Raw genomic sequence first — 52,375 nt, 5'->3', positions numbered from 1 at the left:
GGTTTGGGGTCACCTTGGAACAGATAGGCGTTGTCTTTGCGGATGGCAGTCAATTGATCGTCGAGACCGTCAAGTTTGCCGTCGTCGGTCAGCTTGATTTTGTCCATATCCAGCAGGCCTTGTAACGTACGCGGGTTACGCACCTTAGCCGCCGTCAGAGCGCTGTCCAAAGCAGCATGGAGCTTGGTATCGCTCAACTGCTGGGTCAGCTTCTCGGTGTCGGCCTTATACTTACCTTCCAGCTCCGAGTATTTCTTGGCCAGCTCCTCGTTGTCCCCTGCATTCTTCCGCAAATCCTTCAGGTCCTTGTCGCGTTCAGTGATTTGGGACTTCAAGGATTCGTTCTCGGTAGACAACTGCTCCAACTTTCCGGCCTGGTCCTTGTACTCACCAATAGCCTTGCCGTGAGCAGCCATGACCTTGTCGATGACGTCTTTTTCCAAGCCAAGTGATTCCAAATATTCTCTATTCATGTTTTCCAACCTCTTTCGTAGATTTGTAACGCGGGACGACCGCGCTCAAGGCATAGTAAATGAGCCTTTTAACGACTTGCTCAGGTCGAGTGATTATTTTTGGTTGCCTTTCATCATGGCCGCGAGCGTTTCACTGGCCGCGATGACCGCAGTCTCTTCTGACCGCCCTTGTTTCTTCGCTTCGTCATACATTGTGAGCCAGCTGTTAACCAATACTCGCATCGATTGGCTCATTTCATCGTTAAAGACCAAACCCTTCATGTCCATGAGGGTCATCTTTTTCAAATTGTCCTTATCCATTGATTTACCTCCGTTTTCAGGCATAAAAATAGCGCCCAACTTGTGGACGCTACTTAATTTGTACCGTTCAATGCTGCGTTCATCGCTTTAACAAACGCTTCTTGTTCTTTCTTCGTCATCTTCAGTGGCTTGATAACTTTCATACCATTTCCATCAACGACGAACTTGTCATCATGATTCTGCGTCGGATCCATTGGCAACTTCCCCCTTCAGGACAACTGTCATTCCGTTGTCACTTACCTCAATACCGGTTATCTTAATTTTAGCACGTTTATCAATCAGAATCTCTTTTTCGTGCTCAAAATTTGAAACACTTTCGATAGCGACTGCATTGATTTCCTTTGGCACGTTCAAATCCAGTCGAATATTTGTGGAGAAGCTCTGTGTCACCCTTTTATCATAAGTTGTGGACATGTACGCCGGTTCCATCACTTCGAACGACGGCAACATTGCCAAAGCAGCGTTGACTGCCGGAATATTGGATTTATCAATGCCAACGGCAGCAGTGTTTATGGTCTTCTGCAAACTAGCTCTGGCTGGCTGATCAAGGCTCTCCAGCCATTTGCTCGGCATATCATAAAGCCCACGATAAACGTGAGTGTCACTGCCCAACGGATGCTGCAACGCCTTATGGAGATTGCTTTCAATTTCGCTGATTGTCTCAGATCCGCCTACACCATACCGGAGAGAATTATTAATCCTTTTGGCATACGATCCGAGGGTGTATTTGTGTATTGCGTCTCGCTGATTCTCCGGGAGTTTTTGAATATAGCCGGTGTTTGCGTCCAACCCTGCCTGATCAAAGTCCCGATAATTGCGCTTTTCCGGTTTCGGTGCGTTTGCCTTATATCCGTTCTTCTTCCAGTCCTCAAATGATGTGTTATCAATCAGCTCTCGCTTGCCAGTATCCGGATCTTTGGCCCACCGCCGGCTTGGTAATGACTCCAGCGCTGGCTCATAAGGTACTGTCGTGCAGCGGCAATGTGCGTGCATTACTGGATAATTGACTCCCTCTTTGCGGTCAGCAGTATTGAAATGCTGTCCATCAAGCTTCCGGCATTGAGTGCAGGTATGTGCTTCCAGCGTTGCCAAGTACGTGTATTCCTGGACATCCATTTCCTTATACGACTGAGCCGTGGCCTCCTCCGAAATGTGAGCCATTTCGCTGATCACCAATCGATGGATGACATGCTGGCTGAAATCCTGAAGCTGGCCGCGCATCTCACGCTCGATCCGCTCATAGCTGTATCCCAGAGTAATGTTTTGGCTGAGATTTTTGACTAGCAAGGCCGGTAGATCATTGACAGTGTTCTTCCACAACCTCCGAGAGAAATTGCCACCCTTCCAGGGCTTACTGACTACCAATGCCAATTCCTTGGTATCGAACGTCTGAAAGTTTGCAGCAATCTGCTGACGAGCCATTTGGATGTTGTAATTTGTGCGCATATACGTGTCATCGTACTGGCCGGCCAATGTTGACTGAAACTTTGGTGACTCCGAATCGCTGTACTCCGCCATGTGTTGTGCAATTTGAAACTGTAGTGCCTGTAACCGACTGATGCGGCTCTTGATGTATTCCAGGTCAAGCTCTTGGTCATGACCGCCTTCGATGGCTTTGGCTCTGAACTCGTCCAGTGTCATCTGCCACGTCTTGGTGTTCATTCCTGACATCAACGCCTGGGCATCAGTGATATCCATCGTGCCATCCGTCTTGGCGTATCTTGCGTACCACTGCTGGAGATCATCCGCAGCACTCTTATATGCTGCATCCAAACGACTGACCATGCCGGCCTCGTATTTGGCCGAGTGCCGCTGCATGTTGACCTGTGTCTGCAAGAAACGGCGCTCCCAATAACTAAGCCTTTTCTTCGCCATCTTCGTCACCATCTTCGCCATCGTCCTTGCCTAACGGATCAGGACTGGCGAATGGGTCGGGTGTCTGGGCCCGCTCCTCCTTCTCACGCTTTCGGTCGCTCAGCTCATCCTGCCAATCAGAGACTAGCGGATTGTTCTTAGCGATGGCTTCATCAGATGTGACTTGCGACAGTTTGGAGATAATGTCGGCCTGTTCCACGTCGTTCTGAATACCGCTGCGGATCCAGGTCTGCTTGATGGAGAGATCGGACGGTTTATTCAGCTCATCCAGGATAAAGCGCACCAGCTTGTTGATTGACGGCCGGAACTCTGATTCCATCTGGCCAACTTTGAGCTCCAAAGGGCCATACAACATCTTCATGGCCACGCCAGTCATATTGGTGCCAGCCTTGAGGTCTTTAGGGTTAACTCCTTGACCTTGGATAAAGATATTGTCAAACGTCTCCTGCAGCAACTCTTTCCGGGCGTCCACCGGAATATCAATGGTCAGCTTGCTCAGGCCACTGTTGTCGCCGCCCTCTGACTCAAACTCAGCCATCTTGTATTGACGGAGGTTCTGGAGGAACTCGTCCTTGTCAGTCCCTGAATAGTTGGTCAGGATCAGGATGACCTGCTGCACGTCCTGGACATCATTAACGAAGCCGTTATACACCAAGTCGTAAGCGTCAATCAGTCCCTTCACCGCACGCAAATCACCGGATTTGTCTGATTTGTTGTTGAACGGAATGAACGGAATGCCGTTGAATCCATGGTTAATTGTGGCCGTATTGTCCATCGCCTCGGCATTGACCGAATCAGTCACGCCAATGCGTTGATCATAAATCATCGTTGAGTACGTCTGACCCTGCTCGCGCTTGAAGAATGTGGCCTGATCTTGTGTCCAATATTCATCGAAGATATACACCTTGCCGTCCGAGGGATCCAATTGCTCATAGGTGCGGCGCACTGCCTGCAGCTCATCATCCAGAGTGGACTTGTATATTGGCGTCACCTCATTGGGCGGCACGATTGCATACTTGAATTGGCCTTCTGGACCGTGCCAGCAGTGAATCCAGCCGACACCGGCAAGCGAAGCATCCACAGCTAGCCGAAACAGTGTCTTGTTCCAATCGTCGCCGAGCACTTCGAGTACCTGCTTGTTCAGTGAGTCGCTGCCAGTGTCAATCATTGGCGGGCGAGAAAACCCGAACGCTGCCTTTTGGTCAATCAGCAGCTGCAAGAAATTTGAGCTCACACGACTGTCGTGCATTCGCAACGGATTGTCCGGCTTGTCAGTCTGCTCATCGGCTTCGCTCTTCTGCTTCTTACTTTTCAGCACAATGTCATTGCGATTGTGGTAGTACCGTTTGGATTCCTTGTATCGGTGATCACGTTTCACCAGGTCGATATCGGACTGCTCAAACACCTTACGTGCTGTGTCCAAGTCCATTGGTTTTGCATTTGCCATTGGCTCACCTCCCATGCCAGAAATAACTTCGTTTGAAATATGGAACGATGACGGTCTCGACCATGTAGCGATCGGCGTCGCACGCATGGTCATGCTGCTTCACCGGCTTGTCTTCGCCACGATCAGCAGCCTTCTCATCCCAGATATACGAATTCATCTCGCGGAACGTATTGACGCACTTGCTTGACCATTTGATCTTGCCCTCGTCCATCAGTGACATCTCGCTGCGGATGCCATCGAGCACATTATTCTTTGCGTTCCTCACACGAAATCCCCTCTGCTTTAACGCCACTTTGAACGACTTAGCGGATGGATCAAGGATAACTGGCACTGCTGATTTTTCCAGTCCGTTCCGCTCATAGAATTTCTCCAGCTCGTCAGCGTACTGTTCATCAGATAGTTGCGTGTTGGTCTCACTGTCACGTCCCGAATAGTAATACTCATCAGTGGAATACCAGACGCCCCGATACAGGCTCCATCGCTTGAAGGCCGTGGCGTTCATTGTCCCATAGTCGATTGAGACAGCATCTTGCTCATAAACAGTCTCCGCCGGCAGGTCGACGACCATCGTCTCCTGATTGAAATTGGAGTAGATGATCCCTTCGGCCATGACCCATAAGCCTTGGATATATCGCTTGTAGAACACGCCAGAATACTGGCTCTCGTAACGCTGCCGCGTCTCCAAGTCCATTGAAGGATTGTCCGTCATCAGAAAGTGCAGCCGCAGCGCATTGCGTTGTTGAATGCGGTCAATCCACTGGACTTTGAACCAATGGAACGGACCGGCAGGGTTGCAGTTAAACCACAGCTTAGCGCCTGTTTCCGAGTTCCGGGCCGTGGCCTGATTGACGAACGATTCCGGCATTAGGGCAACTTCGTCAAAAAAAAATCCAGCCGTCGTCAACCCTTGTACCAGGTCTTGACTGGATTCGTCTTTGCCGCCGAACAGATAGTAATAGTTCTCTTTGCCGCCTCGACTGATAGTGATCATGTTTTCCGCACGATTGTCTCGCAGATGAAAACCACGACTGGCCAGCATCTGTTTCAGTGGCCCGACCACATTTCGGCGTAACGAGCCGATTGTCTTGCCCGCCATGCCGAACTGCTTACGGTCAAACGTGTGCATTGACCAGAGGACAAACGACATGGACATCACGACCGTCTTACCGGCACGAATTGAGCCATCGGCGATCACCATGTATTTATCCTTAGTCGCTGGATATCGCCACCAGGAGAGGACTTGCATTTGCCGACGAGAAAACGGCTGGAACTTAAACGTCACCGTTTGCTTCGGCCGACGATTGATCATCAGCTGCATCTTGCTTGTCCTCTCCTTCCCACACGTTGGCTAGATTGTGATCAATTGCGTCGATAAAGCCATCGTCGTCCTGATCACCGACTTCTTCCGGATGTAGAATCAGCTTAGCTTGACGTTCCAGCAGATCAGCTTCAATCTTGGCCTTTCGAACCTGTGCTTCGAACAACGGATCAGCTTCCGCCGTCGGATAACGTTTCAGGATTTCCTTTATCGCACCGATCCGCGTCCTGATATTGGCTTCCTTCTTCACGGTATCGAAGTAGTCTGGGCCGGACACCACAACGGTCTCCTTCTCCTCACCACGGGCAATTCGAGTGAGCAGCTTCATGGCTTCGTCGGCCTTCATGATCTTGTCGTCTTCAAGCTTTTTCATGAGCTCATCGACGGCCAGTTTTATCTGAGGTTTTCTGAGGTTCTCAGCACCGGACTGATATGCCGTTTTCTTGCTGTATCCAGCTTCCAGAGCGGCTTGCGTCGCATTGCCCAATTCAACGTATGCAGTAACGAACTTCTGCTGCTTTGCTGTCAGTTTCACTACATATCACCACACCTCCTGCAATTTGGGGCAAAATAAAAAGACGCCCAAAGACGTCTTACAAAATTTTCTCTTACAATTCCTGATGCAGTCTTTTTGCACCTTCAATAATCAGCCTGTCTGGGCTAATCTTACCAGATAATTGATTTGCCACAGCCTTTTGCCCATGTTCTTTCCATTCTTGAAATTGAGCTTTGTACTCTTGAGTTGCTTCCTCAAGAGTACGCGGCCGCAAAACGCCAACATAGTACAATGCCATTAGCCTAAAGGTCGTCTCAGGTTCCATACTTTGGAGAAAGTGTTCAATTATTTGCTCATGAAGTAATTCCTGAACCGTATCGGGATCTTCAGCAGCATATTTTTTCGCAAGCTCCCCTAATTCCACGACAGGCTCTTGCTCACTTTCGTCGGGTTGTGACCTAACCAAAAGGAAATACTCTTGTATCTCTGCTGCCTGACGAGTTTCTTTACTCACGATTATCACCTCCACACAATAGTACCCGATTTAGCAACCAGATACCATAGCGAGGTGACTCATTTTTCAGCCCACGACCGAGTTCAGGTGGTCTTCACATCCTTTCTGATGTGTGGGCTATGCAATCGGCAGGAATCGAACCCGCATGCTAAGACTCAACCAATTTGAGTTACGATTGCTCCCGACACGCTCGCCATGCAGCCCGCGCCAATGGCGTGTGGTAGTGGCTGCATGGGTCATGGCATGAGGGCCCCCGACCTAGTGAGTGCCAGGCTGGATGTTAGACAGCCTGATTCCATTTTTTATTTTAACCGCATCCATGATGTGGCTCTGAACGAGGGGCAATGATGGCATCAGGATTCGGACCCGATTCTAAACTGGTCGATTTCGACCAGTTTGGGCACCAGCCACCACCTCAGTAATTTGGCAAAAATGTATATGCGGGGTAAAGGGGAGGAATACCCTGTGCTTTCGCACAATACAAGAATAACAGTTAAACCCGAACCTTTACTGCCGTTATTCTGCCAAAAGTCTGCCATTCTCATATGCTTCGGCAAATTCTTGGATTGCTGCGTCTAAACCCCGATAATATGTCCGCTCAGGGATGTGAAGATCCATGTAAATCTGTTTGTCGTTTCGTTCGCGCCGGTCACAATACTTGGCCCACAGGATTTGCCGCTTGTATGCGTTCAGCTTATTCATCGCGGCTGCCACATGGGTCAAATATGTCACGGCATCCACGTGCCGTGTAACGTAGTTCTCAACCGGTTCCGGCCGTTTTCCCGTGAAACTCTTCATCTCGAAGGAATATGTGGCCGTAACATTCGGTATGAATCGCTCATCCGCCAGGCGGGCATTACGGCGGTACTCCTTCAGCTCTGCCTCGACATTTCTCTTGGTTTGCTCTTTATTGTACGGGATCAGTTCCATCATGCGGCCACTCTCCTATGCTATAATCAATTGTGACGTGATTCAGGAGAAGGCCGCCGTTTGCGGTCTTTTTTAGTTCTGCAAGACACGTTTGATGATTCCGACACACAAGCCAACGCTGACGCCCAGCCAGATCATCACGGCCGGGAAGCCGAACAGCATGACGGCCCATGCCGGACCGTTCCAAACCCATTCAATGATTTGTCTCATCAGGTGCCTCCACCTTCTCTAGTTCAAAGCCATGGGCCATAAATCCGTTGCCCCAAGCCGCTGCGTCTGGCTCGTCGCCCAGAATGGTCTTGCCAGGGAGTGTGAGATCAATCCACCCTTCTGCCGGCCAGTCAACGTCTTCGATCTGATAAACCTTGCCGCGATACTCCGGAAATACCTTCCCGACATATCGCACAAGATCACCCTTCTTCAATTTATCCATGATCATTCCTCCAACCTAAGGGTGTGTCCTCATACGCCTTGTGCTGCTGCCAGTCGTCCACCATCTGGGCCAGCAGTTCGGCCCCGGTGAGGCGCCACGTGCGGTTCCGCTCATTCCATTCTATGGTTGGCCTCCAGTAAATCCATATTCTCGTAAATATTTCCGATAACGACGGCTCCTCGTTGATCAATGAGCTTCCAGAGAACATATGACCCAGCAACAAACCCAGCATCCTCGTTGCTCCATTCAATAGCCACCCGACCCGTGCGTGGCACATTATCGAGATAAGAAATCATCCGAAACTCGATGACGTCACCCTCAAAGATTTTTGCCCCTTTGGAATCCTTCAATCCCGTGAACTGCCCAAGAGTGCTCGGGTCAATCTGGTGCCCGTTGATTTCAAAGCCGTGATCCCAGACAGCCCTCGGCAAGCCGTAAACCCAATCAGAGTCTTTGGCACTCGTACCTGTGTCCAAATCCTTCCCACGAAACTCAATCTTCCTCATTGCTCTCAACCTCCTATGCCGTTGCCTTGTTGGCAGCCACGGCTGCTTCCGCATCATTCGGGATCTCGAACAGCTGGGCGAAATCGGGATTGCAGACCATGATGCCGTAGCAATACCAGTGCGTTGAGGTGTGGAAGTATTTCCAAATCTCATCCCAAACCGTCCCCCAGTTATCGTCCGTGCGAATAATTGCCGACTTCATGACGCCGTTCTTGGTGATTTCTATCCGATATTTATGCATGCTCATTCCCCCTGATAATTGTTGCGGGCGTCCACTGTCCTGCCCGGCTCCCGTGTGACTGCACGATAGCCCAGAGCATCTCTGACGCTGTCCGGCGTCGGTGTGAATCTCGACCGTGCTGGCCGGACGGTGCGTCGACTTTGGCGTACAGCCGCTTCCAAGCCTTATCTGGACACAGGACGGCATCGACGTGCAGCGTCGTTAGATCGCCGGTTGCCCGCAACTGCTCCACCAGCTCAGGCAGACAAACTAGATAATTCTCATCCCCGTAAAACGTCAGGCCATTGCCGCTGCGGAAGTCTGCCAGGCTCGACTTGACCTCGTAACAGGCGAACGTCCCCAGCTCGACACTGGCCGGCTCAACCACATAATCAGGGGTGAATGGCTTGAATCCCACGAAGTCAATCCGTTTGTTGTGCTGCGTATTCTTATCAAAATTAACCTCGGCGCTCCAGTACATGTTATTGGCATTGAGCCGCTTGACGACCAGCTCGCTTAGCGCTTTGGTGATGTCAGGTCGCTCACTCACCATCGTGGCCACCGTCCTTCACGAAGATGAGCCAGTGCGTCTTGCCACGCTTCTCACCGAACAGTGGCTTGTAGTCAATGTACTTGAGGACCTGTCCGAGCTTGATCTGGTCATCAGACCACTTGAATACCAAGGTGCCCCATGGTTTCAACAACCTCATTGCCTCCTGGAAACCGATAGCGATGTCGGCCGGCCAGGTATCTTGCAGTACACCGTACTTAGCCCGCAGCCAGCTCTTCTCGCCCGCCCGGATCATGTGCGGCGGGTCGAACACGACCAGGTGGAATGATTCGTTCGGGAACGGCAGCCCCTTGGTCCAATCGCCCACGATGTCCGGCTTGATTTCAATCACCCGGTGTCCGCCTTTGCTGCTGGCGTCCGGCACCGTAATTGTCTCAGACCGGTTATCCACGAACGTAGCCCGTGGATCGGCCTTGTCCCACCAAAACATGCGGGATCCAGCGGTCATGTCAAGAATTGGCGTCGTCATCGGCAGCCTCCTGGCGTTCTCCGTAGATCAGCTCGACGGCAATTTGCATCTCCCGAATGGAGCGTAATGGGCCACCACGCCATTGTTCAAACTCTTCGCTGACAGGCAGCCATTCACCGCCGTACTCAAACTCTTTTTTGCGTACCGGTTCGTTGTACCCAAGTACGAACTGCAAGGCCCACGCGTAGCTCAGCCCTTCCTCCATGTATGGCACGACCCAATTGATTCGCTCATGAACGAAAGCGGGCAGTTGCTGATGGGGTGTTTTCCCGTCGGTCCACTGCCATAAGTCTTTCATCGCCTGATCAAATTCATTCATCGTCTTCATCCTCCTTGTTCAGCGACAGCAGCCGCGTCACGTCCTCTGGTTTGTGCCCGTCATAAGCTGGCGACTCCGGCAGCTCGCGCACCCCATCGAATAGATCCCATTGAGACAGCTGGTAGTGATAGGTGTACTGACCCTCTGGTGTCTGAATCCCACATAAGAAATATCCTGGGAAGCCATGCCCATCTGATTGAACCTTGGACCGCCAGCTCTTATCCGGGTATGCCTTGAGCAATGCAGCAAACAGTACTGCGCGATGGAAATACAGGTCGCCGAAGGTGTGACTGCCATCGCTGATGCGGTTTGTTTGGTCGCCGGTCAGTTCCTTATGGATCATCCAATTCAGGCTGCGGATCCGGCGGCTGGGGCTGTGATCAACCTTCTTCTTCGTTGTTTCTTTGTTCATCCCAATACCTCCCGCACGCGATGTGCTGCTTCCCATTTGTGCCGTTCGTTGATCTCTTTGAGACGCTTGTCCATGCCCAGATAGGGCATCCTGGGCCGTTCCGTGTCGATGACGGTCATCGGCTCGGACAGCAAGTTCTTAGCCTTCTTGGGCACCGCTCGGCCCGTTAGCGTGTCCGTGATATACCGATGGGCCTCAGGATAGCCGTCGAAGCGGCCAAAGACCTGCTCGTCCCAGCAGCCGATTACTTCATAGCTCATGACCAGAACTCCCTTCGATACATGTAACGAGCCTGGTTCAGCGCCTCGACTGTTGACTCTTTTGTTTTGATGGTCTCTCGGATTGTCTCACGCAACTCGTCGTCCATCCTCGTTTGCCGCATGTTGTCCCGAGTAGCGGACATGATCCGCAGCAAAACGTCGTCATTCATTCCCGCCAAAATGCACAGGATGAACGGATTGCCTTGGCTGAGCTCGTACAACTGTGCTCGTTCCAGCATTGACAAATCGTCGAGCTTGATTTCGTGGTTATTGCCCATAACGTATTCCCCTCCCGATCCCGTTACAGGATCTCTTCCAGCTGGTCCTTGACGGCGTCCCGCGCTTTGCCCATCTTGGCAGCACTGGCATTGCCCTCAGGGGCGGACCGGATGCTATCTTGGGCCTTGCTCAGCGTCCACAGGGCTTGCCAGGCGACCTCGCCCAGTAAGCGGATCTGTTCGGCCGCCTCGTTATCGGCGTTGGTTTCACCGTGCCAGGTTGGTTCACCGGTCAGCTGCAGCATCAGCCGGCAGATCTCATTGGCGTTCAATTTCTCGTTCATTTGGTTATTCCTCCTCAAATTCCTCTACTTCCAGCACCACGCGGGGCCGGTCGCTGTACTGCTTGACGATATGGGCCTCCACGATCTGATTGTCGTCGTGCCAAACGATCCCCGTGCAGGCATCCGTTACGGATTTGAATACGTTGTCCACGTCCGGCTTGACCGCCGGCCGGATAAAGCCGCTGGCCTTGAGATCCCGTCGGTGTTTGCTCTCGGACTGCTGAATTGGCCGATAGATCCACAGATGGCAGGCGACTGCTCGCTTAGTTGGCAGCCGTTGGCCCATGGCCTGCCTGGCGTATATCGCCACAGTTTGCTTGTAGGCACGTGATTTGGGCGGGTCGTATAATCTTACGTGACCCAAGGCAGCCGTCGCCCTAGGGCGTCCCTGAGCCACAGCCGGCCCTGGTACCTCGATACGGATCATGACTCAGCCTCCCGCCAGACACTTTTGCTGTCCTGGTACCAGCAGCCGTGCTCGATCGTCCAGGGGCCAACGAGGATCACCGAGTGTCCTGCTTTAAGCTCCGGCCGCACCCGCATAGCTGCATTGAGCATGTCGATACTGGTGTAGTACGTCACCTTGCCGGTGTCGACATTGGTCACCCGCCAGTACATCCGCTGATGAGCGTGCAGCCCCAGCAATGCCAGGTCATGCGATACCACCGAGCGGCTGATCCCGAGCTCCATCGCCATATCGACGTTGCGCAGGCCCCGGTCAATCATCTCGGGATAGAGCTGCTTGCGTCGTGCCATCTCCCGCTTCTTGGCGCTCAAATTGGCTGGGCGGCCGGGTGCGTTGTGATACTTGGTCGCGACAGGCCTCCGTTTAGGCTTCGGCTCTGCCTTGGGCTGCTCCTCGCCGATGCCCATCAAGATACGGGCTTGCGTCCACGCCGGATCGCTTTGCGGCACGTCGTTGTCCAAGAGATAATCAATGAGCTTCTGGCCCTGCCGCTTTTCGTTCTTGGTCGGCATGGTGATCACCGCCTTTCAATCGTCCTTCCCACTTGCGGACAGCCGCCCGCAACGGTCCCAGAACCGGTGTCATGGTCTGGTAATGACTCACTTGCTGCTGGAGTGCCCAATCTTCCATGGGTGTAGGTTCAATCTTCTTCATGAGGCTGCCTCCTCGTGTTGAACTGGCTGCTCACCAGCATTGCAGGTTGGGCATGGCTCAACTAACCAGCCGCCAAATGCCTTGGTCCATACAATGCGCCGGCCACCACAGGTCGGACAAGCCTTCTTTGTATCGTCCATTTCAGAACAGCTCCTTCCGCATGTCATCCGTTTCTGCAAACTTGATGATCGTATGGTGCTTGTTGACGCCAAGATACATCCGAGATAGCAGCTTAGGATTATAGATATCCGTCAGCTGTTCACTGGTTAGATTGGTCGTGATAATCGTGCGACCATGGCGTTTGTTCAAGATACCGAACAGCACTTGCTGCACCCAATCAGTGGCCTCATTGCTCTCGCGTCGAAATGACGCCTCAGATCCCAAATCGTCCAAGACCAGCAGATTGACCATACCCAGCAGATGGGTCATGCGGGCTTCGGTGTAAATAGATTGCCGGTTATTGAACGAATCTTTGATCCGTCGTATCAGCTCATTCACACTGACGAACAAGCAGGAAGCGTTCGGCTGAATGTGCTCATTGACGGCCGTCAGCATTGCCATTGCCAGATGGGTCTTCCCAGCTCCTGGGTTACCAGTCAGAATCGTGTTAGCCCGGAACGTCCGATCCAGATACTGCCCAGCAATATGCCGTGCCAGCTGTTTGTTTGCGTAGGCTTCAGTACCCTCGACCGCCTGATATGACTCAAAGGTGTTGTAACGGTTGTCTGGGTCATCAAAAATTGAATCTCGATTCAGCACATCGTGAAATCCGCGCCGGTATTCAACCCAGAAGCCTTGAACGGCCTGGCTGTTGTTCTTGCGCTGAATCCGTTCGGCTGCACACTCGCGGCAAAAGGGTTCTTTACCAGGCAAACGTACCAGATGCTCATCGGGGTGCAACGGACACGTTTCCGGCAGCACCGTGAGTAGACGCATCACGTCGAACGATTGACTAGAACTCAATTCCTGCATAGGATCCTCCCCCTTTGCTCTGCTTGCGTGGCCGACCTGTCTTGACCCGTTTATATTCCTCGTCGGATTGCTTGACCTTCGCTATCGTGTTCAGGTTGGCCTGGTCGCGCTTCTTCATGATGCCGATGAAGTATTTCCATGGGTCATGCATCTGGCTTGACCGCTCTAATGCATCAACGATCACATCCGGTTCAAAGTCCTCCAGATAGCTGTGCAGCAGCTCCTCCCGTTTGGGCGATGTTGATACACTAATGAATTGGGCGTATGCAGCGGCCACTTCCTGCCAACGTTTCAAGAGGGCTTCTTGATCAGCAGGCAATTTGGGTGCGTCATAATGTATGAATGTCTTTTCTTTACTTTCCTTTACTTTACTTTGTGGATTAATGTCGTCATTAACTCCCGTTGAGTGAGGGTTTATGTCTACATTTATCCAGTACAGCGTTGGTTTCTGCGTTTTTCGCCTTTTTACGGCATCGGAGTACGTCTCTTGGATCCGTTGAGAGGTGAGAACCTCAGCCGAGTTGAACAGCTCTTTGTTAAAGACGCCGTAAACAACCAAGCGGTCCACCACTCGCTGAACCAGTTCACCAGTCGCACCTTGGACACGGTTGGCAAGCTGATTCTTGGCGAGCTCATTCCATTCGAGGTAATATCCTTTTCGGTATATCGCCGCGAGCAGAAATACGAAGATCAACGTTCCTTTGGCTCCAAACTCCCCCATAATGGCTTCAGTTTTCTCATTGGTATCGAAATCAACGTCCAGTGGAAAGTAGTCCAGCCCTTTCTTCACAGGGCGTGCCATAGCGTCACCCCCCTACTCAATCAATTCATTCATGCTGATGATCTGTCCCAGATGTTTGGTCGCTCTACAGTAGTCGCACTGCTCACAACGATACGGGTTGGTCTCACCAGCAATGACCTGTTCAATCCGTGGTTGGGCGTCCAGCAGCTGCTGCATGGCCTCATCCAGATCATCTTGGGGTATTGCCACAAAGGCTTTGTCCGGCGGGTCTTGCTTCGTCACAGCGACCAGAATCGGTGCTGGGCGAGTGCCGTAGTTCTGCCGAATCAATTCTTGGTAGACGGCCATCTGCAGCGGGTAGCTATACGCCTCAACAAACGACCCCCAGTGACCACGATCGCCGGCCTGGATCCAGTGACGTTTGTGCAGATCTTCAGTTGTCTTGAGATCCAGAAAGAATGATTTGGTGGGGTCAAAACAGTCAACTTTTCCCATCCAAGGCATCCCACCAATTTCGCCAGTCAGGATTTCTTCCTTGTTCCCCTGATAAACCTTCCGAAATGTTTGGTCGTCATCCAATACCTTGATCATTTTGTCGGCCTTGGGATAGTCCGCATACATCTCGTTGGTGAGGACGATCTTCTTCTTGGTGTTGTCCTTGCCCTCTATTTCTCGGATTTCGACGCCATCTTTTTCATCCTTTTTGGTAGCCGCTCTGGGCTTGTAAATTGACCAGGCGTTAGCCTTGATAAACTCCTGATGGGCCTCGGGACTCTCAAAGTAACTATGGAGATAGTTCCCGACCAAGAGGGCCGTTGGACTACGTTCAAGCGTCCATACCCCTCTCAGTTCGGCCAACGCCTCGGCTTCGCACGCCAGAAACTGTTTGAACAGGGTCGCTGACATGTAATGCTGATTGGCTTCCCGGCTGTAATAATTGGCGTCAGAAAGCCGGAAGGTCTTCATCGTCGAGGCTGGTTTGCTCTGGCTGCGGGTCTGGGATTGGCTCATCGTTCTTCACATCCTTCCGTGACTTGGTTTCCTCTGCCTGGCCTGGGGCGTTCAGCAGGTCGTCGATGTTGGTGGGCGTGACGTCCTTCTTATCCGTGTTGTCGTACTCGTCCGCTGTGGTGTCGTTGATGGCCTGGATGAGCAGATCATTATCCGAAGAAGAGTTGATGAACCACTTAGCCGCCCGATTAAGCACCGTCCGCAAAGCCATCTGATCCGGGTATTCCTTCTGGACCTTGGTGGTCTTGGCGTGGCTCCAGCTGGTGTCGATCTGTTTCTTGGTCATGACCGTGTAATTCGTGACGCCGTTATTGTCCACGATGGCCGCGAAGGCGTAAGCGATGGGCTTGTCCAGGTTGTCCACCGATGGCTCGTAGGTCTTGACGACCATGCGGCCACGCTCCGACCCAATCTCAAACCGGTCGCCCTCGCGAACCACCTCCGCCCACACGTCCTTGACGTTGTCCAGCCGTTGGAGGATGGCCAGGCTACCGAAGTATGACCGCATGAGCGTCAGGTTCCGGCCGTAGGGAATGAAATACACCTGGTTCTTTGCCGGGCTCAATCCCTGCACGGCCATACTCAACAGTGCCTTGGCTTGGCTCTCTGGCGTCGTCTTGGCGACCAGAGACTGACCGTTACTCGTGTCAGTCAACTGTAGCCAAGCCATATTGAGCGCGTTGGCTGCGTTGTATCCGGCCGGAAGGGCCATCTTTTGTTCCTTCTTCATGGCGTCAATGCGGTTAATTACACCGGCGACGAGTTCGTTAGTTGCCATGTTTATACCTCCCCAACTTCGTAGTGATCAGCGTCGTAATACAATTCCATCGGCGCCTGGTCAGCGTCTTCCAATCGGTCCAGATAATTCTCCAAGGTGTCCTCGAAGTCGAACTGCAGCACCCGCTCGATATCGCCTGCCCCCATCGCCCGCTCGATCATGTTGCGGATGATGTCCGGATTGATGATCTGGCTGTCCTTGCCGAACTGCCGCAGCAAGAAGTCTGCTGGTTCCTCGTGCATGACGCGGCGCAGATATTGGACTGGACCAAGCCGCCGGATCTCACTCCGGAAAAACTGTTTGTCGCTCGCCGTGTCGTAGGACAGAATGGCAGCCTCTTGTTTACTGCTCCGGCCGTGATACAGGAAGGACCAGACCGGATCGCCTGGATAGACGTTGTTGCCAAGGATATCGACGATCACGTCGCTGTCGTCGTTCTGACGGTCGTAGGCAGCCCCCAGGGTGTAATTGCTTGCGTTAATTTGCATTGTTCAAACCTCCATTTATTTGATAAACTAGAGGAGAAATAACTATTGCAATGCTTATTTCTCCGGCCGTTGACGGTTGCCTCCGTCAGCGGTTTTTTTGTTGTCCTGAGGAAACATCAACTTGAATACTGCATGCTGAGCTTCCCTAAACGCGTCCATACGAGCAGTCCAAACGGTCTGTTCCTCGCTAGTCATGGGTCCGCCATCCAGCTTCTTGAGCTCAGCCAGATACAACTCAGTGATGGCGTCATATGCTTCAATCATGTTTCTCCTCCTCTGGGTTGTAGTCGTCGCCCAATCCGAACCATTCAGGCCGGATCAGCAGCGTCGTGATGACCGCTGTCGTGACGACCGTCAGGATTAACAGCAGTGCTAGGTTGCTTGATGTGATCATGGCGCTCCCTCCTACGCGTGCATCGTGTTGGCTTTAAGCCAATCGCGAACTTCGCTATACAGGTACGCCTCGGTTTTCTCGCCCTTCAGGTGATATGGAAATCCAGGCTGCATCCGCCACTGGTCAACCGTGCCGCCCCCGACGCCCAATGCTTTGGCGAGCTTGGCCCGCGTGAGCAGTTGCTCCGGCGTCTCCGGCGTCGGGATCCGGTTCGCCACCTGCTTAGCGATGGCGTCGATGAGCTTGCCCTGAAATTGCTCATCAGTGGGAAAACTGACATTCACATCCATTCAGATCACCACCCCTGATACGTGCTCTAACGCACTGTAAATTGTCGAACGATGTCGTAGCTCGGATCCCGTCTCTTCTGTCAGTTCCTTGTAATACCGCTGCATCTCGTTAACTTCTTCAGGCGTCCATAATTCTGGGGATTTGCGCATGACTCTTTTTGCGTCTGCTTCCATGTCCTCACGGTCCGCTTGTTCTTTCTCCACATCAATCAGCGTATTCAATGGCTCTGGGCTGGCCTGGCTTTGGTAATCCAGCTGAGTGTGTAGCAAGTAGTCCGATACGTGATAAGTGAAGTCTTGGTCTCCAAGCTCATTGGCGATTGCGACCAACCAGCGAACTGGGATTGACTTGCGCTTGAAGATATTGGAGAGATTCTGTGGCGTAATGCCAATTGCTGCCGCCACTTCACTTTTCTTTCTGCCGAGGCGCACAATTTCCTGGTCGACTTCGTCACTGATGTTTATTTCCTTCATTGCAAGTTCACCGTCTCTCTTTTTTATGAACTGCTCGACAACTACATGGTTATCGGCAATTTTCAACGATTGATACGTCATTTCACACCCTTTTCAGCTATCCTTAAATGGTAGAAGGAAGCTGTTCTCCCTCACGAAGGAGCAGCAAGGTCGCAGTTGACGGGTGCCAGTTGCCGATATATTCGTCGGCTTTGTCAAAGTCCCGCTTACGCAGCTGCGTGCGTGTCTTAATCCCGACATACTCGTTCATGCCACGGCTGACGTCTTTATAAAGCAATCCACGCTGTTTCTGGGTCAGCTGGAGATGGTGAACGTTCACATAGCTCTCGACCACGTTTCGGACCTGACGGCTGATATAGCTGTATTCGCCGGGAGCAATCGGAGCATTCTTTTCAAGATCAGTGACCCGACCGTCGAGCTTCTTGACTTTCTCGGCACTCCTATTGGCCACTTTCATGGTTAGGGCGAGCTTTTCCTCTGGTGTCTGAGGCAGTGCTGTGAGTTGCTTGTACCGGCTCTCCACAGCGATGAAATACTGGCGTGCTTGCTTGCCCTTATCAGTTCGTTGGATCATTGCAACTTCCTTGGCCATGTCCAGGGTCATAACGTATTCAATACGTGGACGCCCGCCATTTGGGGTTTTCACCGAAATTGGGGAAAAGTCTTTGCCGGCCTCAAATCCATATTCAGCCATGTCTTTGAACCACGAAGAGAAATCTTTACCGACTTCCAAGAAGTCATGTAGGTCCCGGCCGCTCACTGCGACCGTGCCATCATCTTGCATGATGGTTTTGATTAGTTTATTCATTTCGTAGCCTCCTCTTTGCTACGTTTTGTATCAATTAGCGGCAAAAAAATATCTGGAAACAGCTTATTCGCGGGCTGTTGATAATAGTCCACAAACTTCTTAACTACCCCATATCCGGGACGACTCGCCCCAGATTCAAGCTTACGCACGTATACCTCAGAGATACCAATACTTTGGGCTAGTTGTGCCTGTGTTTTGTCCCGTTTTTCACGCTGTGCGCGAAGCACTGTCCGCTCGATGATAACCACGTCCTTTCTGATACATTCCGTATCACAACCATTATAATACACGATACATTTTGTACCGTCAACACTTTTTTTGATATTTTTTGTAGCACCGATACAATATGTACCGTTTACGTGATATTATGCCCTTGGAGGTGCTTGCAATGATCGGAGATCGTCTTAAAGTCTTGCGCTCGTCCCTTGGAAGAACACAAAAAGAGGTCTCAAAAGCTGTCGGCGTTTCTCGTGCGGCATATTCTCACTTCGAGAATAATCGAAACGAGCCAGATGCCGAGACCCTCGGTAAATTAGCCAGCTATTATGACGTCACGACTGATTATTTAATTGGGAACACTTCCGAGAGAAAACCTAAGAAGGTCGACATCGACGACGATGACGTCATCATGACCTACCAAGGGAAGCCAATCCCGGACGAAGACCTCAAGATCATCAAACGGCTGTTGGGAAGTGATCGTGACGATGGATGAAGAATATCAGGAGCTCTTCAACCAGGTACTCGATTACGCACGTCGACACGGTGTCGGCTTCATCCTGACCAAAGAACTACAGCCCGACACGCCGTCTGTTAGTGACCCGGCCAAGTCCCTTGTCGTAATCAACATGTGCTGGCGAGATCAGAATCAATTACCCTACATCGCCGCCCACGAAATAGGTCACTGTTTGGACGGTGACGGCTCATCGATCCTGTATTTCACAACAACCGCCAACCACAGCAAGTACGAGTATCATGCTAACAAGAAGGCGTTTGAGATCCTCCTTCCACTGACTATCGATGGCGACTGTCAACCGGATCAGATCAATACGGTAGATTGGATGGACAAGATGCACATTCCATCCTGGGAGGCCGACAGTGTCCAAGAATCCGTGGCCGAGTATTTGTTCTGAAGCGCAAGAGTGTTTACCGTCCAAATTCTGACGACGTTAAAAGCTGAAATTGAAGAAAAGAGACGGTATACATGGATAAACGCAAACTTACGCTAGTGGCTTTATTATCAATCGCTGTACTTGCTCTTTCCTCCTGCAATAGTACCCACTCGCAAAGCTCTGCTAAGGTGTCAAATGGAGTCTCAAAAGAGCTTACTTTTAAGGGAAGCTCTACTGACCCTGCTGATTCCGCTAAATCTGTGCCGGTGAATCACATTAGCTATCCCATTATCTCGAGCAACGCTTACTCTCTTGATGCGTTTGATAACTCATGGGCTGGGGCCAACGTGACTATCGATCAAGTCAACGTAATCAAGACAAAGGCATTTGAGGATATTCGTACCAAAAAAGTGTATGAAGGTGTCGTTCTCGTTCACTTCAAGATCAGGGCAGCTCGTGAGATTACAATTTACCCTACCCGCGGCTTTCTCAATACCTCAGATGGTCAGCACGAAGTCGCAGATGCATCCAGTAGCGATCAATTTGACGGAACCTTTTCAGCAGGCAAAGAGAAAGAGGGATTTGTACTCTGGACAATACCTAAGATGTCTTCCCCTAGCTCGATTAAGTCTCTACAAATTGTTTTCAGTGCCGACTACAAATTAACCGATGACAGCAAATTAGCTGCGACACAAGGATTCTCGAACAAAACTTACAATTTCAAAATCAGCTTGTAGAACCAGTATGGGTACGCTGATTCATTCTAATACGCTGTGCTTGCTTCAGACTTTTTCATTTGCGCCGCCTCTGGGCACAAAATAGCCTTCGCGGGAGGATAATTAGAATGACTCATTCGTCCAAATTCTGACGACGTTAAAAGCTGGATATTTTGGAGGAAAAATGGCAAAAAGAAGTAATGGTCGGTGTCTACAAATTCAAAGGGGAGAATCCAAATGAGTACATTCGACGAATCGAGTTTGAGTGAAGATGACGTGCAATACCTTTTGAATGCACTCAAGCATCCCAAAGAACAACTAAAAATAGATGAAATTAGGACAAAAATTTCTGAGTCTGTCACCCTCCTCGGAGGATCAGAAATTGATGGCAACGCAGTGATACTTGGCATTGTCGATGATATCGAGTATATTTTACATATCCACTGCGGCGATGCACTGCTTCCGATTGAATCATTGTCCTACAGTATTCACTTACGATTCAAACAAAGTAATCTGCATCTAGCGCGGCTCGACATCAATCAACGCCATAAGAACCCTTGGGAAAAAACGGCCAAACGATATTCACACATTCACATCTACACCCCGGAATATGCGAATAAAGGTCGTGTCGCTATTCCCATTGACGTCAACGAATTTCCTAACATCAGTAATATTGCTAGAACACTTGAAGACTTCTTCAAAAAGACAAATATAAGAACCTCTTAACAACCGTCGAAAGGAGACCTTGCCATGGACGAATTCAACGCTTCCAACCTTAAACGTGAATATTTTGATTGGCTATTTGAAGAAGAATCATTTAACGATGTTGGCTCCCATGATCGATCAGTTGTGAGAATAGAAACGCCGTTCTTAGATGATTCCTTTGATGGTGTAGATATGTACGTTTATCCTGAGGCAAATGGTCAAGTCCAGGTAACTGATAACGGTGAGACGCTTGACAATCTCGAAGGGCAAGGAATTTTTTTTGATAACCGTACTACGACTAGAAATAAAATTTTAACTGATATCCTTGAGTCTTTTGGGATTGAACGTGCCAGCAATTCAAAAAAACTCTATATTGTTTCACATCGTGATCAATTTCCAGGTGCTAAGCAACGGATGCTCCAGGGGATACTCAGAATCATTGACTTAACCTTTACTGGAACTAATAATGTCAAAAATCTATTTCAAGATCAAGTAGAGGCCTTACTCAAAGATAAGGGCATTCTTTTCAGTAAGAGCCGCGCAATCGCTGCTCCAAATGGTCTCTCATTCATTTTCGACTTTATCATTCCAACAGCTAAAAATGGTGACACCGTAGTTAGAACTTTTCACAGCCCACAATTCATTAATGGCGCGAAGGTATTCTCATGGGATGCAGAACGCATCAACAGGTACCCTTCTATTCGTCCAGGGAAATATATCGCCGTCATAGACGATGATGCTGAAACCTCAACTCCTGATTGCATTCAGAAATTTAAACAAACACTTGCTGATGATACTGGTGTCATCATTAACGGAATCCTGTTCTCTGAAATGGCCGATAGTATCAGCGCTTTCTCCAATACGCCAGCCTGACTTTGCCCCGTCTCGGGGCTTTTCTTTCACGCCTATATCGAACTGATGTGTGTACCGAGCGCCAAAAAATACACAATTCAGGGAGGAATACCAACATGCGAAAATATACGCCCGTACCGCGTCACCCCAATATTTATGAGTATGACACGGCCAAAGGGAAACGATATCGCGTCCGCCGAACATTCAACAATAGTGTAGGCAAACGCGACGAATTCAGCCGCAGCGGGATCCGTACCTGGCGGCAAGCCGATGCGGTACTGAAACAATTCGAAGCTACGCTCAGCACCAACGAGATCAACCCGCTTACCCATCGCGGCGTGACTGTCGGAGAATACTTCGACAAGATGGTCAAACGACGGGAGGAGCTCGGCATCTGGCGAGAATCCACAATCAAATCCCAGCAGCAATACTTCAACAAGCATCTGCGCCCGGTCTTTGGTAATACGCCCCTCGCCGACGTTAAGCGAGCCAGCTACCAGCAATTCATTGACGGCAAGGTCAAAGCGGGGTATGCCCAGACAACCGTCAACACCATCGATGCCGTCATGCAGCACATCTATTTTGACGCCGAGAATAATGACATTATCGACAAGAATCGCCTCAAAGGGATCAGCATTCAGGGAGCCGTCAAACCCCGCAGTCAGTCGCTCTCGGTCAAGGATTACGATACGTTCATGAAGACGGCCAAGACGGTGCTTTCAAAGTATCAAATGACGATGCTCTACCTCATGACCCTGGGCGAGCGCCGATCTGAACTGGCCGGCTTACAGATTCGATCATTCGTCAAAGGCATCGACGACATCGGCACGTATTACGCCATCACGTTCTATGTGGCCCGTACCCAGTACGCGCCACTTGGCGGGCCTCTGAAAACGCCCAGTGCCAATCGAACCATTTATGTCCGGGGTGAGATCACCAAGTACATCGACTACGCTCTGGCCCGGACGAAGGAAGCGTACCTCAAATCCGGGCGCCCTTTCACCGAGAAGACGTTTTTATACCTCGACGAACGGACCGGCATGCCAATCTTCCCGGGCAACATCAACCGGATCCTTTTCCAGCGAGTCAACGATAAGGCTGGCGTCACCGTCCGCCCTCACATGCTGCGGCACTACTTCGCCACCCACGCAAAGGAAAATGGGCTGCCTGACATGGCAATCATGCACTGGCTCGGCCACAAAAACGTCGAGATGACCAACGAATACACTCGGCCCACCGAGGAAGGCGCCAAGAAGGTCTTCGACGGCATGAGCAAGGATCTCTTTGGCTGATATGGAACACAATATGGAACAAAATGGAAATGTTCCATACGCCGTTCCATATTTTGGTGGAACATAATGGAACCCTGCGAAATTTGGGCAAAAGAAAAACCGCATCCCAACGGCCATAACGGTCGTTGAGATGCGGTATTTTTTCTCAGAATTGAGGATGGCTTACTTAACAGTAACCGTAGCCCCTACTTCTTCAAGCTGAGCCTTCAGCTTGTCAGCGTCATCCTTAGAAACCTTTTCCTTGATAACGGTCGGAGCATTATCAACCATGCCCTTAGCGTCCTTCAGGCCTTGGCCAGTGATTTCGCGAACAGCCTTGATGACCTTAACCTTTTCTTGGCCAGCTTCAGTCAGCTCAACGTCGAATTCAGTTTGTTCAGCACCAGCGTCAGCACCGCCAGCAGCACCAGCTGCAGCAACAGGAGCAGCAGCGGAAACGTTGAATTCTTCTTCAATTGCCTTAACTAAGTCGTTCAATTCAAGGATGGTCGCACCCTTCAATTGTTCGATAATGCTTTGTGTGTCTAAAGCCATATCTATTTACCTCCGAATTTTGATTACGATTTTAAAAACTAGGCAGCCGGTTCGTCGTTCTTGCTGTCGGCCACCGCATTGAGGGCGTACGCAACATTGCGAACAGGTGCTTGCAGAACAGATAACAGCATGGACAGTAAGCCTTCGCGGTCCGGTAATGTGGACAGCTCGGATAATTGATCCATGGATGCAACCTTGCCTTCGATCATGCCGCCTTTAACTTCCAAATTCTTGGCAGTCTTAGCGAACTTGTAAATGACGCGAGCCGGTGCAGCAACATCTTCATAAGAGAAAGCGACAGCAGTCGGGCCGGTGAATGTATCATCCAAACCTTCGTAGCCAGACTTCTCAGCGGCACGACGCAGATACGTATTCTTGATAACTTCCAGCTCAACGCCTTCGTCACGCAATTGCTTGCGCAGCTTCGTGTCTTCGTCAACAGTCAGACCCAAGTAGTCGACAACAACAGCAGACTTAGCACGGCTGAACTTGTCCGTTACTTCGTCAACAACTGCTGCCTTTTTGGCGATCGTTGCTTCTTTTGGCATGTGATTCACCTCCATTGGTTGATTTATCAGCTTTTCTTTGCCATAAAAAAACTCCATGCCTGCCTAGACATAGAGTACACTCCGAATTAACTCCTCGGCGGGATATTAAGGCCTCATCAGCCACCCGAGTCTTAGGCAGAAAATAACCAAAGAGAAGCATAGCACGGAAACTTAGCCAGCGTCAATAGCAAATTTCAAGCCGAAGAATTGAAAAACACGGATGAAACGTGTATTGTTGTCTCTAAACAATAAAAGTCTGAATGACTTTTATTTAATAAAGGAGCGGTTCTCATGGCCCATACCAACGAAGCGTTATTGATCATCGATTACACCAACGACTTTGTCGCCGACAAGGGCGCCTTGACCTGCGGGGCACCGGGACAGAAATTAGCGGACAACATCATTGCCCTCGCCGATGAATTCCGGGACCAGGACGGCTGGGTGTACCTGCCCACCGACGTGCATACGCCCCACGATCCCTATCATCCCGAAAGCAAGCTGTTCCCGCCCCATAATGTTCGGAACACTTGGGGACGGGAATTTTACGGTCCGCTGAAGCCATGGTATGCGGCTCATCAGGCTGCGGAACGGGTGACTATGTTCGACAAAACCCGCTATTCCGCCTTTGCTGGGACGGCGCTGGATCTACGGCTGCGGGAGCGCAAAATCGACACCGTGCACTTGGTCGGCGTCTGCACCGATATCTGCGTCCTGCATACCGCCGTGGATGCCTACAACTTGAACTACCAAATCGTCGTCCACCAGAATGCCGTCGCGGCTTTAACGCCCGCCGGCCAGGACTGGGCGCTCGGTCATTTTGCCCACGTGCTGGGTGCGCAAGTTACGGATTAACTTAAAGAAGGGTTTTAATTCTTATGACAATGAACCACGCGTTACTGACTGATCTCTACGAATTTTCCATGGCCAACGGTTATTACGCCGCCCTGCCCCACGAAGATCAAGCGGTCTTCGATGTGTTTTACCGCACCGTGCCGGATCACGGCAGTTTCGTCATCGCCGCCGGCCTGCAGCAGGTCGTTGAGGCCCTGGAGAACTTCCGCTTCGCCCCTGACGATATTGACTATTTGCGGTCGCTGAAGCTGTATTCGGAGGATTTCCTGCACTACTTGGCCACTTTACACTTGGCCTGTACCGTCACCGCCCTGCCGGAGGGGACGCCCGTCTTTCCCCGGGAGCCGCTGCTCACGGTGCAGGGCCCATTGATGCAGGTACAACTGTTAGAAACGCTGCTCTTGAACCTCGTGAATCATCAATCTTTGATTGCCACCAAGGCTCGGCGGATCACCGCCGCGGCAGAGGGCCGGCCGGTCATGGAGTTCGGTGCCCGGCGCGCCCAGGGCCCGGATGCCTCCGTCTACGGCGCCCGGGCCGCGGTCATCGGCGGCTGTGCCAGCACCTCCAACGTGCTGGCCGCCAAACTCTTTCACATCCCGGCTGCCGGCACCATGGCGCACAGTTGGATCGAATCTTTCCCCGATGAACTGACCGCATTCCGCGCTTGGGCGAAGATCTACCCGGATAACAGTGCGCTGCTGGTGGACACCTATGACGTCCTGGCCTCCGGCGTGCCCAATGCCATCACCGTGTTCAAGGAACTGCGCGCCGCCGGGCACAAACCGGTCGGTATCCGCATTGATTCCGGGGACATCACCGCGCTAGCCAAAGCCGCCCGGCAGATGCTGGACGACGCCGGCTTCCCCGAAGCCAAAATCACGGCGTCCAATGCCTTGGATGAAACGGTCATTCAATCCCTGCTCAAAGAAGGCGCCCCGCTGGATAATTTCGGCATTGGCGAGAAATTGATCACCAGTGCCTCGTCCCCGGTCCTCAGCGGGGTCTACAAGCTGGCCGCGTTACAAGTCAACGGCCAATGGCAGCCGAAGATCAAAGTCAGTGCTACCCGGGAGAAAACGACCCTGCCCGGGCACAAGCAGGTTTACCGCCTCTACCATCCAGGCAGTGAGCGGGCCTTTGCCGATATCATTGCCCTGGCGGATGAAACCCTGCCCGCCGTCATTGCAGCTGTGAGTGCGGATCCCCAAGTGACCCACGCCCGGGTAACGCTGAAGAACTTCACCGCCGAGCCGCTGCTCGCCACGGTCCTGGCCCCCGGCCACACCAGCGCCGTGCCCACCGATGTCTTTGCCATCCAGCAGCATGCGCGGGAAGCGTTGACTCGATTGCCGGAAGCCACTCAGCGGCTGGTCAATCCAGATTTGTATCCGGTGTATCTAACCCCGAAACTGGCGGCACTGCAACAACAGCTGATCGACGCGCACCACGAAGACTAATTAAGAAAAGGACTTGGACAACACTCCGGTATTCTGATGTAACGAGTGCCAATGCGTAGCAAGCGGAGCATTGGCACGGCATATCAGGCGGAGCTGTTATCCAAGTCCTTTTTTCTATGAGCACGAAATTGCCCAAACGGCCGCCAATACGCTAAAGTAAAGATAACCTGACGAAAGTAGAGCGTTGAACAATGGCTAAAATAACCGTGATCGTGAATCCTCAGGCGGGTAATGCCCGCCACCGCAAGCAAATTCCAGCCCTGCTGACCCAATTGCAGGCCCTGTTCACCATTGACCAGATTTACTATACCGCCCGGGACGGCGACGCTCGGCGGATCAGCCGCGGCCTGCCGGCTGAAGCGTGGTGTGTCGTCATTGGCGGCGATGGGACCCTGCACGATGTCGTCAACGGCCTGCAGGAAACCGGCAACCACACCACTGCAGTGGGTTATGTCCCCACTGGGACTGGCAACGACTTTGCCCGGGCGAACGGGATCCCGCTGCGCCCGGACAAGGCGGTTGCTGCGTTAGCCCGCAGCCGGGCCCAATCCCGTAACGTGGGAAAAGCGATCTCGCCGGAATTGGGCACGCAATATTTCATTAACAACTTCGGCATCGGTATTGACGCCCGCATCGTGTATGATACGAACCAATCCGGGCTGAAAACTGACTTGAACCGCGTTCATCTGGGCCATTTTTCCTATGGGATCAATATTCTGCGCGCGCTGCGCGAGCAGCAAGGCTTTACGTCGACCTGGCAAGGTGAGCACACCCACGCCAATCAACGAACGTACCTCTTCGTCTTCACGAACCACCCGTTTCTTGGCGGCGGTATTCGCCTGTTCCCGGACGACCGCCGCGATCCCCAGCGGCTCAGCCTCGTGGCTGTGAACAAGGCGCCCTGGCACATTTTGATGCCGATCTTAGCCAATATTCTCAGCGGCAAATCCCGCCACCCCAAACTGCACCTCTACCAACGCCGCCACTTCCGTTTCGCCACCGCCGCCCATGAACACATCCAAATCGATGGCGAAGAATTCCAGACCCCCGTGCACGTTACACTGACGCAGGTGCCCCAGCAGTTTTGGTTAGCGGAAACTGAATGACGTGATCGAATAACGGTGCCGTGGCTGCATGGGGTGTGTGACTGATCATGAGCAAGGTCAGGCGCGGATCCAGCAGCAGGTCCTGCTCGATCTGCACCGCCGTCGGCCCATCCACCGCGGACGTCCCCTCATCCAGCAGCAGAATGTGATAGCCCCGCAGCAACCCCCGGGCCAGCGCCAACCGCTGCAGCTGGCCGCCAGAGAGAGCCGTCCCTTTGGCGCCGACGTCTTGTTTTAGAAAATCCGGGCCTTCAGCCTCTGTGGTAATCAGGGCGACCCGCCGCAGTACTTGGATCATTTTGGCCGCAGAATAGTGATCCGTGAGAATTAAATTATCGGCAACCGTCCCGCTGATCACCTGGGGCGTTTGGGTCAGATAAAGGATCCGGTCCATTAAAGCTGCTTGACCAATGGCCCGGTAGTCCTGCCCGTGAAAGACCAGCTGGCCCTGATACCCTGTCAAATACCCGGCCATTAACTTCAACAGCGTTGATTTACCCGCACCGCTAGGCCCCGCCAACAAATATTTATGCCCTTGCTGAATCGTTAAGGAGACATCTTGGAGGATCGGCTGATCCTGATAACTGAATGACACATGCTGCACCGCCAGCAGCGGCGCGGTCGCGACCCGGGTGACCGGGTCTTTTTTTGTCGCCGGCGCCGGTGCAGCTGCCTGATATTTGGCAAAAATCGGCTGCACGCCGCGCATCATCCCGAGATAGTTGCTCATGCTGCCTAAATTATTGAACACGTTGCCAGCCAGACTGCCGACGGCGGACAAGGTCCCAATCGTGACCAACCGCTGCATGGCCAGAATCCCGCTCAAACCCATCAGGACCACTTGGGCCATCACATTGCCCAGAAACCCAGTGACCTGCACCGCCGTCTGGGCTTTGCTCTGGGCGACCGCTTTCTGCTTCAGCTCCCGGGAAGCGGCCACCACCCGTTGCGTGATCAATGACAGCGCGTGAAAGGCAAAGAGAAAGTCAAAACCGCTTAAGACATCCTCCGTCCGGTTCACAAAGTGTTCGTTCTCCTGAGTCAGCGCGGTATTGGTTTGATTCAGCGGCCGGTCAAAGATTCGCGGCACGGTGATGATCAGCACCGCCAAGACCGCTGCCGTGCCTGCCAATGTCCAGTGGTAGCGCCAGAGGGCAATCAACGCGAACCCGGTGCCAAAAAGCTCAGAAACCACCATAAAGAAGCTGGCCAGACCCTGGACATTGATCATTTCAATATCGTTGGTGAACCAGGAGACATAGGCGCCCACGGTCCGTTCGCCAAACGTCTCGTAGTTCTTACCCCGCAGCAGGGTCGTCAGATCCTGGCGAATGGCAATATCAATCGTTTGCGTCAGCCGCGTCTGGGCAATGGTCACGACGTAGGTCAGCAGCGCAATCAGCACCCACCCGCCCATGAGCAGCGCGGCAGCGGTCAGAAAACGGCGCAAATTAAATTGAATCAACGCATCCAGTAAGGTGGCGTTCAGGGTAGACGCCCACACGGTAATGCCCTGAATTACGGCGATCAAGCCAACGACTCCGGCCAGCTGACCGGGAAAACGGCGCAAATAACGACCCATGATGATCCCATCCCTTCTTGATGAGTTCATTGTGGGCCGTTTTTGGGCCAATCAATGTGCTAAAATGTGGCGTATATGCCACATCAAGAGAAAGAAGGAGTCATTGATGGCCGCGCTGGGAAAAACGGTTAAATATTTGCGCCAGCTCAAAGGATTCACCCAAAAAGAAATTTATAGCGGGATCACCTCCCGCTCTTTCGCCATCCGCTTCGAACAAGGGCAGCACGACATCAGCGCCAGCAAATTGTTTGCCCTGCTGGACCGGCTGGGCATTCCAGCGGATGAATTTCGGTATATTCAACAGGGGTATCAACTGGCTCCCGCGGAACAGCAGTTGACGGTCATTGACCATTACTATCATCAAGAAGACTTCATGAGTCTCCGCCAATACATGACGGTACCAACCGACGCCCCCTTATGGGCGCAAACCAATGCCGCCTATGCCCGGCTGCTGGTCGCCGCCTGGGATGGCCGAGCCGGGGCCCTCAAGGGCAGTACCCAGCGTTTTTTGACCCATTTGTTAGCGCAGCCCCAATGGACCCTGCAGGATATCCGCTTCATCGGAATGCTGATCGTACCGCTCCTGCGCCAACCGGACCACGAGCGGCAGCTGGCCGCTATCACCACCCGGATGGAAGCCAGTTGCGCCCGCTACCTCCAAGATCTGAGCGATCCCCACAATGTTCGCGGAGAATTGCTGAATTATTACTTTGTGGTCTTTCAAGCCGAAGCCACCCTGCGGCACATGGCAGCCGCGCAGGCCAGTGCGGCCAAGGCGCTGGTCTTTCCCGATACCCAGTTGAACTGGTCCGACCGCTTGTTGAAGAAAGCCATCGCGGGCCTAGCCGCCTGGTACTTTGGCGAGTGGTCCGAAGGGACTCGGATCATCGGTACGATCACAGGTTTTCTAGAGCTGTTTGACCCCAATGCGGACCGGGTGCTGCCCACAATTTTCCGCGTCCGGCGGGCCGATGCGCGACAATACCGGAAAGAAAAAGACCCGCATTAGCAGGTCTCAGGCAAATCAGGGTTTCACCGCGCGGGTCACCCAAAATGTCGGAATATTCAGCTTGGCCAAGCGGCCGCTGCTGTTAATGTCATCATAGACATCCAAGAGCTGGAAACCGGCTTTCAGCTGACCGCCGATCTGCTCGTCAATGCCGTGGGAAAACTGGACGCCGCTGTCGTCGGCCTGCAACTGCGCCATCTGGTCAGGATTCTTCAACGGATCAAAGGGCAGCGCATTGATGATCCGTTCCTCTGCCCCATCCACCAGAAAATTGATGCTGTTATCCAACCCGGCCCATAGCGCGCCGCCATGCTTCAGGACACGGAACGCCTCCTGCCACACCGGCTGGACTTGCGCAAAATACACATTGGCCACAGGGTGGACGATCAGATCAAAGGCCTCATCAGCAAAAGGCAGGCGCTTTGTGACATCCCCTTGGATCGCCGTGATGTCGTACCCCTCTCGCTGCGCCACCAGCTGCTCTGCTTGAATTTGAGTATCCGCATAGTCGATGATCGTCACGTCGGCCCCCAACGCAGTGAGCAGCGGGCCCTGCTGACCACCGCCGGAAGCGAGGCCCAAAACTTTTTTACCGTGCAAGTCGGGGTACCACGCCGCGGGGACCGGTTTAGTGGGTGATAGCACCAAGTGCGGCACCCCGCCCTGGGCGACCCGCTGATATTCTGCGTGACTGATGGGTTGACCCCATTCCCAGCCATCGGCGACCCACTGGTTCACCGTTTGGCGATTGATTTCTTGGTAATTCAGTGGTTGTTTTTCTTCGGACATATTAAATACACCACTTCCGTTTGTTTTTTGAATCCTGCAGTGGCATAAACATGCAGCGCTGCCGGATTATTGGTCTCGACCCCCAGCGTAAATGCCTTGGGGGCCGCCGCACTGCGCACCGCCATGATTTGCCGGACCATATCGGTCCCCAACCCCTGATTTTGGTAGTCCGCACTGATAAAGAGACTAAAGAAATAATCACTGACACCGCTGATATCCACCGCACAACTGCCGACAAGCTGCTGGTTCAGCACATACACATAGGTAAGCGTCTGGTCATCCGGAATGGCCCGCATCAAATAATTGCGCGCCGCCGCTGGGGTTTGATCGGCAAAGGCGGCGGTGTACAGCGGGACCAGCGCCGCCACATCCGCGGCACGCAGGGGCCGAATACGGCCGGGACTCTGCTTGGGCATCGGAAACTGAGCCGCGGCGGCGGCCATTTGATACTCGGTTTCCGGATCTGCTTGCAAGCCGGTCCGGGCAAGAAATTCGGGATAGTCGGCTAGAAAGACTTGCTCCGTGATGAATTCCCACTCAGTATAGCCGTTGGCCAGCAGCACCGGCTTGGCCGCCTGCCACAGCGCGGTGGCCACACCCTGCTGGCGGCACTCGGGGTGCACCAGGACAAATACATCGGCCATGGTGCCCGCGCCGCCGTCCGTATACAAAGACAGCAGGCCAATTAATTGGTCAGCGCGATACGCCAGAAAAAAGCTGGGCATGGTCAGCGAAAAATTAAACTGATTGCTTAGGTACGGCTCCCGATACGTGTGATCATGGGCCTCAACAACGGCCACCAGCTGATTGGCCGCTGCGCGTTGGGCAGCTGAAAGATTAGGAACAATAGTGATCGTCATACGCGTGCTCGCTTCCATTAAAAATTGATACGTATACTGTAGCATATCCCTGCTGATTCGCGTACCATACAAAGCAAGGAGGGATTCCATGGCCCAATTGTCCCGTAAAGAAGCGACCCGCCGGATGGCGCAGTACGCTGAACAAGCCAATGCACTGCCAGATTTTGCCCAGCACTATTTACTTTTTCAAATGGTCTGGTCAAAAGAAGAGCTCGCCGCGGCGCTAACGCCGTATATCACCGCTAACCAAATCAAAAGGTGGCTGCAGCCGCCAATGTTTTCTGAACACTTCCCGCTAGTGGTCATTGTGCGCCCCGATCGACCGGATGAAATTGAAATCGATGGGTTGCGCGATTTGTACAATTTATCTTTTTGGCCCAGGGCAAGTAAAAAAGCACCGCAGAGAAATCTCCGCGATGCTTTTTGATCGTCTAAAAAATTAGAACGATGTCGGATCAACCTTGATGCCAGGGCCAAAGGTGGAAGAAATCGAAAGGTTCTTGATATAGTTCCCCTTAGCAGAAGCCGGGCGAGCCTTGATGATGGTGTCGTTGAAAGTCTTGAAGTTCTCTTCCAGCTTGGCATCATCGAAGGATACCTTACCAATGGGTGCGTGCACGATACCGGCCTTATCAACCCGGTAGGCAACTTGCCCAGACTTGACGTCGTTAACGGCCTTCGCCACGTCCATGGTCACCGTACCGGTCTTGGGGTTAGGCATTAAGCCCTTCGGTCCCAATACCCGGCCCAGACGACCAACTTGGGCCATCATTTGCGGTGTTGCCACAGCAACGTCAAAGTCCAACCAGCCGTCTTGAATCTTTTGCACCAAGTCCTCGGCACCGACTTCGTCAGCACCGGCTTCTTGAGCTGCCTTGGCTTGATCGCCTTGGGCAAAGACAATGACGGTAACCTTCTTACCAGTCCCGTTAGGCAGCACGACGGCGCCCCGGATCTGCTGGTCGGCCTTCTTCGGGTCAACAGCTAAGTTGTAGGATACTTCAACGGTTTCATCGAATTTGGCAAAACCAGTCTTCTTAACCAGCGGAATTGCTTCGCTGGCAGAATAGATTTTGTTCTTGTCCACCAATTTGGCGGCGTCTTGATACTTTTTACTCTTTTTTGCCACTCTGTTTTCCTCCTTGCAAAATGTGGTTAACGGGCGCTCAGGCCCTCCCACTTGATCAATCAGCTTTCACTAATCATCCGTACTTAGTCTTCGACGGTAATCCCCATCGAACGAGCCGTACCTTCAACCATGCGCATGGCGGCGTCAACGTCAGCCGCGTTTAGGTCTTGCATCTTGGTCTCAGCGATTTCCTTAACCTGATCCTTAGTGACCTTGGCCACCTTCTTGGTGTTCGGTTCGCCAGAACCCTTGTCTACGCCAGCTGCTTGCTTCAAAAGAACGGCAGCCGGAGGAGTCTTCGTTACGAAATCAAAGGAACGATCTTCATAGACGGTGATAACTACAGGGATGATAGTCCCCTTTTGTTCTGCTGTGCGGGCATTGAAGTCCTTGGTGAAGGCGACAATGTTAATGCCGGCTTGACCCAAAGCAGGACCAACAGGAGGTGCAGGGGTCGCCTGACCAGCAGGGATCTGCAACTTTACAACGTTTGCTACTTTCTTTGCCACGAAACATACCTCCTAGCGTTCGTGCCGTGGTTCATGGAGATGTTGATTTCTCCTCCCACGTGTAGAAAAAACTACCTGAATACTATAGCATGGGCGCTTGTAAACAACAAGTGGACTCAGAATGAAAAGCGCCTTTGACTGCCGTGCCAATGCTCCGCAAGCTGCGGCTGAGGGGGTTGGAACGCCATGACGGCGTTTTGAGCCTGCTGCGCAGTCTCAAAATCGCCTAACAACATCGGCGACAAAGCCGCCGTGTTGTTTCCATGGCTGAGCCCCCTCAGCCTCCGCTTGCTACGCATTGGCACTAGATTCACTGTACCCATAATTTTGCCGTGTACCGTCCGACTATTTTCCATTAATCAAACTACGACGCGTACAAAAACCGCACAATATTATCATCCACCAGCTTATTCTCATGCAGCAGCGAGTGGGCGCCGCGGACGCCGCGGATGAGGACTTCTTGATAATCGATGCCGGCCTTGGGTAAGAGCCAGCGCAGGGCGAAGGCGGATTGGACGGCGATGACACCGTCGTCGTGCCGGGTGGGGATGGTGAAGATGTCGCCGGCGATATTCAGGATGTGAATATCCCGGGGCAGGTCGTGGACTTTTTCGGCAATATAATGATAAATCGGTGCTTGCCGGAATGGTCCGCGGGGTCCCCATTCGTAAACCAGGATCTCATCCGTGTCCTTACCCAGTTCAATATCATTGAACGGCCCCGCCAGGGTAACGATCTTATTGATTCGGGGAGTATCTTTGGTGGGCAGCTGCATCGCCGCCAGCATGACCAGCACAGCGCCCATGGAATGACCGACCAGGTTCACCCGGTGCACGCCATTGTGTTTCAAGAGCACCAGGATTTGGTGCAGCCAGGTGAGTTCGGTGGCCAGGTGGGCCCGGGAACGGCAGAAGATCACCTGAATCGTCGGATTTTTAGTATCCAGCAAATGGCCCTGAACCCGTAACTGGCCATTTCTTTTTACGTGAATCACCATGGCCTTTTGCGCAATGCCGGCCCGGTGCAACCGCCCCAGCAAGTGGCCAAAGGAATAACGGTTGCCGCTATACCCATGAATATAAATTGTCGGCGTGTTGCCGAGGTGCGGCTGAATGGGGGTGAAGTGTTTCGGCACGTGACCGATTCGCCACCAATCCACTGCGGCGGCCACCAGCACCGCTGCCGCGCCCAGCAGCAGCCCCCACAGCCACCAAGCCATAATCAGATCTTATCGACTTGGTCGAAATTGAGTTCTGCGCTGGTTTCCCGCTCGAACATGGTGATGTTGACCTTCAAGGTCAGCTTCTCCTTGTTCACTTCGGTCACCTTACCAACCAGCCCGCTGAAGGCGCCATCGATGATGGTGACACTCTCGCCAGGTTCGAAGTCCACGGCACCTTCATGGCGCGTACTCATGCCCATGGAGTGCAGGACTTGCGCCACTTCGCTGTCCAGCAGCGGGGCTGGCTTACTGCCGGCCCCGTGGGACCCAACGAAGCCGGTGACACCGGGGGTGTTCCGCACGACGAACCAAGATTCATCGGTCATGACCATTTCCACCAGGACATAGCCAGGAAAGGTCTTCTTCTTTTCCATGACTTCTTTCCCGTTTTTCTTTTCCATTTCCTCGTCTTCAGGCACAACAACGCGGAAGATGAAGTCCTCCATGTTCATGGATTGGGCCCGGGATTCCAGGTTTGCCTTGACCCGGTTTTCATAACCGGAGTAAGTGTGCAGTACGTACCAATGTTTCTCAGCTGTTTCGACCATGATTGAACTCCTTTTCTTTTTGGACAAAATAAAAAAACTCCGCTCACGAAGTTTTCGACACCCCTAGTATAGCAAATGCGGACAAAAAAAGCGACGGCTAAAGAAAGTCATCGCTGCAGCTGGTTAATCGTCTTTACAGCTTGACGAACCAGTTCATGGCGGTGCCCAGGACCCAGTCCACGGCACCGAAGAAAACGCCGAATAAAATAGACGTGATCACAACGGTCCCGGTATCATGGCGGTTTTCCTTAAATGTTGGCCAAGTGACCAGCTTCATTTCTTGAACGACACTCTTCAAAAATTTCATTTCGTTACTTACCCCTGACTTATCGTGTTTCGCGATGGATCGTATATTTACCGCAATGCTTGCAGAACTTGCGTAACGTCAAGCGCTCGGTCCGGTCCTTTTTCTCAGCAACCATATAGTTGCGGGAACCGCAAACGCTGCACGCCAGGGCGACTTTCCTTACTGCCATGGGCTTGTCCCCCTATTGTTTCAGATTCTGTACTGAACCACTTTAGCATAAGGGAGCGGGCAGCGTCAAACCCGAGGGGGTGTGCTCATTCGGCGAATTTCGGCCGTGGTGCAATCCTCCGTCATTAATTCCGTCAGCTTCTCCCGACAGGCAGCCCGTGCACAGCGAAACTGGTAAGGAGTCATCGTTTCCACCACAGTTTGTCCCTGCAGCATGGCTTGCCAGACGGATTGTTGCTGACCGGATAATTGCGGCCAGAGGTCGGGGATATGCCGCAAATAGGTGTCTAACACATTAGTCTCAGTGTTTTCAGCAGCGGCCTGTAATTTGCCGCTCACCAGCATTTGCTCCAACGATACATTATCAGCTTCCCCCTTGCGTTTGGCCGCCATTTCCCGCCGCACAAGCCCGCGCACATGATTGGTAAAACAGTACTTGAAGAAACCGCCAAACTTTGATCCCCGCCGACCGTCAAATCGGCAGCAGCTCTGATAGCAGCATAACCGAGCCTCCTGATACCAATCATCATCATCAAATAGGCGGACAAAATAATGTTTACGAATACTATTCACCAACGGCAAGTATTTTTGGAACAGGGCTTCTAAGGCTTCTGAATCGCCGGCGATGACGGCGGCGATCAAGGTCTCATCAATTGGCATGCTCATCCCTCCACAACTGTCAATAAATTCAGTATAGAGGGGCAAAAAAAGAGCCGCCAAGCGAACTGACGGCAACAAAATATAGTAATTTTAATCAGAAATTATTAGTCCATGATCAGCGCATTAATCATGCGCGTCATCATGGCCCCGTTTATCGATCAGCTTTTTCAGGAATTGCCCTAAGCTGAGCATTTGGTCCGGCCGCCAGGGGACATTGCGCGGCGTGGCCGCGGCAAAATGTTTCGTGTCGGCCGCCAGCTGATCGCGCATACGCTTGATCTCCCGGCCAAACTCCGGCGACGAGATCCGCAGTGCACCCCGGGAAAACACAGTCCACTGCTCCGCCTGATCAGAGGTCACCACCGTCACCTGATTCAGCGGGGTATTCAATTCTCCGGTGAGGTGCTCGATGTAGCTGTCGGCCGTTTCGTCTTCCGGCGTGAAGGTCACTTCCAAGTCCCATTTTGTGAAACTCTCTTTGATTCCCGGGACGTACATTGCATCAAAAATTACGATGATCCGCACGTCGCCAATAAACTTGTGATATTCCGACAGAATGTCCAACAACCGATCCCGGGCCTGGTCGAAGTGCCCTGCTTCTTTGAGCTTGGTCAGCTCGGGCCAAGACCCGATGACATTATAGCCATCCACGATAATGATCTGATGGCGCATCAGTTGTCACCCCGCCGACCGAGAAATACCCGGTACATGATGATGGCCGCGGCGACGGACGCGTTCAGACTCTGAATCTGCCCCGCCATGGGAATCGTTACGGTCCCATCTAGCAGCTTGGCGACACCTGGGGAGATGCCCTTGCCTTCGTTGCCAATGACGATAGCCACCGGACCGCTGCTGTTCCAGGTCGTGAAGTCTTCCCCATCCATGGCGGTGCCAAAGACCCAGACACCGCGTTTTTTGATTTCTTCGATCGTTCGGCTCAAGTTGGTCACCCGGGCAACAGGGACGCGGCTCAACGCGCCAGCCGCTGCTTTCGCCACAGTGCCCGTAAGCGTGGCCGCCCGGTGCTTGCCGATGATCACGCCGTGGACACCGGCGGCATCCGCAGTCCGAACAATGGACCCGAGATTATGGGGATCCTCCACGTTATCCAGAACCATAATAAACGGCGGCTCACCCGCCGCTTCGGCTTTGGCAAAAATATCGTCCACGCTGGCATAAGGAAATGCTGCTAGAGCCACGACAACACCTTGATGATTGGCGCCGTTCACCAAGGTATCTAATTTAGCCTTGGGCACTCGGGACACCATAATCTTATGCCGTTTGGCCAGGGCTAAAATATCCCCGGCAAACTCCTTTTGTACTGTATCCTGCAAGAAAATCTTATTCACCGTCTGGGCATCCGCCTGTTGCAGGGCGGCGATGGCCGGGTGGCGGCCGAAGACGAGGTTTTCGTCCACTGCCGGTGTTTCATGTTCAGTCATGCGTATGACCCTCCTCTACTTGCGTAATGCACCAGTGGGCCAGTTCAGCGATCCGGGCGGTTTGTTCATTCGCCTGCAGATAACCGAAGATGGCTTCAAAGCCGGTGGAAATCCGATACGTCAATACTGATGTGTTTTTAGCGTGGGTATAACTCTTGGCATTCCGCCCGCGCCGGAACGCATCCTTTTCATCCGCCGTCAGCACATCGCCAGTTTCCATCAATGCGCTCAGTTTAGCCTGCGCCTTGGCTGAAACAAAATGGGTCGAGCGGTGCTGCAGGGCGGCCGGCTGGCGAATCCCCTGACTCAGTAAATGTTCCCGGATAAAGACTTCATAGACTGCATCGCCTAAGTAGGCCAGATCAATGCCGTTCAAACTTTTGTCATCAATCATTTGCGGTGCCACCGCGTTCCTTGAGGCGTGTCTTCCAAGATGATCCCTTCCTGAGCCAGTTGATCACGAATCTCATCAGAGCGGGCAAAGTTCTTGGCTTTGCGGGCCGCAATGCGTTCTTCAATCAAGTTTTCCACATCCGCATCCAGCAATTCGCCCGTTTCAGCAAATTGAATGCCAAAGATACCGGCCAAATCCCGCAGCAGGCCCCGGAGATGTTCCAGGGTGCCGATCCGCACGACTTTCTGCTCGACATAGGTGTTGATGGTCTTCGCCAATTCGTAGACATGGGTCATCCCGTTCTGGGCGTTGAAATCATCATCCATGGCCGTGATAAACGCGGTTTGAATCGCGTCTGCCTGGTCGTCCACTGCCGAGGTATTACCGGCTTCAGCGCTGGCAAAACGATAGTTCAAATTAGTCCAGGCCGTCTGCAGGCGCTCCAAATTATTCTTGGCATCCTGCAAACTGGCCTGGCTGTATCGAATCGGCCGCCGATACTGGGTCGTAGCCATCAAAAAACGCACCGCTTGGGGATCATTGTCCTGAATCAAATCCCGGGCCAACACAAAGTTACCCAGGGATTTGCTCATCTTTTCGTCGTCGTCGCCAATCGTGACGAACCCATTGTGCAGCCAATAGCGGGCAAAAGTGTGGCCCGTAGCCGCTTCGCTCTGGGCAATTTCATTTTCGTGATGGGGGAATTCCAAGTCCTGGCCGCCGCCATGAATGTCAAACGTCGCGCCCAAGTACTTAATGGACATCACGCTGCATTCAATGTGCCAGCCTGGTCGGCCCTGGCCCCAAGGCGATTCCCAAGAGATCTCGTCGGGCTTAGCTGCTTTCCACAGAGCAAAGTCCAAGGGATCTTCCTTCCGCGCCAGTTCTTCAGCCGTCACGTGTTGGGAGGCGCCCTGTTCCAATTCATCCACATTCTGACCGGACAATTCACCATAATTCTTGAACTTCCGCGTCCGATAATAGACGTCGCCATCCACAGGATAGGCATAGCCTTTATCCACCAGAATTTTGATGAAATCTATAATTTCCGGAATGTTGTGCGAAGCCCGGGGATTCACCGTCGCCCGTTCAATGTTCAGCGCATCGGTGTCTTCATAGAACGCCGCAATATATTTGTCCGCAATCGCTGGTACCGTGCTGTTTTCGGCCTTGGCTTCATTGATCAGCTTGTCGTCCACGTCAGTGAAGTTCGAAATATAGTTGACCGTGTAGCCGCGAAATTCAAAATAGCGGCGAATCGTATCAAAGGCAATGGCGGACCGGGCATTGCCGATATGAATATAGTTGTAAACCGTGGGCCCGCAGACGTACATGTTCACAATGTGCGGGGTCAACGGATGAAACTCTTCTTTTTGGTTGGTAAGCGTATTCCAAACTTTAAGCATAGGGTCCACCTTTCTTTAAATGGTGTTTGCTTACTATTATACCCTAGAAAGCAACGTCAACTAAAAAAACACGCACCCTCCACCAGGCTATTCACCCAGCGCAGGTGCGCGTCATTCTCATATTTAATCTTGTTTTGTACTCAGTGAGGCCATTTCCTGCAAGGTCAAATTCAAATGTTTATTGACCTTGTCGATCCCCAAGATCTCAATGGACTCCGCTAATTGCGGGCCATGGGTCTCGCGGGTCGTGGCGATCCGAATCGGCATGTAGAGCTTGCGGCCCCGGGCACCGGTATCCTTCGAAATATCATAGATCATATTTTGAATGGCATACGCCGTAAACTGAGGCAGCTCCTGAATCCGCTTCTGGAACTCCTGCAAGACCGGCAGGGCAAGCGGATCAGATAATTCAACCTTCGCCTGGTCCGTCAATGCGGGCGGCTCGATGAAGAAGATCTCGGACAGCTTAACGATCTGCTGGGTAAAACTCATCTGATCTTGGAACAGCCCAACGATGGCGCGCAGCCATTCCAGCGTCTTACGATCGATCTTTTCCTTAGGCAGCCGCTCCGCGTCTTGCCAATTGCGAATGCTCAGGCCCAGCAGCGTGCTGGGATTGGTCTTCTTCACATACTGGTTATTGACCCATTCCAGCTTCTTGGCATCAAACTTTGCTGGCGAACGGGACAGCCGAGTCGGGTCGAACTGTTTGATCAATTGTTTCCGGGTGAACAGTTCGTTTTCGCCCACCGGAGACCAGCCCAACAGCGTAATGAAGTTGAACATGGCATCCGGCAAATAACCTAATTCCCGATACTGTTCGATGAACTGCAGGACACTCTCGTCCCGTTTGGATAATTTCTTCCCAGTTTCGGTATTGATGATCAGGGTCATGTGGCCGAATTCCGGCGCTTGCCAGCCAAAGGCCTCATAGATCATCAGCTGCTTTGGCGTATTGGCAATATGGTCGTCGCCGCGCAGCACGTGGGTAATTTCCATGAGGTGATCATCAATTACAACGGCAAAATTATACGTCGGCATGCCGTCCCGCTTCTGGATCACCCAGTCGCCGCCGACATCATCGGAGTCGAAACTGATCTTGCCCTTGACGATATCGTCCCAGGCATAAGTGTGATCCTTGGGCACGCGGAACCGAATGACCGGCTTTAAGCCCTTAGCTTTCGCGTCAGCGATTGCTTGGGCCTTTTCATCCGCGCTCATCCCGGCGTATTCGTCTTCGTACCGCGGTGTTTGGCCAGCAGCCTTCTGGGCTTCACGCTGCGCCGCGAGTTCGTCCTCAGTCATGTAAGACTCGTAGGCCTTGCCTTCGTCCAGCAATTGCTTGATATAGCGGTCATAAATATCCCGCCGTTCACTCTGGCGATAAGGACCATAATCGCCGCCGACATCCGGACCCTCATCCCAGTCGATACCCAGCCAGTGCAAGTTGTCGATCTGGCTTTGCGTACCGCCTTCAATGTTCCGCTTAGTGTCGGTGTCTTCAATCCGCAACACCATGGTGCCGCCATTGTGGCGGGCAAACAAATAATTAAATAGGGCCGTCCGGGCATTACCGATATGCAGGTGACCCGTCGGAGACGGGGCGTACCGGACACGAATCTTTCCGTCAGTCAAAGAAATAACCTCTTTCCACAAGTTAAAAATCCACAAATATCAGTCTACTTGGAACCCAACGGGACTTCAAGCCCGTTTCTTCGACTTATTGTCGCTATCGCTGCTGTTCAGTTTCTTGGTTTGATGCGCCGGCTTGGCGAAGATCATCCGCCCGGCACTGGTTTGCAGGGCACTGGTGACGATCACATCCAGCATCTTATTGATGTAGAACTGACCATCCTCAACGACGATCATCGTCCCGTCTTCCAGATAAGCGACCCCTTGGGCCCGTTCGGTCCCTTGCTTGATCACCTTCACCGTCATGGTTTCCCCGGGCAGGACTTGGGGTTTCAAGGCATTGGCCAAGGCGTTGATATTCAGCACCGGCACGTTTTGAAATTGGCTAACCTTATTCAGGTTGAAGTCGTTCGTGACGACAATACCATCGATCAGCTTCGCTAACTTGATCAGTTTCGAATCCACTTCGGTTAAATCGTCGAAATCACCATCGTAATTATCGATGTGCACCGCTGGGTCCTTGCGCATGGCATTGAGAATGTCCAGCCCGCGCCGACCCTTAGCCCGCTTCAGATTATCAGCCGAATCGGAAATCAGCTGCAGTTCGTGGACCACAAAATCTGGAACAAGCAAAGTGCCCTCGATAAAGCCGGTTTTGGCAATGTCGTGAATCCGGCCGTCAATGATCACACTAGTATCCAGAATCTTATACCGGCGGAAATTATCATCTGCCTTGCGGCCCATGACCTCCCCGGATTTGGTCGGTTCCGGTGTCCGCCGGCGGGCAAACGTCTTGCGCCAATCCTCCACGCGCAGCGAGCCGACCCGGGCCCCCAAATAGGCCATCAAAATCATTAAGCCGATAGGCACGATCTTATTCGTCAACACATTCCGTGTCTGGTACAGCGGAATAGAAATCAAATTGGCAATGATCAGTCCCGCAGTGGCGAATAACGTACTGAACAGCAGCACCGACGGCGATAGCGCCGCCAGTTTAGCCTCTGTTTTATTTAAACTTGCCGTTAGCGTCGGTTCCGCTGCCAATTCGACCACTAATAGAATAATTGCACCTAACAAGGCATTGACTAACCCGTTCATCAAGAATATGTTGGTATCCTGACGGAGCAGTGCCCAGAAATATGGAAAAATAGCATAACCCATGGCCGCCCCAGCCAGGGCGAAAACAAACCGCATAATATTTTTTCTCATGCGCCACGGCCCCCTTTCTCTGCTAATGCAGCTTTACTTGGTTTCAGCGCCTGTTGCAGGCACTGGGTGATCGTCGTGACCCCCACGACCTGAATCTTCGCAGTGGGCTTATAGCGGGATAAATTATTTTTCGGAACAAAGATCCGTTTGAAGCCCAGCTTGGCCGCTTCTTCAATCCGGCTCTCGATCCGATTCACCCGGCGGATTTCACCAGTCAAACCGATTTCGCCCACGAAACAATCCCCAGGATCGACTTCGGCGTCTTGGTAACTAGAGGCCACTGCCATGGCAATCGCCAAATCAATGGCCGGTTCATCCAACTTCACCCCGCCAGTGGCCTTCAGATAAGCATCCTGATTCTGCAACAGCAGATTCGCCCGCTTTTCCAGTACCGCCATGATCAAGGCTGCCCGGTTGTGGTCGATGCCTGTGGTGGTTCGCTTGGCATTGCCGAACAGTGTTGGGGACATCAAAGCCTGAATCTCAACCAAAATCGGCCGTGTGCCCTCCATGGACACCACGATGGCCGATCCCGTCGCATGGGGCAAGCGTTCCTCCAAAAACGACTCGGAGGGGTTGTCCACCACGTGCAGGCCATCTTCTTCCATGGAGAAAATCCCAATCTCATTGGTGGACCCATACCGGTTCTTCACGGCACGCAAGATTCGATACGTATGGTGCATGTCCCCCTCAAAGTATAGAACGGTATCGACCATGTGCTCCAACATTTTTGGCCCGGCGATCGCCCCATCTTTAGTCACGTGCCCAACAACAAACGTCGTCAGCCCATCGTTTTTCGCGATGCGCATCAACTCATTGGTCACTTCCCGCACCTGACTGACGCTGCCAGCGGCTGAGGCTAGAGCCGGTTCATTCATCGTCTGAACAGAATCAATGATTAGAAAACCCGGCTTGACCTCTTTGATTGCCCGGCGAATCAAATCCATATCGGTTTCCGGATAAACGACGACGTGCTTGCCGCCAACCCCCAGCCGTTCAGCCCGCAGGCGAATCTGGCTCGCGCTTTCTTCCCCGCTGACGTACAGCACCTGTTCGCCGCTGGTCTTGGCCAACTGGCCAGAAACCTGCATCAGCAGAGTAGACTTGCCAATACCCGGATCACCGCCGATCAAGACCAGCGACCCCGGCACGACCCCGCCCCCCAAGACGCGGTCGAGTTCAGAAATGTGCGTTGGGATGCGCTTGTTATCATCCAGATTAACGGCATCCAAGGCAACAGGCTGACTTTGCACGCCATTGCTGCTGCCGCCCACTTTTTTGTTGGCATCCGCGGTGTAGACCTCTTCCACCATTTGGTTCCAAGCGCCGCAGTTGGGGCAGCGGCCGAAATATTGCGGTGACACATAACCGCAGTTTTGACAGACATAGCGGCTTTTTGTTTTGACCATTGAATACCCCTTTCCTTTTGTTGGTATCAGTACAGTATGCGCCCTTCAGCGACAAGTGCCATCAGTCGGAAGAACCAAATCCGCCGGCCCGGTCGCGGTCGTTCCCCGTATCCTGATCGGCCGTTAAATATGGCATGAAAATTCCCTGCCCAATTCGATCTCCCTGGTGCAGGACCACGTCCCGTACGCCAAAGTTCACCAAAGCAAAGAAAATTTCACCTTCGTTGCTGGGGTTGTTGTAATAATCAGCATCGACAATGCCCACCCCATTAGGCAGGATCAGCCCCCGCTTGATCGGGTTGCTGGATCGATTGGCCAGCATCAGATACTCGTCGTCGCCCATGTAAGCCTTGATCCCCGTGGGGACTAAATATGGCTTCAGTACCTCTTCAGCCCGCTCATAATCGCGATCAGTCAACGGATGCTCATTCCGAATCAGCCGAAACAACCGAACAAAATTCATCCGCCACACCGTCGGCAGCAAGAAATCCTCTGCCACGGTAAAATCATATCCCGCCGAATGCCGCGTCGCCCGCTGAGGCAAAGCCAACCCCGCCTCCGCAAACCGACTTACCACGGCAAAACCGCGTTTTTTTTCCATGTTCATCCCTCTTTATCAATCACTCTGAAACTGGCCGTCATTGTCCATGTCTAGTGTACGTAGTGCCAATGCGTAGCAATCGGAGGCTGAGGGGGCTCAGTGGTGGAAACCACACGGTGGCTTGCCGCCGATGTGGTTAGGCGACTTTGAGACCGCGGTTTTTGCGGGCTCAAAGCGCCGTCACCACGTTCCAGCCCCCTCAGCCGGAGATTGCGAAGCATTGGCACGGCAGCCAACGACGTATCAAGTTCCATTGTCTCATTCTACCATCGCAGGCAGGATACTTGCACTCCAGCCGTTCCTCCGGTACATTGAATTTAGAAAAACATACAAGGAGGGGACTATTGTGCACTTTATCGAAGAACCCGGCCGCTTTTTTACCAACGACCTGCAAGGTGACCTCATGGCCGAGCTCACCTACCAGCCCAGTGAAGACGGCAAAGTCTGGGTGATCGACCACACCTTCGTCCGCGGCGACCAGCGCGGCAAAGGGATCGCCAAAGAACTGCTGGATACCGCGGTGCAAGCGGCTCGGGACCGCAGTATCAAGGTCAAACCGCTTTGCACTTACGCCCGCACTCAATTCATGAAACATCCGGAAGCTTACGCTGATGTAAAAGCTTAGCCCCGGGTAAGACGAAAGGCACCGCCCGGGCCACATGGTCCAAGGCGGTGCCTTTGCTCATACCCGTAATTGCCTCTTAATCGTTATCAGGCAGTTCAGCGGCATAATAGACTTCGGAAACATCATCATTGTCTTCCAAAGCATCAATCATATCTTGGAATTTCTCCAGCTTATCGTCCGGGATCGGCGTCATGTTCTGGGGAATCATGGTCAATTCAGCATCAGCCAATTTGTAGCCTTGCTTCTCCAGCGCGTCGCGAACCGCCGTGAAGTCCTTCGGGTTGGTATAAATCTCATACGCATCATCAGACGTTTGCAGGTCATCACCGCCAGCGTCCATGACATCTTCCAACACTTGGTCCTCATCGGCATCGGTCGTGGACCGGTCAATTACGATGTAGCCCTTGCGATCAAACAGATAGGAAACAGAACCAGACGCACCCAGAGCGCCGCCATGCCGGGTAAAGGCGACCCGGACATCGGAAGCAGTCCGGTTCTTGTTGTCGGTCAAAGCCTCGACCAAAACCGGCACACCGCCCGGTGCATACCCTTCGTAAGTCACTTCATCATAGTGCGTCTCATCGTTGCCGGCCGCTTTATCCAAGGCCCGCTTGATATTATCCTTGGGCATATTGGCTGCCCGGGCTTTATCCATGACTAAGCGTAGAGAGGGGTTGCCGCTGGGGTCAGGACCTCCGCTCTTTGCAGCCATAAATAACTCACGGGAGAGTTTTTGGAAGATTTTGCCGCGTTTGGCATCTTGGGCGTTTTTCCGTCCTTGAATGTTATGCCATTTGGAATGTCCTGACATTCTATATTTCCTTCTTTCGTGTAATTGGTAAAAAAGTCACGCAAACACAATAGATAATACCAAAAAGCAGGCGGCAATTCAATATTTCGTCTGAAAGCGTACAATATTATACGAAGGAAGTGACCCTCCGGTGCAGTTAACACAGCTTTATAACCTGCTCTATGATACTTATGGCGACCAGGGTTGGTGGCCTGGCCGCAGCGATTGGGAAATCCTGTTTGGCAGCGTATTGATTCAAAATACCAATTGGCGCAATGTTGACCAGGCCATTGCAGCGCTGACCCAAGCCACTGGCATGATCCCGCACCAAATGCGGACGCTGTCCACGGACCAGCTGCAGGATTTGATCCGCCCGGCTGGATTTTTCACCCGCAAGGCGCAAACGATTCAGAACTTGCTGACCTGGCTGGCAGCAGCCAACGATGATTTAGCCCGGCTGCGGCGCACCCCTCCCCAGCAGTTGCGGACCAGTCTGGTGGCGCTCAGCGGGATCGGCGATGAAACGGCCGACGACATCCTCTTATATGTGCTGAGTGTCCCTACCGTCATCATCGATAAATACACCCGGCGCTTTTTTAACCGGTTCGAGATCATGCTGCCGGCCAGTTACTTAGCTGCCCAAAAGGCCGTGGCCGATCAATTACCGAATTTCACCCTGCGCGGCCTGCAAAACTTCCACGCCCTGATCGTGGCTGTGGAAAAGGAAAAATATACAAAATCCCAATGGCAAGATTTACCAATGAGTCAGTACCGTTTAGAATGGAACCAATCCTAAAAAGCGAGGTCACAAGTTTGGACAAACAAGAATTGCTGGCGCAGTTTCCTGCGCTGGCCCCGTATGCCGCTGAGACACCCACGTTTTGGGCCAATCCCCACTATGGTGCGCCGCGTGATGACGCCGCCAGTCTGCGCGAAGCCGACGTCTTTGACGCCGGTACCCGCTGGCGCCGGTTCGCGCCGTATTTGGCGGAAGTCTTCCCCGAAACCGCGGCGGCCGGCGGGATCATTGAATCCCCCATTTACCGCCTGCCGCATTTAGAAAACCAGATCAGCCAGGATACTGGGACTGCCTTTCCCGGCAAGCTTTATATGAAAGCCGACAGTGAACTGCCAGTGTCTGGCTCCATCAAATCCCGAGGCGGCATTTATGAAGTACTGAAATTCGCGGAAACCATCGCGATGCGCGAAGGCGATTTAGCCTACACCGATGATTACCGGATTTTGAACAGTCCCCGCTACAAGCAGATGTTTTCCAAGTACGGGATCGCTGTTGGTTCCACCGGCAATCTGGGCCTGAGCATTGGCCTGATGGCCTCGACCCTAGGCTTTCAAACTACCGTCCACATGTCCGCCGATGCCCGCCAGTGGAAGAAGGATAAACTCCGAGCCAATGGCGTCACCGTGGTGGAATATGACGCAGACTTCACGACTGCGATCACCGCCGGACGGAAAAAAGCCGAAAGCGAGCCAAATACGTACTTCATTGACGACGAAGGCTCCACCGATCTGTTCCTGGGATATGCCGTAGCAGCAATTCGGCTGGGCAAACAATTAAAGGATGCCGGCATCAAGCTGGATGCCGACCACCCCGTCTTTGTTTATCTGCCGGCCGGCGTCGGCGGTTCCCCTGGCGGCGTCACCTTTGGTTTGAAGACCGTCCTAGGGGCCAATATCCATGGCATCTTCGCGGAACCGACCCACATGCCGTCGGTCACGATCGGGATGATCAGCGGACTGCAGGAAAAAATCGACGTCTACGATTTAGGCATCGACGGAAAAACAGCCGCCGACGGTTTAGCTGTGCCCCGCCCATCCCGCTTAGCCGGCCGGGTCATGGACACCCTGCTCTTAGGCAGCTGCACCTTCCCAGATGACGATATGATGCGCTGGACCGCTCGTTTGGCCGAGCAGGAACACCATAATGTCGAACCATCCGGCGCGGGCGGCTTGGCCATTTTGGAACGTTCCTTCCCTGCTCTGGCCAAACTCGGCTACCCGGTGGAAAATGCCACCCATATCATTTGGGCCACCGGCGGCAGCATGGTCCCCGCTGCGGAGATGGCTGACTACATTAAGACCGGCGATCAGTTGCTGGCGGAGTGAAGGCAGTCACCCCCACTGTCAGCGTCTTTTGTGTAACCTGCGTGGCGGTCGCCCCGAAGAGCCGATCAATCAGCGCTTGAAACGCCTGCTGGTGCGCGGCGCTCAGTAGTGGCGGCAGTTCTTCGGTGAGATAGTCACGGTCGATTTCTTCCGTATACTGATAGTTGAATGATGTTTGCCGTTGGGCCCAGCCGGCCTGGCGGCTTTTTTGCTGCCACTGTGCCAGCGGCTGTTCGGTTTCACTCACGTAATGGGCTTTAAGTTCAGGGAACGCGCGGATAAACTGGTCAAATATCAAGTCGGTTCGGCCGCTCACCCGACTGAGGACAAAGGTGCCAGCAGGCGCCAGCAGCCGGGCCAGCCGGGGCATGTCGGCAGGCGTTAAAAATGGTGCCATATGGGCAAAAATCACTTCATACTGCTGGTCTCGCCGGGCAAATTCAGTCCAGGGCGCCCGGATCACGGTCTGAGCGTGCTGACCGGCCGCCTGGAGCGCCTGCTGGGCGTACTGGAGCATCTGGGCACTGATATCCATCAGGGTCAAAGTCTGGGCGTGCCGGGCCAGCATGGGCGAGAAACGGCCGCTGCCGCTGCCTAGATCCAGCACCCGACCAGCAGGCAGAATCTTCTCCGTCAGCAGCCAGTGGGCCATATCCGGTACCAAGGGCAGCCGGTCTGCTTGCTGCATGGCATAATACTCCGCCGCGAAGTCATCCCACGCGGCGGCTGTTTCACTGTCTCCAGAGTTGATGGTCTCAACCTTCTTTCCGCTTTTCTCTTCTCAGTATACTAAATGAGCACAGCATTCCCGCAGGAATACTGTGCTCATCGGCAATGCCTTAATTAATTATTCAACTGTCACACTCTTGGCCAAGTTCCGCGGCTTATCCACGTCCAGGCCCTTGCCTAACGCGGCATAATACGCAATCAGCTGGGCGGGTACGATCCCAACCAAAGCACTCAGCAGCGGGGCCACATCCGGCAGGACAATATTGTCTGTCGGCTGGGCGAGATGCTCACTGACGATGGTCATTGTGTGGGCGCCCCGGGCTTCGGTTTCTTGCAGATTACTGCGGGTGTGCGCAGCGGTGGCGTCATCGGTAATGAATGCCAAGACCGGAGTATCTTCTTCGATCAGGGCAATGGTACCGTGCTTCAGCTCGCCGGCGGCAAAGCCTTCCGTGTGGACGTAGGAGACCTCTTTGAGCTTCAGTGCGGCCTCCAAGCTCAGCGGATAGTCCTCACCCCGACCAATGTAAAACGCATGGGCTTGATTCGGGAAATACTGACCAACCAGATTCTTGATCTGGTCTTTTTCGTCCACCAGTGTTTGCATTCCAGCGGCAGCTAGACTTAACTCATGACGCAGGTTCAACGCTTTGGCGGCCGTCAGGTTGCGATGCAGCCCCAAGGCCTTGGCCAAGACCGCCTGCACCGCGATTTGAGCTGTATACGCCTTGGTAGACGCCACGGCGATTTCCGGACCGGCATGCAGCAGCATCGTGTAATCGGCTTCCCGGGACAGCGTCGACCCAGCAGTATTCGTCATGGTCAAAACTGGATAGCCCTGTTTCTTCACGTTGACCAGTACTTCCCGACTGTCTGCAGTTTCACCGCTTTGGGACAGCAGCAGGAAGAACGGATGGGCGGACAGCAGCGGCATGTGGTAGCCGAACTCGCTGGCCAAATGCACCTCAGTGGGCAGGCCGGCTACTTGTTCGAATAAGTAGCTGCCCACTAAGCCCGCATGGTAGCTGGTACCGGCGGCGACGATGTACAGCCGATCCGCTTGGTCGAGTGCTGTCAGCAAGTCCGCCGATACGGTCACACTGCCGTCGGCCGGTAAGTAAGCATCAACGATGCGGCGCATCACGGCCGGCTGTTCGTCAATCTCCTTAAGCATGTAATACGGGTAAGTTCCTTTAGAGATTTCACTGGCGTCAATGTTGGCCGTGAACGTATCGCGGTGGACAAAGTCGCCCGCCAAATCGGTGATGGTCAATTCATCCTGGTGCATGATCACGACGTCACCATCCTGCAGTGCCTTGAATTGTTTCGTCTGATCGATCATCGCCATGGCATCGGAGCCGACGTAGTAAGCACCCTCGCCGATGCCGACCAATAACGGTGATTTGTTTTTTGCCGCATACAGCGTGTTGGGATCTTCAGCATCCGCCAAGACAAATGCATAGGAGCCCTGCAGCAAATTCAAAGTCTTGTAAAAGGCAGCAGCCGGTGTTAATCCCTCGTCAGCCACGAACTTAGCCACCAATTGGACCACGACTTCGGTGTCGGTCTGTGATTTGAACGGCACCCCCGTCAAGTACTGGTCTTTTAACGCCGCGGCGTTAGTGATCACCCCGTTGTGAACCAAGTAAAAGCGCTCGTCTGCTGAGTATTGAGGGTGGGCATTGGCATCTGTCGGTGCACCGTTAGTCGCCCAGCGGGTGTGGCCGATACCCATCGTGCCTTCTACCGCCGGGGTCAGCTGGGCCTTTAAGGCGGCAATTTTACCTACTGTCTTCACCACATGCTGACCGTTGCGGGCGCTGTTGACAAAAATACCCGCTGAATCATAGCCGCGATACTCCAATTTTTGTAATCCATTAATTAAAATCTTTTGAACCGGTTTAGCACTGATCACACCGACGATTCCGCACATAATAAAACCTCCGCGACAATATAATTGGTGGGCTTGGTCTACCTATTTGGTATAGACAGGTATCCGGAACCAATCCCTTGTGTCTGCCAAGTATGTTATACGGGTTTATCCATTTAGTCAACAAAAAAATGCATTGGTATTCTCGGATGTCAGGTTTTGGTATATATGTCTATACCATTGTGTTCAGCCCGCCAGTATGCGAAAATACCGGCGAGGTGATTTTATGTCAGATGGAACTGCCATTGCCTTTCTTCAGGATCTGATCCGGATCCCCTCCGTCGGCGAACAGGAAGAAACTGTCGCCGAGCGGATTTGGGAATTCATTGAGGCTTCTGGGAAAGCACACTATTTTCATAAGCAGAGCATTCCTTACGCCGATGGGCGTGAGGAACTGGTGTTAGATGTCGGAAAGAATGCGGACGCTCCATTATTAGGCGTTTCCGGACATATGGATGTGGTCAAGGCGGGTAATGAAAAAGACTGGACCTACCCGCCCTTTGCGGCCACCATCAAGGATGGGCTGTTATACGGCCGCGGTGCCAGCGATATGAAATCGGGGTTAGCGGCACTGGTCGTGGCCTTGACGAATGTCGCCGGGACTAATTTGCCCAACCGGATTCGGTTCATGGGCACGACCAGTGAGGAAGTCGACAACGGCGGCGCAGCAAAGTTAGCCAAGCTGGGCTTCACCAAAGATCTTGATGCGCTGCTGGTTGCGGAACCGACCGGGTTCAAAACGATTTGGCACGGCGAAAAGGGAATCTTAGATTTCACCGCCCAAGTCAAAGGCAAGGCGGCTCACAGCTCCCAGCCGGAATTGGGTAAAAACGCCATCAATGATCTGCTGACACTGGCTGCACTCACAGCAGCCCAGGCGAAAGTCTTAACGGATAAAACAGACCCGCTGCTGGGCCACGCAACGTACAACCCCACCTTGATCGGCGGTGGCGTGCAGGTGAATATCATCCCTGAGTCTGGTTATTTCCGGGGAAATATTCGCTCCACCCCGACGGCCAATAATGACCAGTTCAGTCAGGCCCTGCAGACTGCAGTTCAAGAATCTAAGAAACAGGGCGTTGACGGATCGATTCACGTTGATTCGGCTTTGCCTGCGCTGGCCAGCGCGCCGGATAATCCGCTGATCAAACAACTCCAAGCCATTCTCCGCGCTAATGGGTATGATACTGCCGACGTCATCGGCGGACCCGCGATTTCCGATGCATCCGTGATGATTCCAAACGGGTTCCCCTTCGCGGTTTTCGGACCTGGGAATGACACCAACCACCAAGTCGATGAACATATCAAAGTGGCCGACTACTTAGCAGCCATTCACCTATACACCGATCTCTTCACCCATTTCGGTGCTGGGCTGATGGAACAACAAAATTAATGTAAGAGGTCGTTAAACGGGCGTATATGAAAAAGTGGCGCAACCCTCTAACATAAGGATTGCGCCACTGCTGTACTCGAATTATTTATTCGTGGCAGATCTCCTGCACTTTCGGTGACCAGGGTAAATAGTCCTGTAGGACCGTCAAGTCCCCGGGCACCGGCAAATTAGGTAATGCCGCAAACAAATAGTTCAAGTATTGACGAAGGTCGAGGTGATTTATCTCTGCAGTTTTGAGCACACTTAATAAGATGCCCGTCGCTACGGCGCCGCGTTTGCTCTGTGAGAAGAGCCAATTTTTGCGGCCCATCACCAGCTCTTTGACGGCTCGTTCGGCCCGGTTATTGGATAACTCCAACCGGCCGTCTTGGAGAACCGCCCGTAATCCTACTTCATGGCCCAGTGCGTATTCAACTGCGCGACCAAGTTTGGATTTCGGTAAGTAACTGTCACCCAATTCAAACAACCATTTGAAGAAGGCATCCATCTGCGGCTGGAGGTGTTCTTTACGCTGCGCAAGTCGCTCAGTTGCGGGCAGGCCACGCCATCCCT

The 52,375-nt window shown here is 52.8% G+C and carries 73 protein-coding genes and 1 other annotated feature (2 of these 74 only partly in view); of the genes, 15 read left to right on the top strand and 58 right to left on the bottom strand.

The annotated features are described in order from the left end of the window. From FMM01_RS02090 to FMM01_RS16735, 34 genes are all read right to left on the bottom strand, one after another. Positions 1 to 473, bottom strand: partial view of a phage scaffolding protein gene (locus tag FMM01_RS02090; protein ID WP_150391560.1) — the 5' portion only. The gene continues 115 nt to the left of window position 1, outside the view; the window shows 473 of its 588 coding nt (coding positions 1–473); its start codon is at positions 471 to 473; its stop codon lies off the left edge, out of view. 93 nt (positions 474 to 566) lie between these two features. Continuing rightward, positions 567 to 773, bottom strand: coding sequence for a hypothetical protein (locus tag FMM01_RS02085; RefSeq protein WP_150391559.1), 207 nt, complete (start codon positions 771 to 773; stop codon positions 567 to 569). A gap of 53 nt (positions 774 to 826) precedes the next feature. Further along, positions 827 to 967 carry a hypothetical protein gene (locus FMM01_RS16160; protein ID WP_190973436.1) on the bottom strand — a complete coding sequence of 47 codons (141 nt, stop codon included), beginning with the start codon at positions 965 to 967 and terminating at the stop codon, positions 827 to 829. Beyond that, positions 945 to 2,660 (bottom strand): minor capsid protein, encoded by a 1,716-nt coding sequence (locus tag FMM01_RS02080; protein WP_190973435.1) that lies wholly within the window; start codon positions 2,658 to 2,660, stop codon positions 945 to 947. The genes FMM01_RS16160 and FMM01_RS02080 overlap by 23 nt, the downstream gene beginning before the upstream one ends. Further along, positions 2,629 to 4,095: a phage portal protein gene (locus FMM01_RS02075; RefSeq protein WP_190973434.1), complete on the bottom strand. Its 1,467-nt coding sequence runs from the start codon at positions 4,093 to 4,095 to the stop codon at positions 2,629 to 2,631. The genes FMM01_RS02080 and FMM01_RS02075 overlap by 32 nt, the downstream gene beginning before the upstream one ends. 4 nt (positions 4,096 to 4,099) lie before the next feature. Continuing rightward, on the bottom strand, positions 4,100 to 5,413 hold the full coding sequence (locus FMM01_RS02070; protein WP_150391556.1) for a PBSX family phage terminase large subunit: 1,314 nt from the start codon (positions 5,411 to 5,413) through the stop codon (positions 4,100 to 4,102). After that, positions 5,367 to 5,948 (bottom strand): terminase small subunit, encoded by a 582-nt coding sequence (locus FMM01_RS02065; RefSeq protein ID WP_150391555.1) that lies wholly within the window; start codon positions 5,946 to 5,948, stop codon positions 5,367 to 5,369. The genes FMM01_RS02070 and FMM01_RS02065 overlap by 47 nt, the downstream gene beginning before the upstream one ends. Before the next feature lie 73 nt (positions 5,949 to 6,021). Next, complete coding sequence (locus tag FMM01_RS02060; protein WP_150391554.1) at positions 6,022 to 6,423, bottom strand: hypothetical protein; 402 nt, start codon at positions 6,421 to 6,423, stop codon at positions 6,022 to 6,024. A 516-nt stretch (positions 6,424 to 6,939) separates the two neighbouring features. After that, complete coding sequence (locus tag FMM01_RS02055) at positions 6,940 to 7,356, bottom strand: ArpU family phage packaging/lysis transcriptional regulator (protein ID WP_150391553.1); 417 nt, start codon at positions 7,354 to 7,356, stop codon at positions 6,940 to 6,942. Between the two features lie 69 nt (positions 7,357 to 7,425). Continuing rightward, a complete protein-coding gene (locus tag FMM01_RS16155) occupies positions 7,426 to 7,563 on the bottom strand; it encodes a hypothetical protein (RefSeq protein ID WP_190973433.1) in 138 nt (45 codons plus the stop codon). After that, positions 7,547 to 7,786, bottom strand: a complete 240-nt coding sequence (locus tag FMM01_RS02050) for a hypothetical protein (protein WP_150391552.1) — start codon at positions 7,784 to 7,786, stop codon at positions 7,547 to 7,549. The genes FMM01_RS16155 and FMM01_RS02050 overlap by 17 nt, the downstream gene beginning before the upstream one ends. 110 nt (positions 7,787 to 7,896) lie before the next feature. Then, positions 7,897 to 8,292 (bottom strand): YopX family protein, encoded by a 396-nt coding sequence (locus tag FMM01_RS02045; RefSeq protein ID WP_150391551.1) that lies wholly within the window; start codon positions 8,290 to 8,292, stop codon positions 7,897 to 7,899. Between the two features lie 13 nt (positions 8,293 to 8,305). Further along, on the bottom strand, positions 8,306 to 8,533 hold the full coding sequence (locus tag FMM01_RS02040) for a hypothetical protein (RefSeq protein ID WP_150391550.1): 228 nt from the start codon (positions 8,531 to 8,533) through the stop codon (positions 8,306 to 8,308). Beyond that, positions 8,526 to 9,062: a hypothetical protein gene (locus tag FMM01_RS02035; protein ID WP_150391549.1), complete on the bottom strand. Its 537-nt coding sequence runs from the start codon at positions 9,060 to 9,062 to the stop codon at positions 8,526 to 8,528. Before FMM01_RS02035 ends, FMM01_RS02040 begins: the two co-directional genes overlap by 8 nt. Continuing rightward, on the bottom strand, positions 9,055 to 9,552 hold the full coding sequence (locus tag FMM01_RS02030) for an SAM-dependent methyltransferase (RefSeq protein WP_223849989.1): 498 nt from the start codon (positions 9,550 to 9,552) through the stop codon (positions 9,055 to 9,057). Before FMM01_RS02030 ends, FMM01_RS02035 begins: the two co-directional genes overlap by 8 nt. Next, positions 9,533 to 9,871 (bottom strand): hypothetical protein, encoded by a 339-nt coding sequence (locus FMM01_RS02025; RefSeq protein ID WP_150391548.1) that lies wholly within the window; start codon positions 9,869 to 9,871, stop codon positions 9,533 to 9,535. The genes FMM01_RS02030 and FMM01_RS02025 overlap by 20 nt, the downstream gene beginning before the upstream one ends. Continuing rightward, positions 9,864 to 10,283: a WDGH domain-containing protein gene (locus tag FMM01_RS02020; RefSeq protein WP_150391547.1), complete on the bottom strand. Its 420-nt coding sequence runs from the start codon at positions 10,281 to 10,283 to the stop codon at positions 9,864 to 9,866. Before FMM01_RS02020 ends, FMM01_RS02025 begins: the two co-directional genes overlap by 8 nt. Next, positions 10,280 to 10,543: a hypothetical protein gene (locus tag FMM01_RS02015; protein WP_150391546.1), complete on the bottom strand. Its 264-nt coding sequence runs from the start codon at positions 10,541 to 10,543 to the stop codon at positions 10,280 to 10,282. Before FMM01_RS02015 ends, FMM01_RS02020 begins: the two co-directional genes overlap by 4 nt. After that, the gene (locus tag FMM01_RS02010) at positions 10,540 to 10,821 is read right to left on the bottom strand and encodes a hypothetical protein (protein ID WP_150391545.1); all 282 of its coding nucleotides are present in this window, start codon (positions 10,819 to 10,821) and stop codon (positions 10,540 to 10,542) included. Before FMM01_RS02010 ends, FMM01_RS02015 begins: the two co-directional genes overlap by 4 nt. Positions 10,822 to 10,844: 23 nt before the next feature. Continuing rightward, on the bottom strand, positions 10,845 to 11,105 hold the full coding sequence (locus FMM01_RS02005; RefSeq protein ID WP_150391544.1) for a hypothetical protein: 261 nt from the start codon (positions 11,103 to 11,105) through the stop codon (positions 10,845 to 10,847). A gap of 4 nt (positions 11,106 to 11,109) precedes the next feature. Continuing rightward, a complete protein-coding gene (locus FMM01_RS02000; protein ID WP_150391543.1) occupies positions 11,110 to 11,532 on the bottom strand; it encodes a RusA family crossover junction endodeoxyribonuclease in 423 nt (140 codons plus the stop codon). Then, complete coding sequence (locus tag FMM01_RS01995) at positions 11,529 to 12,083, bottom strand: hypothetical protein (RefSeq protein ID WP_150391542.1); 555 nt, start codon at positions 12,081 to 12,083, stop codon at positions 11,529 to 11,531. The genes FMM01_RS02000 and FMM01_RS01995 overlap by 4 nt, the downstream gene beginning before the upstream one ends. Then, positions 12,040 to 12,225, bottom strand: a complete 186-nt coding sequence (locus FMM01_RS01990; protein ID WP_150391541.1) for a hypothetical protein — start codon at positions 12,223 to 12,225, stop codon at positions 12,040 to 12,042. The genes FMM01_RS01995 and FMM01_RS01990 overlap by 44 nt, the downstream gene beginning before the upstream one ends. 141 nt (positions 12,226 to 12,366) lie before the next feature. Next, positions 12,367 to 13,197: an ATP-binding protein gene (locus tag FMM01_RS01985; protein ID WP_150391540.1), complete on the bottom strand. Its 831-nt coding sequence runs from the start codon at positions 13,195 to 13,197 to the stop codon at positions 12,367 to 12,369. Beyond that, on the bottom strand, positions 13,178 to 13,999 hold the full coding sequence (locus tag FMM01_RS01980) for a Lin1244/Lin1753 domain-containing protein (protein ID WP_150391539.1): 822 nt from the start codon (positions 13,997 to 13,999) through the stop codon (positions 13,178 to 13,180). Before FMM01_RS01980 ends, FMM01_RS01985 begins: the two co-directional genes overlap by 20 nt. Before the next feature lie 12 nt (positions 14,000 to 14,011). Continuing rightward, entirely contained in the window at positions 14,012 to 14,950 is a 939-nt protein-coding gene (locus FMM01_RS01975; RefSeq protein WP_319592877.1) for a PD-(D/E)XK nuclease-like domain-containing protein, read from the bottom strand. Further along, on the bottom strand, positions 14,883 to 15,728 hold the full coding sequence (locus FMM01_RS01970) for a recombinase RecT (protein ID WP_150391538.1): 846 nt from the start codon (positions 15,726 to 15,728) through the stop codon (positions 14,883 to 14,885). Before FMM01_RS01970 ends, FMM01_RS01975 begins: the two co-directional genes overlap by 68 nt. A gap of 2 nt (positions 15,729 to 15,730) precedes the next feature. Further along, complete coding sequence (locus tag FMM01_RS01965) at positions 15,731 to 16,216, bottom strand: hypothetical protein (protein WP_150391537.1); 486 nt, start codon at positions 16,214 to 16,216, stop codon at positions 15,731 to 15,733. Positions 16,217 to 16,270: 54 nt separating this feature from the next. Next, on the bottom strand, positions 16,271 to 16,480 hold the full coding sequence (locus FMM01_RS01960; protein WP_150391536.1) for a hypothetical protein: 210 nt from the start codon (positions 16,478 to 16,480) through the stop codon (positions 16,271 to 16,273). After that, positions 16,473 to 16,610, bottom strand: coding sequence for a hypothetical protein (locus FMM01_RS16150; protein ID WP_190973432.1), 138 nt, complete (start codon positions 16,608 to 16,610; stop codon positions 16,473 to 16,475). The genes FMM01_RS01960 and FMM01_RS16150 overlap by 8 nt, the downstream gene beginning before the upstream one ends. Positions 16,611 to 16,621: 11 nt before the next feature. Continuing rightward, positions 16,622 to 16,900, bottom strand: coding sequence for a helix-turn-helix transcriptional regulator (locus tag FMM01_RS01955; RefSeq protein WP_150391535.1), 279 nt, complete (start codon positions 16,898 to 16,900; stop codon positions 16,622 to 16,624). Then, entirely contained in the window at positions 16,901 to 17,455 is a 555-nt protein-coding gene (locus FMM01_RS01950; RefSeq protein ID WP_150391534.1) for a helix-turn-helix domain-containing protein, read from the bottom strand. Between the two features lie 22 nt (positions 17,456 to 17,477). Beyond that, entirely contained in the window at positions 17,478 to 18,182 is a 705-nt protein-coding gene (locus tag FMM01_RS01945; RefSeq protein ID WP_150391533.1) for an antA/AntB antirepressor family protein, read from the bottom strand. Next, on the bottom strand, positions 18,179 to 18,409 hold the full coding sequence (locus FMM01_RS16735) for a helix-turn-helix domain-containing protein (protein ID WP_057822027.1): 231 nt from the start codon (positions 18,407 to 18,409) through the stop codon (positions 18,179 to 18,181). Before FMM01_RS16735 ends, FMM01_RS01945 begins: the two co-directional genes overlap by 4 nt. Positions 18,410 to 18,570: 161 nt before the next feature. Between FMM01_RS16735 and FMM01_RS01935 the strand changes: the two genes are divergently transcribed. From FMM01_RS01935 to FMM01_RS01910, 6 genes are all read left to right on the top strand, one after another. Next, positions 18,571 to 18,894: a helix-turn-helix domain-containing protein gene (locus FMM01_RS01935; RefSeq protein ID WP_150391532.1), complete on the top strand. Its 324-nt coding sequence runs from the start codon at positions 18,571 to 18,573 to the stop codon at positions 18,892 to 18,894. Then, entirely contained in the window at positions 18,875 to 19,312 is a 438-nt protein-coding gene (locus FMM01_RS01930; protein WP_150391531.1) for an ImmA/IrrE family metallo-endopeptidase, read from the top strand. The genes FMM01_RS01935 and FMM01_RS01930 overlap by 20 nt, the downstream gene beginning before the upstream one ends. Positions 19,313 to 19,383: 71 nt before the next feature. After that, positions 19,384 to 20,028 (top strand): hypothetical protein, encoded by a 645-nt coding sequence (locus FMM01_RS01925; RefSeq protein ID WP_150391530.1) that lies wholly within the window; start codon positions 19,384 to 19,386, stop codon positions 20,026 to 20,028. Between the two features lie 216 nt (positions 20,029 to 20,244). Next, positions 20,245 to 20,733: a DUF6978 family protein gene (locus FMM01_RS01920; RefSeq protein WP_150391529.1), complete on the top strand. Its 489-nt coding sequence runs from the start codon at positions 20,245 to 20,247 to the stop codon at positions 20,731 to 20,733. 24 nt (positions 20,734 to 20,757) lie between these two features. Further along, entirely contained in the window at positions 20,758 to 21,585 is an 828-nt protein-coding gene (locus tag FMM01_RS01915; RefSeq protein ID WP_150391528.1) for a DUF1828 domain-containing protein, read from the top strand. A 95-nt stretch (positions 21,586 to 21,680) separates the two neighbouring features. Then, a complete protein-coding gene (locus FMM01_RS01910; protein WP_150391527.1) occupies positions 21,681 to 22,856 on the top strand; it encodes a tyrosine-type recombinase/integrase in 1,176 nt (391 codons plus the stop codon). Positions 22,857 to 23,018: 162 nt separating this feature from the next. Here FMM01_RS01910 and rplL read toward each other — a convergent pair whose 3' ends face one another. Together rplL and rplJ are read right to left on the bottom strand one after the other, a co-directional pair. Further along, the gene (gene rplL / locus FMM01_RS01905) at positions 23,019 to 23,390 is read right to left on the bottom strand and encodes a 50S ribosomal protein L7/L12 (protein WP_027828844.1); all 372 of its coding nucleotides are present in this window, start codon (positions 23,388 to 23,390) and stop codon (positions 23,019 to 23,021) included. A 38-nt stretch (positions 23,391 to 23,428) separates the two neighbouring features. Further along, positions 23,429 to 23,938: a 50S ribosomal protein L10 gene (gene rplJ, locus FMM01_RS01900; protein WP_027828845.1), complete on the bottom strand. Its 510-nt coding sequence runs from the start codon at positions 23,936 to 23,938 to the stop codon at positions 23,429 to 23,431. Positions 23,939 to 23,974: 36 nt separating this feature from the next. Beyond that, positions 23,975 to 24,092, bottom strand: a sequence feature (ribosomal protein L10 leader region). 137 nt (positions 24,093 to 24,229) lie between these two features. Here rplJ and FMM01_RS01895 point away from each other — a divergent pair. From FMM01_RS01895 to FMM01_RS01885, 3 genes are all read left to right on the top strand, one after another. Further along, entirely contained in the window at positions 24,230 to 24,790 is a 561-nt protein-coding gene (locus tag FMM01_RS01895) for a cysteine hydrolase family protein (protein WP_150391526.1), read from the top strand. 23 nt (positions 24,791 to 24,813) lie between these two features. After that, entirely contained in the window at positions 24,814 to 26,250 is a 1,437-nt protein-coding gene (locus FMM01_RS01890; protein WP_150391525.1) for a nicotinate phosphoribosyltransferase, read from the top strand. A gap of 191 nt (positions 26,251 to 26,441) precedes the next feature. Continuing rightward, entirely contained in the window at positions 26,442 to 27,356 is a 915-nt protein-coding gene (locus tag FMM01_RS01885) for a diacylglycerol/lipid kinase family protein (RefSeq protein ID WP_150391524.1), read from the top strand. Here FMM01_RS01885 and FMM01_RS01880 read toward each other — a convergent pair. Further along, positions 27,307 to 28,938, bottom strand: coding sequence for an ATP-binding cassette domain-containing protein (locus FMM01_RS01880; protein ID WP_190973431.1), 1,632 nt, complete (start codon positions 28,936 to 28,938; stop codon positions 27,307 to 27,309). The two genes, FMM01_RS01885 and FMM01_RS01880, sit on opposite strands and share 50 nt — an antisense overlap. A 106-nt stretch (positions 28,939 to 29,044) precedes the next feature. Between FMM01_RS01880 and FMM01_RS01875 the strand changes: the two genes are divergently transcribed. Then, positions 29,045 to 29,947 carry a helix-turn-helix domain-containing protein gene (locus FMM01_RS01875; protein WP_150391522.1) on the top strand — a complete coding sequence of 301 codons (903 nt, stop codon included), beginning with the start codon at positions 29,045 to 29,047 and terminating at the stop codon, positions 29,945 to 29,947. A 15-nt stretch (positions 29,948 to 29,962) separates the two neighbouring features. Here the strand turns inward: FMM01_RS01875 and FMM01_RS01870 are convergent, their stop codons facing one another. Beyond that, positions 29,963 to 30,736 carry a class I SAM-dependent methyltransferase gene (locus FMM01_RS01870; protein ID WP_063516835.1) on the bottom strand — a complete coding sequence of 258 codons (774 nt, stop codon included), beginning with the start codon at positions 30,734 to 30,736 and terminating at the stop codon, positions 29,963 to 29,965. Next, positions 30,712 to 31,596: a GNAT family N-acetyltransferase gene (locus tag FMM01_RS01865; RefSeq protein ID WP_190973430.1), complete on the bottom strand. Its 885-nt coding sequence runs from the start codon at positions 31,594 to 31,596 to the stop codon at positions 30,712 to 30,714. The genes FMM01_RS01870 and FMM01_RS01865 overlap by 25 nt, the downstream gene beginning before the upstream one ends. A gap of 88 nt (positions 31,597 to 31,684) precedes the next feature. On the opposite strand from FMM01_RS01865, the gene FMM01_RS01860 reads away from it, so the two are divergent. Continuing rightward, entirely contained in the window at positions 31,685 to 32,023 is a 339-nt protein-coding gene (locus tag FMM01_RS01860) for a hypothetical protein (protein ID WP_150391520.1), read from the top strand. Between the two features lie 12 nt (positions 32,024 to 32,035). Here the strand turns inward: FMM01_RS01860 and rplA are convergent, their stop codons facing one another. The 15 genes from rplA to FMM01_RS01785 form a co-directional block, all read right to left on the bottom strand. Further along, positions 32,036 to 32,725 (bottom strand): 50S ribosomal protein L1, encoded by a 690-nt coding sequence (gene rplA, locus FMM01_RS01855; RefSeq protein WP_027829438.1) that lies wholly within the window; start codon positions 32,723 to 32,725, stop codon positions 32,036 to 32,038. Positions 32,726 to 32,808: 83 nt separating this feature from the next. Continuing rightward, positions 32,809 to 33,234, bottom strand: coding sequence for a 50S ribosomal protein L11 (gene rplK, locus FMM01_RS01850; protein ID WP_027829439.1), 426 nt, complete (start codon positions 33,232 to 33,234; stop codon positions 32,809 to 32,811). 364 nt (positions 33,235 to 33,598) lie between these two features. Then, the gene (locus tag FMM01_RS01845; protein WP_063516893.1) at positions 33,599 to 34,453 is read right to left on the bottom strand and encodes an alpha/beta fold hydrolase; all 855 of its coding nucleotides are present in this window, start codon (positions 34,451 to 34,453) and stop codon (positions 33,599 to 33,601) included. A gap of 2 nt (positions 34,454 to 34,455) precedes the next feature. Then, a complete protein-coding gene (nusG, locus tag FMM01_RS01840) occupies positions 34,456 to 35,004 on the bottom strand; it encodes a transcription termination/antitermination protein NusG (RefSeq protein WP_027829442.1) in 549 nt (182 codons plus the stop codon). Between the two features lie 133 nt (positions 35,005 to 35,137). Then, positions 35,138 to 35,311, bottom strand: a complete 174-nt coding sequence (gene secE / locus FMM01_RS01835) for a preprotein translocase subunit SecE (RefSeq protein WP_027829443.1) — start codon at positions 35,309 to 35,311, stop codon at positions 35,138 to 35,140. 19 nt (positions 35,312 to 35,330) lie between these two features. Continuing rightward, on the bottom strand, positions 35,331 to 35,480 hold the full coding sequence (gene rpmG / locus FMM01_RS01830) for a 50S ribosomal protein L33 (RefSeq protein ID WP_081674942.1): 150 nt from the start codon (positions 35,478 to 35,480) through the stop codon (positions 35,331 to 35,333). Between the two features lie 65 nt (positions 35,481 to 35,545). Beyond that, positions 35,546 to 36,139: a sigma factor gene (locus tag FMM01_RS01825; RefSeq protein WP_190973429.1), complete on the bottom strand. Its 594-nt coding sequence runs from the start codon at positions 36,137 to 36,139 to the stop codon at positions 35,546 to 35,548. Positions 36,140 to 36,262: 123 nt separating this feature from the next. Next, complete coding sequence (locus FMM01_RS01820; protein WP_063516463.1) at positions 36,263 to 36,811, bottom strand: YacP-like NYN domain-containing protein; 549 nt, start codon at positions 36,809 to 36,811, stop codon at positions 36,263 to 36,265. Continuing rightward, positions 36,811 to 37,581 carry a 23S rRNA (guanosine(2251)-2'-O)-methyltransferase RlmB gene (rlmB, locus tag FMM01_RS01815; protein ID WP_063516464.1) on the bottom strand — a complete coding sequence of 257 codons (771 nt, stop codon included), beginning with the start codon at positions 37,579 to 37,581 and terminating at the stop codon, positions 36,811 to 36,813. The genes FMM01_RS01820 and rlmB overlap by 1 nt, the downstream gene beginning before the upstream one ends. Next, positions 37,574 to 37,975: a Mini-ribonuclease 3 gene (locus FMM01_RS01810; protein ID WP_150391518.1), complete on the bottom strand. Its 402-nt coding sequence runs from the start codon at positions 37,973 to 37,975 to the stop codon at positions 37,574 to 37,576. Before FMM01_RS01810 ends, rlmB begins: the two co-directional genes overlap by 8 nt. Then, positions 37,972 to 39,381: a cysteine--tRNA ligase gene (cysS, locus tag FMM01_RS01805; RefSeq protein WP_027829447.1), complete on the bottom strand. Its 1,410-nt coding sequence runs from the start codon at positions 39,379 to 39,381 to the stop codon at positions 37,972 to 37,974. Before cysS ends, FMM01_RS01810 begins: the two co-directional genes overlap by 4 nt. A 123-nt stretch (positions 39,382 to 39,504) precedes the next feature. Continuing rightward, positions 39,505 to 41,016: a glutamate--tRNA ligase gene (gltX, locus tag FMM01_RS01800; protein WP_063516466.1), complete on the bottom strand. Its 1,512-nt coding sequence runs from the start codon at positions 41,014 to 41,016 to the stop codon at positions 39,505 to 39,507. A gap of 66 nt (positions 41,017 to 41,082) precedes the next feature. Then, on the bottom strand, positions 41,083 to 42,222 hold the full coding sequence (locus FMM01_RS01795) for a PIN/TRAM domain-containing protein (RefSeq protein WP_150391517.1): 1,140 nt from the start codon (positions 42,220 to 42,222) through the stop codon (positions 41,083 to 41,085). Then, on the bottom strand, positions 42,219 to 43,631 hold the full coding sequence (gene radA, locus FMM01_RS01790) for a DNA repair protein RadA (RefSeq protein WP_063516467.1): 1,413 nt from the start codon (positions 43,629 to 43,631) through the stop codon (positions 42,219 to 42,221). The genes FMM01_RS01795 and radA overlap by 4 nt, the downstream gene beginning before the upstream one ends. A 61-nt stretch (positions 43,632 to 43,692) precedes the next feature. Next, positions 43,693 to 44,232 carry a dCTP deaminase/dUTPase family protein gene (locus tag FMM01_RS01785; RefSeq protein WP_027829450.1) on the bottom strand — a complete coding sequence of 180 codons (540 nt, stop codon included), beginning with the start codon at positions 44,230 to 44,232 and terminating at the stop codon, positions 43,693 to 43,695. 346 nt (positions 44,233 to 44,578) lie between these two features. On the opposite strand from FMM01_RS01785, the gene FMM01_RS01780 reads away from it, so the two are divergent. Further along, the gene (locus FMM01_RS01780; protein WP_027827469.1) at positions 44,579 to 44,857 is read left to right on the top strand and encodes a GNAT family N-acetyltransferase; all 279 of its coding nucleotides are present in this window, start codon (positions 44,579 to 44,581) and stop codon (positions 44,855 to 44,857) included. A 76-nt stretch (positions 44,858 to 44,933) separates the two neighbouring features. On the opposite strand, the gene FMM01_RS01775 is transcribed toward FMM01_RS01780, so the two are convergent. Then, positions 44,934 to 45,668, bottom strand: a complete 735-nt coding sequence (locus FMM01_RS01775) for a YebC/PmpR family DNA-binding transcriptional regulator (RefSeq protein ID WP_027827470.1) — start codon at positions 45,666 to 45,668, stop codon at positions 44,934 to 44,936. Between the two features lie 130 nt (positions 45,669 to 45,798). Here FMM01_RS01775 and FMM01_RS01770 point away from each other — a divergent pair, with 130 nt between their 5' ends. Continuing rightward, positions 45,799 to 46,443: an endonuclease III domain-containing protein gene (locus FMM01_RS01770; protein WP_190973428.1), complete on the top strand. Its 645-nt coding sequence runs from the start codon at positions 45,799 to 45,801 to the stop codon at positions 46,441 to 46,443. Next, complete coding sequence (locus FMM01_RS01765; protein WP_063515280.1) at positions 46,428 to 47,771, top strand: D-serine ammonia-lyase; 1,344 nt, start codon at positions 46,428 to 46,430, stop codon at positions 47,769 to 47,771. The genes FMM01_RS01770 and FMM01_RS01765 overlap by 16 nt, the downstream gene beginning before the upstream one ends. Here FMM01_RS01765 and FMM01_RS01760 read toward each other — a convergent pair. Continuing rightward, positions 47,740 to 48,459: a class I SAM-dependent methyltransferase gene (locus FMM01_RS01760; protein ID WP_150391515.1), complete on the bottom strand. Its 720-nt coding sequence runs from the start codon at positions 48,457 to 48,459 to the stop codon at positions 47,740 to 47,742. The genes FMM01_RS01765 and FMM01_RS01760 overlap by 32 nt on opposite strands. A gap of 159 nt (positions 48,460 to 48,618) precedes the next feature. Continuing rightward, positions 48,619 to 50,433 (bottom strand): glutamine--fructose-6-phosphate transaminase (isomerizing), encoded by a 1,815-nt coding sequence (gene glmS / locus FMM01_RS01755; protein WP_150391514.1) that lies wholly within the window; start codon positions 50,431 to 50,433, stop codon positions 48,619 to 48,621. Positions 50,434 to 50,656: 223 nt separating this feature from the next. Here glmS and FMM01_RS01750 point away from each other — a divergent pair, with 223 nt between their 5' ends. Then, positions 50,657 to 51,823 carry an ArgE/DapE family deacylase gene (locus FMM01_RS01750; protein WP_051225078.1) on the top strand — a complete coding sequence of 389 codons (1,167 nt, stop codon included), beginning with the start codon at positions 50,657 to 50,659 and terminating at the stop codon, positions 51,821 to 51,823. An 85-nt stretch (positions 51,824 to 51,908) separates the two neighbouring features. On the opposite strand, the gene tnpC is transcribed toward FMM01_RS01750, so the two are convergent. Next, on the bottom strand, positions 51,909 to 52,375 hold the end of the coding sequence (tnpC, locus tag FMM01_RS01745) for an IS66 family transposase (protein WP_150391513.1). The gene runs 1,090 nt beyond the window's last position; the window shows 467 of its 1,557 coding nt (coding positions 1,091–1,557); its start codon lies beyond the right edge, outside the window — the gene reads right to left on this strand; the stop codon is at positions 51,909 to 51,911.

Origin of the sequence: Schleiferilactobacillus harbinensis, from assembly GCF_008694105.1 — a bacterium.
GTDB lineage: Bacteria > Bacillota > Bacilli > Lactobacillales > Lactobacillaceae > Schleiferilactobacillus > Schleiferilactobacillus harbinensis.
Note: the sequence above shows the minus strand (reverse complement) of the source record. Positions and strands in the feature narration are given on the sequence as shown.

Excerpts from the sequence above, each read along its gene's own strand:
- FMM01_RS02085 (WP_150391559.1), bottom strand. The coding sequence starts at position 773 with ATGGATAAGGACAATTTGAAAAAGATGACCCTCATGGACATGAAGGGT.
- FMM01_RS16160 (WP_190973436.1), bottom strand. The coding sequence starts at position 967 with ATGGATCCGACGCAGAATCATGATGACAAGTTCGTCGTTGATGGAAAT.
- FMM01_RS02080 (WP_190973435.1), bottom strand. The coding sequence starts at position 2,660 with ATGGTGACGAAGATGGCGAAGAAAAGGCTTAGTTATTGGGAGCGCCGT.
- FMM01_RS02075 (WP_190973434.1), bottom strand. The coding sequence starts at position 4,095 with ATGGCAAATGCAAAACCAATGGACTTGGACACAGCACGTAAGGTGTTT.
- FMM01_RS02070 (WP_150391556.1), bottom strand. The coding sequence starts at position 5,413 with ATGCAGCTGATGATCAATCGTCGGCCGAAGCAAACGGTGACGTTTAAG.
- FMM01_RS02055 (WP_150391553.1), bottom strand. The coding sequence starts at position 7,356 with ATGATGGAACTGATCCCGTACAATAAAGAGCAAACCAAGAGAAATGTC.
- FMM01_RS16155 (WP_190973433.1), bottom strand. The coding sequence starts at position 7,563 with ATGAGACAAATCATTGAATGGGTTTGGAACGGTCCGGCATGGGCCGTC.
- FMM01_RS02050 (WP_150391552.1), bottom strand. The coding sequence starts at position 7,786 with ATGGATAAATTGAAGAAGGGTGATCTTGTGCGATATGTCGGGAAGGTA.
- FMM01_RS02045 (WP_150391551.1), bottom strand. The coding sequence starts at position 8,292 with ATGAGGAAGATTGAGTTTCGTGGGAAGGATTTGGACACAGGTACGAGT.
- FMM01_RS02040 (WP_150391550.1), bottom strand. The coding sequence starts at position 8,533 with ATGCATAAATATCGGATAGAAATCACCAAGAACGGCGTCATGAAGTCG.
- FMM01_RS02030 (WP_223849989.1), bottom strand. The coding sequence starts at position 9,552 with ATGACGACGCCAATTCTTGACATGACCGCTGGATCCCGCATGTTTTGG.
- FMM01_RS02025 (WP_150391548.1), bottom strand. The coding sequence starts at position 9,871 with ATGAATGAATTTGATCAGGCGATGAAAGACTTATGGCAGTGGACCGAC.
- FMM01_RS02020 (WP_150391547.1), bottom strand. The coding sequence starts at position 10,283 with ATGAACAAAGAAACAACGAAGAAGAAGGTTGATCACAGCCCCAGCCGC.
- FMM01_RS02015 (WP_150391546.1), bottom strand. The coding sequence starts at position 10,543 with ATGAGCTATGAAGTAATCGGCTGCTGGGACGAGCAGGTCTTTGGCCGC.
- FMM01_RS02010 (WP_150391545.1), bottom strand. The coding sequence starts at position 10,821 with ATGGGCAATAACCACGAAATCAAGCTCGACGATTTGTCAATGCTGGAA.
- FMM01_RS02005 (WP_150391544.1), bottom strand. The coding sequence starts at position 11,105 with ATGAACGAGAAATTGAACGCCAATGAGATCTGCCGGCTGATGCTGCAG.
- FMM01_RS02000 (WP_150391543.1), bottom strand. The coding sequence starts at position 11,532 with ATGATCCGTATCGAGGTACCAGGGCCGGCTGTGGCTCAGGGACGCCCT.
- FMM01_RS01995 (WP_150391542.1), bottom strand. The coding sequence starts at position 12,083 with ATGCCGACCAAGAACGAAAAGCGGCAGGGCCAGAAGCTCATTGATTAT.
- FMM01_RS01990 (WP_150391541.1), bottom strand. The coding sequence starts at position 12,225 with ATGAAGAAGATTGAACCTACACCCATGGAAGATTGGGCACTCCAGCAG.
- FMM01_RS01985 (WP_150391540.1), bottom strand. The coding sequence starts at position 13,197 with ATGCAGGAATTGAGTTCTAGTCAATCGTTCGACGTGATGCGTCTACTC.
- FMM01_RS01980 (WP_150391539.1), bottom strand. The coding sequence starts at position 13,999 with ATGGCACGCCCTGTGAAGAAAGGGCTGGACTACTTTCCACTGGACGTT.
- FMM01_RS01975 (WP_319592877.1), bottom strand. The coding sequence starts at position 14,950 with ATGAGCCAATCCCAGACCCGCAGCCAGAGCAAACCAGCCTCGACGATG.
- FMM01_RS01970 (WP_150391538.1), bottom strand. The coding sequence starts at position 15,728 with ATGGCAACTAACGAACTCGTCGCCGGTGTAATTAACCGCATTGACGCC.
- FMM01_RS01965 (WP_150391537.1), bottom strand. The coding sequence starts at position 16,216 with ATGCAAATTAACGCAAGCAATTACACCCTGGGGGCTGCCTACGACCGT.
- FMM01_RS01960 (WP_150391536.1), bottom strand. The coding sequence starts at position 16,480 with ATGATTGAAGCATATGACGCCATCACTGAGTTGTATCTGGCTGAGCTC.
- FMM01_RS16150 (WP_190973432.1), bottom strand. The coding sequence starts at position 16,610 with ATGATCACATCAAGCAACCTAGCACTGCTGTTAATCCTGACGGTCGTC.
- FMM01_RS01955 (WP_150391535.1), bottom strand. The coding sequence starts at position 16,900 with ATGGATGTGAATGTCAGTTTTCCCACTGATGAGCAATTTCAGGGCAAG.
- FMM01_RS01950 (WP_150391534.1), bottom strand. The coding sequence starts at position 17,455 with ATGACGTATCAATCGTTGAAAATTGCCGATAACCATGTAGTTGTCGAG.
- FMM01_RS01945 (WP_150391533.1), bottom strand. The coding sequence starts at position 18,182 with ATGAATAAACTAATCAAAACCATCATGCAAGATGATGGCACGGTCGCA.
- FMM01_RS01935 (WP_150391532.1), top strand. The coding sequence starts at position 18,571 with ATGATCGGAGATCGTCTTAAAGTCTTGCGCTCGTCCCTTGGAAGAACA.
- FMM01_RS01925 (WP_150391530.1), top strand. The coding sequence starts at position 19,384 with ATGGATAAACGCAAACTTACGCTAGTGGCTTTATTATCAATCGCTGTA.
- FMM01_RS01920 (WP_150391529.1), top strand. The coding sequence starts at position 20,245 with ATGAGTACATTCGACGAATCGAGTTTGAGTGAAGATGACGTGCAATAC.
- FMM01_RS01915 (WP_150391528.1), top strand. The coding sequence starts at position 20,758 with ATGGACGAATTCAACGCTTCCAACCTTAAACGTGAATATTTTGATTGG.
- FMM01_RS01910 (WP_150391527.1), top strand. The coding sequence starts at position 21,681 with ATGCGAAAATATACGCCCGTACCGCGTCACCCCAATATTTATGAGTAT.
- rplL (WP_027828844.1), bottom strand. The coding sequence starts at position 23,390 with ATGGCTTTAGACACACAAAGCATTATCGAACAATTGAAGGGTGCGACC.
- rplJ (WP_027828845.1), bottom strand. The coding sequence starts at position 23,938 with ATGCCAAAAGAAGCAACGATCGCCAAAAAGGCAGCAGTTGTTGACGAA.
- FMM01_RS01895 (WP_150391526.1), top strand. The coding sequence starts at position 24,230 with ATGGCCCATACCAACGAAGCGTTATTGATCATCGATTACACCAACGAC.
- FMM01_RS01890 (WP_150391525.1), top strand. The coding sequence starts at position 24,814 with ATGACAATGAACCACGCGTTACTGACTGATCTCTACGAATTTTCCATG.
- FMM01_RS01885 (WP_150391524.1), top strand. The coding sequence starts at position 26,442 with ATGGCTAAAATAACCGTGATCGTGAATCCTCAGGCGGGTAATGCCCGC.
- FMM01_RS01880 (WP_190973431.1), bottom strand. The coding sequence starts at position 28,938 with ATGGGTCGTTATTTGCGCCGTTTTCCCGGTCAGCTGGCCGGAGTCGTT.
- FMM01_RS01875 (WP_150391522.1), top strand. The coding sequence starts at position 29,045 with ATGGCCGCGCTGGGAAAAACGGTTAAATATTTGCGCCAGCTCAAAGGA.
- FMM01_RS01870 (WP_063516835.1), bottom strand. The coding sequence starts at position 30,736 with ATGTCCGAAGAAAAACAACCACTGAATTACCAAGAAATCAATCGCCAA.
- FMM01_RS01865 (WP_190973430.1), bottom strand. The coding sequence starts at position 31,596 with ATGACGATCACTATTGTTCCTAATCTTTCAGCTGCCCAACGCGCAGCG.
- FMM01_RS01860 (WP_150391520.1), top strand. The coding sequence starts at position 31,685 with ATGGCCCAATTGTCCCGTAAAGAAGCGACCCGCCGGATGGCGCAGTAC.
- FMM01_RS01845 (WP_063516893.1), bottom strand. The coding sequence starts at position 34,453 with ATGGCTTGGTGGCTGTGGGGGCTGCTGCTGGGCGCGGCAGCGGTGCTG.
- nusG (WP_027829442.1), bottom strand. The coding sequence starts at position 35,004 with ATGGTCGAAACAGCTGAGAAACATTGGTACGTACTGCACACTTACTCC.
- secE (WP_027829443.1), bottom strand. The coding sequence starts at position 35,311 with ATGAAATTTTTGAAGAGTGTCGTTCAAGAAATGAAGCTGGTCACTTGG.
- rpmG (WP_081674942.1), bottom strand. The coding sequence starts at position 35,480 with ATGGCAGTAAGGAAAGTCGCCCTGGCGTGCAGCGTTTGCGGTTCCCGC.
- FMM01_RS01825 (WP_190973429.1), bottom strand. The coding sequence starts at position 36,139 with ATGCCAATTGATGAGACCTTGATCGCCGCCGTCATCGCCGGCGATTCA.
- FMM01_RS01820 (WP_063516463.1), bottom strand. The coding sequence starts at position 36,811 with ATGCGCCATCAGATCATTATCGTGGATGGCTATAATGTCATCGGGTCT.
- rlmB (WP_063516464.1), bottom strand. The coding sequence starts at position 37,581 with ATGACTGAACATGAAACACCGGCAGTGGACGAAAACCTCGTCTTCGGC.
- FMM01_RS01810 (WP_150391518.1), bottom strand. The coding sequence starts at position 37,975 with ATGATTGATGACAAAAGTTTGAACGGCATTGATCTGGCCTACTTAGGC.
- cysS (WP_027829447.1), bottom strand. The coding sequence starts at position 39,381 with ATGCTTAAAGTTTGGAATACGCTTACCAACCAAAAAGAAGAGTTTCAT.
- FMM01_RS01795 (WP_150391517.1), bottom strand. The coding sequence starts at position 42,222 with ATGAGAAAAAATATTATGCGGTTTGTTTTCGCCCTGGCTGGGGCGGCC.
- radA (WP_063516467.1), bottom strand. The coding sequence starts at position 43,631 with ATGGTCAAAACAAAAAGCCGCTATGTCTGTCAAAACTGCGGTTATGTG.
- FMM01_RS01785 (WP_027829450.1), bottom strand. The coding sequence starts at position 44,232 with ATGGAAAAAAAACGCGGTTTTGCCGTGGTAAGTCGGTTTGCGGAGGCG.
- FMM01_RS01775 (WP_027827470.1), bottom strand. The coding sequence starts at position 45,668 with ATGTCAGGACATTCCAAATGGCATAACATTCAAGGACGGAAAAACGCC.
- FMM01_RS01765 (WP_063515280.1), top strand. The coding sequence starts at position 46,428 with ATGGAACCAATCCTAAAAAGCGAGGTCACAAGTTTGGACAAACAAGAA.
- FMM01_RS01760 (WP_150391515.1), bottom strand. The coding sequence starts at position 48,459 with ATGCAGCAAGCAGACCGGCTGCCCTTGGTACCGGATATGGCCCACTGG.
- glmS (WP_150391514.1), bottom strand. The coding sequence starts at position 50,433 with ATGTGCGGAATCGTCGGTGTGATCAGTGCTAAACCGGTTCAAAAGATT.
- FMM01_RS01750 (WP_051225078.1), top strand. The coding sequence starts at position 50,657 with ATGTCAGATGGAACTGCCATTGCCTTTCTTCAGGATCTGATCCGGATC.